The organism is Actinomycetes bacterium, from assembly GCA_036000965.1.
Taxonomy (GTDB): Bacteria; Actinomycetota; CALGFH01; order CALGFH01; family CALGFH01; genus DASYUT01.
The window spans coordinates 1-46,553 of record DASYUT010000285.1 but is presented as its reverse complement, the minus strand read 5'-3'; the positions used below and the strand labels follow the sequence as shown (position 1 = coordinate 46,553).

Annotated in this window: 47 protein-coding genes and 4 pseudogenes; 33 read left to right on the top strand and 18 right to left on the bottom strand. The window is 72.6% G+C overall.

The genetic code is table 11. The annotated features are described in order from the left end of the window. The 4 genes and pseudogenes from VG276_24995 (at position 1) to VG276_24980 (ending at position 2,636) form a co-directional block, all read left to right on the top strand. Positions 1–260 (top strand): annotated as a pseudogene (locus tag VG276_24995) (ISAs1 family transposase). Positions 261–855: 595 nt separating this feature from the next. Beyond that, positions 856–1,287, top strand: coding sequence for a hypothetical protein (locus VG276_24990; protein ID HEV8652552.1), 432 nt, complete (start codon positions 856–858; stop codon positions 1,285–1,287). Positions 1,288–1,462: 175 nt separating this feature from the next. After that, positions 1,463–2,170 (top strand): hypothetical protein, encoded by a 708-nt coding sequence (locus tag VG276_24985; GenBank protein ID HEV8652551.1) that lies wholly within the window; start codon positions 1,463–1,465, stop codon positions 2,168–2,170. 217 nt (positions 2,171–2,387) lie between these two features. Next, a complete protein-coding gene (locus VG276_24980; GenBank protein HEV8652550.1) occupies positions 2,388–2,636 on the top strand; it encodes a hypothetical protein in 249 nt (82 codons plus the stop codon). A gap of 106 nt (positions 2,637–2,742) precedes the next feature. Here VG276_24980 and VG276_24975 read toward each other — a convergent pair whose 3' ends face one another. The 3 genes and pseudogenes from VG276_24975 to VG276_24965 all read right to left on the bottom strand — a co-directional run bounded on the left by VG276_24975 (position 2,743) and on the right by VG276_24965 (position 4,239). Then, on the bottom strand, positions 2,743–3,114 hold the full coding sequence (locus VG276_24975; GenBank protein HEV8652549.1) for a hypothetical protein: 372 nt from the start codon (positions 3,112–3,114) through the stop codon (positions 2,743–2,745). Continuing rightward, positions 3,101–3,718 (bottom strand): hypothetical protein, encoded by a 618-nt coding sequence (locus tag VG276_24970; protein HEV8652548.1) that lies wholly within the window; start codon positions 3,716–3,718, stop codon positions 3,101–3,103. The genes VG276_24975 and VG276_24970 overlap by 14 nt, the downstream gene beginning before the upstream one ends. A 380-nt stretch (positions 3,719–4,098) precedes the next feature. Further along, positions 4,099–4,239, bottom strand: a pseudogene (locus tag VG276_24965) (reverse transcriptase N-terminal domain-containing protein). Between the two features lie 92 nt (positions 4,240–4,331). Here VG276_24965 and VG276_24960 point away from each other — a divergent pair. The 9 genes and pseudogenes from VG276_24960 (at position 4,332) to VG276_24920 (ending at position 14,958) form a co-directional block, all read left to right on the top strand. Next, a complete protein-coding gene (locus tag VG276_24960; protein HEV8652547.1) occupies positions 4,332–4,709 on the top strand; it encodes a hypothetical protein in 378 nt (125 codons plus the stop codon). 8 nt (positions 4,710–4,717) lie between these two features. Next, the gene (locus tag VG276_24955; protein HEV8652546.1) at positions 4,718–5,065 is read left to right on the top strand and encodes a VTT domain-containing protein; all 348 of its coding nucleotides are present in this window, start codon (positions 4,718–4,720) and stop codon (positions 5,063–5,065) included. Positions 5,066–5,319: 254 nt separating this feature from the next. Continuing rightward, positions 5,320–5,448 (top strand): annotated as a pseudogene (locus tag VG276_24950) (glycerophosphodiester phosphodiesterase). 1,327 nt (positions 5,449–6,775) lie between these two features. Beyond that, positions 6,776–8,356 (top strand): ATP-binding protein, encoded by a 1,581-nt coding sequence (locus VG276_24945; GenBank protein HEV8652545.1) that lies wholly within the window; start codon positions 6,776–6,778, stop codon positions 8,354–8,356. A 13-nt stretch (positions 8,357–8,369) separates the two neighbouring features. Then, the gene (locus VG276_24940; protein HEV8652544.1) at positions 8,370–9,524 is read left to right on the top strand and encodes a DNA repair exonuclease; all 1,155 of its coding nucleotides are present in this window, start codon (positions 8,370–8,372) and stop codon (positions 9,522–9,524) included. Next, positions 9,525–11,909 (top strand): SMC family ATPase, encoded by a 2,385-nt coding sequence (locus VG276_24935; protein ID HEV8652543.1) that lies wholly within the window; start codon positions 9,525–9,527, stop codon positions 11,907–11,909. It abuts the gene before it with no gap. 360 nt (positions 11,910–12,269) lie between these two features. After that, complete coding sequence (locus tag VG276_24930; protein ID HEV8652542.1) at positions 12,270–12,542, top strand: DUF4193 family protein; 273 nt, start codon at positions 12,270–12,272, stop codon at positions 12,540–12,542. Continuing rightward, positions 12,539–14,221: an apolipoprotein N-acyltransferase gene (gene lnt / locus VG276_24925; protein ID HEV8652541.1), complete on the top strand. Its 1,683-nt coding sequence runs from the start codon at positions 12,539–12,541 to the stop codon at positions 14,219–14,221. The genes VG276_24930 and lnt overlap by 4 nt, the downstream gene beginning before the upstream one ends. Further along, positions 14,218–14,958 carry a polyprenol monophosphomannose synthase gene (locus VG276_24920; GenBank protein ID HEV8652540.1) on the top strand — a complete coding sequence of 247 codons (741 nt, stop codon included), beginning with the start codon at positions 14,218–14,220 and terminating at the stop codon, positions 14,956–14,958. The genes lnt and VG276_24920 overlap by 4 nt, the downstream gene beginning before the upstream one ends. A 160-nt stretch (positions 14,959–15,118) precedes the next feature. Here the strand turns inward: VG276_24920 and add are convergent, their stop codons facing one another. Beyond that, positions 15,119–16,156: an adenosine deaminase gene (add, locus tag VG276_24915; protein ID HEV8652539.1), complete on the bottom strand. Its 1,038-nt coding sequence runs from the start codon at positions 16,154–16,156 to the stop codon at positions 15,119–15,121. A gap of 381 nt (positions 16,157–16,537) precedes the next feature. Here add and VG276_24910 point away from each other — a divergent pair, with 381 nt between their 5' ends. From VG276_24910 to VG276_24895, 4 genes are all read left to right on the top strand, one after another. Further along, positions 16,538–17,539, top strand: coding sequence for a VWA domain-containing protein (locus VG276_24910; protein ID HEV8652538.1), 1,002 nt, complete (start codon positions 16,538–16,540; stop codon positions 17,537–17,539). A 23-nt stretch (positions 17,540–17,562) separates the two neighbouring features. Beyond that, positions 17,563–17,715, top strand: coding sequence for a hypothetical protein (locus VG276_24905; GenBank protein HEV8652537.1), 153 nt, complete (start codon positions 17,563–17,565; stop codon positions 17,713–17,715). After that, a complete protein-coding gene (locus VG276_24900; GenBank protein HEV8652536.1) occupies positions 17,712–18,662 on the top strand; it encodes a VWA domain-containing protein in 951 nt (316 codons plus the stop codon). Before VG276_24905 ends, VG276_24900 begins: the two co-directional genes overlap by 4 nt. A 149-nt stretch (positions 18,663–18,811) precedes the next feature. Continuing rightward, positions 18,812–19,876 (top strand): trypsin-like peptidase domain-containing protein, encoded by a 1,065-nt coding sequence (locus tag VG276_24895; protein ID HEV8652535.1) that lies wholly within the window; start codon positions 18,812–18,814, stop codon positions 19,874–19,876. 47 nt (positions 19,877–19,923) lie between these two features. Here the strand turns inward: VG276_24895 and VG276_24890 are convergent, their stop codons facing one another. Then, positions 19,924–20,100 carry a hypothetical protein gene (locus VG276_24890; GenBank protein HEV8652534.1) on the bottom strand — a complete coding sequence of 59 codons (177 nt, stop codon included), beginning with the start codon at positions 20,098–20,100 and terminating at the stop codon, positions 19,924–19,926. Between the two features lie 77 nt (positions 20,101–20,177). Next, a pseudogene (locus tag VG276_24885) lies at positions 20,178–20,421 on the bottom strand (GlsB/YeaQ/YmgE family stress response membrane protein). A gap of 120 nt (positions 20,422–20,541) precedes the next feature. On the opposite strand from VG276_24885, the gene VG276_24880 reads away from it, so the two are divergent. From VG276_24880 to VG276_24870, 3 genes are all read left to right on the top strand, one after another. Further along, positions 20,542–20,805, top strand: a complete 264-nt coding sequence (locus tag VG276_24880; protein HEV8652533.1) for a hypothetical protein — start codon at positions 20,542–20,544, stop codon at positions 20,803–20,805. Continuing rightward, complete coding sequence (locus VG276_24875; protein HEV8652532.1) at positions 20,802–22,028, top strand: recombinase family protein; 1,227 nt, start codon at positions 20,802–20,804, stop codon at positions 22,026–22,028. Before VG276_24880 ends, VG276_24875 begins: the two co-directional genes overlap by 4 nt. 399 nt (positions 22,029–22,427) lie before the next feature. Beyond that, the gene (locus VG276_24870; protein ID HEV8652531.1) at positions 22,428–23,771 is read left to right on the top strand and encodes an alpha/beta hydrolase; all 1,344 of its coding nucleotides are present in this window, start codon (positions 22,428–22,430) and stop codon (positions 23,769–23,771) included. A gap of 229 nt (positions 23,772–24,000) precedes the next feature. Here VG276_24870 and VG276_24865 read toward each other — a convergent pair whose 3' ends face one another. The 8 genes from VG276_24865 to VG276_24830 form a co-directional block, all read right to left on the bottom strand. Continuing rightward, complete coding sequence (locus VG276_24865) at positions 24,001–24,144, bottom strand: hypothetical protein (protein ID HEV8652530.1); 144 nt, start codon at positions 24,142–24,144, stop codon at positions 24,001–24,003. Then, positions 24,128–24,340, bottom strand: coding sequence for a hypothetical protein (locus VG276_24860; GenBank protein ID HEV8652529.1), 213 nt, complete (start codon positions 24,338–24,340; stop codon positions 24,128–24,130). Before VG276_24860 ends, VG276_24865 begins: the two co-directional genes overlap by 17 nt. A gap of 38 nt (positions 24,341–24,378) precedes the next feature. Beyond that, positions 24,379–24,597, bottom strand: coding sequence for a hypothetical protein (locus VG276_24855; GenBank protein ID HEV8652528.1), 219 nt, complete (start codon positions 24,595–24,597; stop codon positions 24,379–24,381). Positions 24,598–24,724: 127 nt separating this feature from the next. Next, positions 24,725–25,045, bottom strand: coding sequence for an endonuclease (locus VG276_24850; protein ID HEV8652527.1), 321 nt, complete (start codon positions 25,043–25,045; stop codon positions 24,725–24,727). 235 nt (positions 25,046–25,280) lie between these two features. Next, positions 25,281–25,655 (bottom strand): hypothetical protein, encoded by a 375-nt coding sequence (locus VG276_24845; GenBank protein ID HEV8652526.1) that lies wholly within the window; start codon positions 25,653–25,655, stop codon positions 25,281–25,283. Continuing rightward, on the bottom strand, positions 25,652–25,876 hold the full coding sequence (locus tag VG276_24840; protein HEV8652525.1) for a hypothetical protein: 225 nt from the start codon (positions 25,874–25,876) through the stop codon (positions 25,652–25,654). The genes VG276_24845 and VG276_24840 overlap by 4 nt, the downstream gene beginning before the upstream one ends. A gap of 9 nt (positions 25,877–25,885) precedes the next feature. Further along, on the bottom strand, positions 25,886–26,635 hold the full coding sequence (locus VG276_24835) for a hypothetical protein (GenBank protein ID HEV8652524.1): 750 nt from the start codon (positions 26,633–26,635) through the stop codon (positions 25,886–25,888). A gap of 70 nt (positions 26,636–26,705) precedes the next feature. Continuing rightward, positions 26,706–27,395, bottom strand: a complete 690-nt coding sequence (locus VG276_24830) for a hypothetical protein (GenBank protein HEV8652523.1) — start codon at positions 27,393–27,395, stop codon at positions 26,706–26,708. Between the two features lie 468 nt (positions 27,396–27,863). On the opposite strand from VG276_24830, the gene VG276_24825 reads away from it, so the two are divergent. The 8 genes from VG276_24825 (at position 27,864) to VG276_24790 (ending at position 38,237) form a co-directional block, all read left to right on the top strand. Beyond that, on the top strand, positions 27,864–28,157 hold the full coding sequence (locus tag VG276_24825) for a substrate-binding domain-containing protein (GenBank protein ID HEV8652522.1): 294 nt from the start codon (positions 27,864–27,866) through the stop codon (positions 28,155–28,157). A gap of 623 nt (positions 28,158–28,780) precedes the next feature. Further along, a complete protein-coding gene (locus VG276_24820) occupies positions 28,781–30,094 on the top strand; it encodes an ABC transporter substrate-binding protein (protein ID HEV8652521.1) in 1,314 nt (437 codons plus the stop codon). Positions 30,095–30,194: 100 nt separating this feature from the next. Continuing rightward, positions 30,195–31,175, top strand: a complete 981-nt coding sequence (locus VG276_24815) for a sugar ABC transporter permease (protein HEV8652520.1) — start codon at positions 30,195–30,197, stop codon at positions 31,173–31,175. Beyond that, the gene (locus VG276_24810; protein ID HEV8652519.1) at positions 31,172–32,113 is read left to right on the top strand and encodes a carbohydrate ABC transporter permease; all 942 of its coding nucleotides are present in this window, start codon (positions 31,172–31,174) and stop codon (positions 32,111–32,113) included. The genes VG276_24815 and VG276_24810 overlap by 4 nt, the downstream gene beginning before the upstream one ends. A 514-nt stretch (positions 32,114–32,627) precedes the next feature. After that, on the top strand, positions 32,628–34,001 hold the full coding sequence (locus tag VG276_24805) for a glycoside hydrolase family 36 protein (GenBank protein HEV8652518.1): 1,374 nt from the start codon (positions 32,628–32,630) through the stop codon (positions 33,999–34,001). A 20-nt stretch (positions 34,002–34,021) separates the two neighbouring features. Continuing rightward, entirely contained in the window at positions 34,022–35,008 is a 987-nt protein-coding gene (locus VG276_24800) for a glycosyl hydrolase family 32 (GenBank protein ID HEV8652517.1), read from the top strand. 325 nt (positions 35,009–35,333) lie between these two features. Next, on the top strand, positions 35,334–36,896 hold the full coding sequence (locus VG276_24795) for a S8 family peptidase (protein ID HEV8652516.1): 1,563 nt from the start codon (positions 35,334–35,336) through the stop codon (positions 36,894–36,896). Between the two features lie 15 nt (positions 36,897–36,911). Continuing rightward, a complete protein-coding gene (locus tag VG276_24790; GenBank protein HEV8652515.1) occupies positions 36,912–38,237 on the top strand; it encodes a serine/threonine protein kinase in 1,326 nt (441 codons plus the stop codon). Here VG276_24790 and VG276_24785 read toward each other — a convergent pair whose 3' ends face one another. From VG276_24785 to VG276_24775, 3 genes are all read right to left on the bottom strand, one after another. Next, positions 38,238–39,053: a carbohydrate ABC transporter permease gene (locus tag VG276_24785; GenBank protein ID HEV8652514.1), complete on the bottom strand. Its 816-nt coding sequence runs from the start codon at positions 39,051–39,053 to the stop codon at positions 38,238–38,240. Between the two features lie 134 nt (positions 39,054–39,187). Next, complete coding sequence (locus VG276_24780; GenBank protein HEV8652513.1) at positions 39,188–40,162, bottom strand: sugar ABC transporter permease; 975 nt, start codon at positions 40,160–40,162, stop codon at positions 39,188–39,190. 79 nt (positions 40,163–40,241) lie between these two features. After that, positions 40,242–41,627: an extracellular solute-binding protein gene (locus VG276_24775; GenBank protein HEV8652512.1), complete on the bottom strand. Its 1,386-nt coding sequence runs from the start codon at positions 41,625–41,627 to the stop codon at positions 40,242–40,244. A 182-nt stretch (positions 41,628–41,809) separates the two neighbouring features. Here VG276_24775 and VG276_24770 point away from each other — a divergent pair, with 182 nt between their 5' ends. Together VG276_24770 and VG276_24765 are read left to right on the top strand one after the other, a co-directional pair. Then, positions 41,810–42,445: a hypothetical protein gene (locus VG276_24770; GenBank protein ID HEV8652511.1), complete on the top strand. Its 636-nt coding sequence runs from the start codon at positions 41,810–41,812 to the stop codon at positions 42,443–42,445. 296 nt (positions 42,446–42,741) lie between these two features. Next, positions 42,742–43,638: a DUF5667 domain-containing protein gene (locus VG276_24765; protein ID HEV8652510.1), complete on the top strand. Its 897-nt coding sequence runs from the start codon at positions 42,742–42,744 to the stop codon at positions 43,636–43,638. A gap of 287 nt (positions 43,639–43,925) precedes the next feature. Here the strand turns inward: VG276_24765 and VG276_24760 are convergent, their stop codons facing one another. After that, positions 43,926–44,492, bottom strand: coding sequence for a helix-turn-helix domain-containing protein (locus VG276_24760; protein ID HEV8652509.1), 567 nt, complete (start codon positions 44,490–44,492; stop codon positions 43,926–43,928). Between the two features lie 190 nt (positions 44,493–44,682). Here VG276_24760 and VG276_24755 point away from each other — a divergent pair, with 190 nt between their 5' ends. From VG276_24755 to VG276_24745, 3 genes are all read left to right on the top strand, one after another. Further along, the gene (locus tag VG276_24755; protein HEV8652508.1) at positions 44,683–44,907 is read left to right on the top strand and encodes a DUF3039 domain-containing protein; all 225 of its coding nucleotides are present in this window, start codon (positions 44,683–44,685) and stop codon (positions 44,905–44,907) included. A gap of 201 nt (positions 44,908–45,108) precedes the next feature. After that, complete coding sequence (locus tag VG276_24750) at positions 45,109–45,984, top strand: hypothetical protein (GenBank protein HEV8652507.1); 876 nt, start codon at positions 45,109–45,111, stop codon at positions 45,982–45,984. Next, positions 45,981–46,553 (top strand): hypothetical protein (locus VG276_24745; protein HEV8652506.1); only part of this gene is annotated, 573 nt, incomplete at its 3' end. The genes VG276_24750 and VG276_24745, both read left to right, overlap by 4 nt.

Here is a 46,553-nt window from a genome sequence, read left to right as displayed (position 1 = left end):
GCAAGCCCTGCCCATCTGGCCGGCTCCCTTCGCGGGCACTGGACGATCCAGCAGCAGCAGCTGCACTGGGTCCGCGACGTGACCTTCAGCCAAGACGCCTCCAACGCGCCGGCAGCCTCCCCCGCGTGATGGCCAGCCTCCGCAACCTGGCCATCGGCGCGTTGCGCCTGGCCGGTCACCCCAACCTCGCCGCAGCGCTACGACATACCGGCCGTGACCCAGCCCGGCCGCTCACCATCCTCGGCCTGGCGTGCGCATGAAACGGACATCACACCACTTTGCCGGAGCCCTGCAGGCTTGGCCGGAGGCGACACGCGACGCTTAATTCTGACCCCCTCAGGGTTAAGCGACAGATGAGCGCCGCTTAATCGGCAGGGCTTACCCATAGACCGGTCAGGATCTGGCAATGGGGCTTCCCTGTAGCCCACCCGCGCCCGCGGAGGTCGTCCAGAAGGCAAGGAGGTCGGTATGGGGTGGGGACCCGGCCGGTACGCCGGTCGCAGGACGTATCGCGAGTTCGTCGTCGAGCAATCTGCCTGAGGCCTGACGAGGGGAAAGCCCTGTCGATCGACACACCAGGTGGCAACGGCGAAGGGGGTGGTCCGCTGCAGAACGAGCGGAGGAGGTGGGCCGGACGCGTGGCCGACGGTCCAACAGGGTCCAGGAGACCTGGCCTGACTGGGTCGAGACTGCCTGCCGAGGTTCTTCGTCACCCGAGCCGGCCTCAGCTCCTGCACCGCCATCTCGCACCCCGGCATCGGGCCGGGTGCGCTGAAGCGATCTAGCCACGCCGCACGCATCAACGGAGGTCTACAGATGCCTGGACCAGGAACAGCCGAACCGGATATCCCAGGAGTGCTGACATTCAGGCTCGACAACGTCACGGTCCTGTCCCCGCCGCCCAACCCAACCGCTATCGTCCAGGCCGGGCAGGAGCTCAAGCTGAAGGTGGACCTCGGCTTTGACGGCCACCCCCTTTTCCTCAACTGCTTGATGGCCGGCAAGCAGTACAGCGTGTTCCACCACCTCGAGCGGGAGGAGGATGGCGCTCGGACAACCCTATCGGGAGGCACCTTTACCGTGCCGGGGCCGCCGGCCATCACGAGCTTCAGCGTGGAGACCGGACCGTACACCTCGGGGGGCCCCGGCAGCGGGACGCAGTTCGAGGCCCCCGCCGGCTTTGACGCGGGCACCTTCGAGGTGACCACGCACATCCACTTCGCGGACTCCTGCGTCAAGTCCTTCGTCGCCGCCTTCCACCAGGTCTACGTCATGGTCACGACCTAGCGCCCCGGTCGCGGCATGATGTGCCGCTCACCCGGGGCGGCACGCGGACCGCGGCCTTCCTTGTGGGGATCCCGGTAGCTGCTGGCCTCGGAGGTGTCGAGTCGATCGTCACCTTCGAGGCCAGCATTGCGCATACTTTCATGGGCGAGACGATCCACCAGGGATGGAGGGAACGATGCCGCCGGAGGAGGGCTCGAAGCGTCCGCAACCGCCTCAGACGCCATCTGAGGAAACCGACAAGGAGGCTCAGGCGCCCCGGAGCCGCGGCAAGGGCGACCGGCCAGCCAGGCCGAGGGCGAAGCCGACATCGGCCGCCGGACGAAAGGAACCAGCTGCCGTCCAGGGAAAGAAGACGGAGCCCACTCCAGCCGACATCGAGGCCGAGGCGACCGCGGCGGAGACGGCCACCGCCACGGAGGGCGAAAGCGAGATGGCGATGCCGGCGGGTGCGACGCCACGAGCCGTCGAGGCGGACGTCGGGGCGCCGGAAGGTGCCGGGCCGCCACTGGACTTCACCGTTTCGGACGTATGGGTGCGGCAGGAGGGACGGCCAGCCGTGCGGATCGCCGCGCTCGGCCCGGACGAAGCCTTCACACTCCGCGTCCAGTTCCGCCTTCAAGGCCCGCGCGCCCGCGCGCTCACCATGCACAAGTCCCCCTTCGACGCACGGGTGTACGCGGAGGATCTCACCACCGGCGCGCGCACGCTGTTGGCCATCGACAGTGCGAGCCTGGTGGAGGGCAAGCTGGACTATGCGATTGAGATGCCAGCGCCCGGCCTGTCGAGCGGGCGGCACCGCCTGCTCACGCTGGTCACTATCCACGCGCCCATCAACATGATCGACCATCGCTATGGGCCAGTCCTCAACGTCACCTCCGAGTAGCCCCGACCAGCCGCTGAGCGCTCGTCAAGGGCGCGATCCTCTTCAGGGGCGAGGCTGCTGGCCGCGATCCTCGAGGGCGCGGAGTTGCAGGGCGCGGGCGTCTGAGGCGACAGGTTGGCTGGCGGTGGGGGATCGCGCTCGCGCTGAGGCGGCGGCCGCGGCGGCACTCCCGGGTCAGTGGCGCGAACTGGTGCGCCGCGGCGACAAGGAGCACTTGGTGCTCAAGGTGCCGCGGCTGCGCAGCAATGCGTTCTGCGGAGTACGGCTGCACCCCGGCGCGGCCCACGAGTGCCGGTTCGTCCTCCAGCCATCGAAGGGCATGGTGGCGGGCCTGCACACTGTCGAGATCCGGCAATTCGACGACGGACTGCAGGTCGGCGGGGGTCACCTGGGCCCTGCGGCCGAAGCGCTAGTCAATCCGACGAATCAAGTCACGATTCGTGGTGTAGCTGGTGACGTCGGTTGACCACCAGCCGGCCATTTCCACCACTCCACGGGATGCAGCCCTCCACTCCACGGGACGCAGCCCTTGCGGCGGCACGAGCCTGCGTCCGTGTGATGTTTGTTGGCCGTCAGACAGGGTCCGCCTCATGCAGGCTGCGGCCGTACGCGGCGGCCAGCAGGCGCCCAGCTAGATAGACAGCGGTGCGCAGTTCTGCATCGGAGATGCGCCCATGTGCGGCTGCGTCTCGTGTGTCGCGGACCTGCCGCAGCTCGTCTGCAAACAACGCCCGCCAATGGGCCAGCCGCTCTACCGAGCGCTCCCGATGGCCTGCCGTGGATGGGGGAAATCGCTCCATCTGCTCCGGAGGCCACTGATCCGACGGCAGCGTAGTGAGCCGCTGAAGCTCCTCAAGGAGCTGATGCCGCTCAAGGAGCTGCTGTGTGGCGTGAGAGCGATCTTCCGCACTCGCGAATGGCTCGTGCAGGTCAGGCGGCAGCATCAAGGTCTCCAGTCTTGACTTCGGCTGCTCCAACCGCCGCGGCGAGTTCCAGCACCTGGCTCCGGACGGCCGGCTGCAACGCCAGTATCGTGTCTCGGTCAACGGCATCCAGCTGCGAAAGCGCGGCGCGTGCCTGCAGCAGGCCGTTTACCGCCGACAGCGCCGCATCGGGCACGCCGGGTACGGTCTCACCGAGTCGGCTGGTGAACCACCTTGCGACTTCGGCCCAGCGCCAGAGTTTGTTGCGCTGCTCAGCTCGGGCCGCCGGTGGCGGAAAGTCGCCCGGGCCACGGTCGCCGGTGGCAAGCAGCCGGACGCTCTCGCGGGTGCGGCCAGTGCGCTTGGCGATCTCGGCGAGCGTGACGTACTCGTCTGGCGCGACGCGGACGACCCGGACACCGGGAACTGCCTGCTCTACTGCGGTGATTGCACTTACCAGCGCCTCAGCAAGCGAGCGCGCCTCACGGTCGAAGTGCAGGTGCTGCACCCCAGCGGTCACCCCGATCGTCGCGTCGTCACAGCCGGCCTCAAACAGTGCGTCCTGCGCTGCGTCGCTCTGTAGATCCGCACCCTCGACCAGGAGGGTGAACTCGTGGGTCCTCATTCGGTCACTCCTTCCGGTGGTGTGGGCAGGTTCGGACCGCGGCACGTAGCCGCTTGGCATGGTTGCCGGGATTCGTTGGAGTGGACCAGATGGATTCTTGGCAGCCGGCCCGGCTGTGTTCCGGGCAGCGCATGACGCCCCACCGGTGGCCGGCAACGGTAGCCTTTACCCTCCAGCCGGCCGCTTCAGCTTCCCGGAGCGCCGCTTCAACCTCAGGTTTAGGGTGTCTCGCGCGCATGCTGTTGACAATGTACAACACTCGCGTGGAACCCTCAACCACGCTCGGACCGCCAGGCCTGCGTCTGGGCGGCAGGCGACAACGGAGGCGACCAGCGGCGGCACGATCACCGAGACCAAGCCGCCGACGACACCGCCGCCCACCTCACCCCGTCCACGCCAGCCGTGTTCTTGCCCTGGTTGTCCTGCGTGACCCGGCGCACCGCCAACAGCCGGGCGGCCTCCGACTTCATCAACAGGCGTTGCAGACTGCGAACTGCGTGGACGTTGCCACGACGCGAGGCGAGGACGACGCCACCGACCACGACGACGGCATCGGCGAGGACGGCAGGGACGGTAGTGTCGGCGGCGATCGTGACGGAGGGGGCGGCGAGCGGTGAACGTGGCCGGGCAGGAGCGGCGCAACTCCTGGTCCGACGGGTGGCTGCCCTGGGTGGGCAGCCCGCGCGTCGCCGACCGGGCCTGCTGGTTCGGGATCTCGCTGAGCGGCCTCTACTACCTCGCCCTCATCCCGGCCAAGCCGTGGCTGCTCGGCCGCCAGCCGGTACTGCTTGAGCTGCTGAGCGGCTCCACCTCGTCGATCGTCACCGCTGCGGCGTTCGCCCGCATCGGCCGCGTGCTCCTGGCGCTCGCCGTGGCCGCCGCGTTGCCCGGCCTCATGAAGTTCGACCCACTGTACTGGTGGGCCGGGCGCCTGTGGGGGCGCCGCGCCATCGAGCTGTTCACGGGCCGTAGCCCCAGGCCGCGCGCCTGACCAACCGGGTGGAGCGGCTGGCCGGCCGGTTCGGCTGGCTGGCCGTCGTCCTGGCGTACTTCCTGCCGGTGCCCAACGCGCTCGTCCACGCCGTCGTCGGCTGGACCGGCATGCGGCTGGTCACGTTCCTGCTCCTCGACGTCGTTGCGGCGCTGGCATGGATGGGCCTGCTCGTCGGGCTGGGGTACTCGCTCGGCCAGCACGCCGTCGACGTCGCCGAGGCCATCTCCCGCTACGCGCTCTGGATTTCGTTCGGGCTGCTGGCCGTCACGCTCGCCTACCGGGCCTGGCAGGCGCGCCGCGACCGCAACGACTGGCGCGACCGGCGCGACCGGCGTGGCGGTCCGGCCGACTGAGCCGCAGCCATGAGCCCCGACGCGACCCTGCGGCGCCACCTGGAGCCGCTGGTCACAGCCGGTGAGGCGCCCGGTGTGGTGTATGCGGCGATATGCGGCACCGCGTCACCTGGCAGGTCGGCGCTGCGTCACCGTGTCAGAGCCGGGCGGCGCGCCCGGCTGCGGACGTTCGTCACTGGCTCGTCACGTGGCCGTCACCGCCTGCACGCCGCGCGGTAGGGGCATGCGTGCAGGCTCAGGCCTGCAGCAACGACGTGGAGGCTGGCGCACCGCAGGAGACCGCACCGCGCGAGCAGTTCGTGCAGATCGTCGCACGCCAGGTCCGAGAGGCCCGCCTCCTCGACCGGGTCACGATCCAGAGCTTCGACTGGGGCGCGCTCATGCTGGGGCGGTACACTGCCGCCTGCTTCCCCTCAGCATGTCCATCGGTTACGCTCGGGCAGAACTGGTGTTCGGCAACGGCCGCCAGAGGGGAGGCAGGCGTGCTCGTCGAGGACTACGCCGACCGGGTCCGGACAGCCGCCGGGCACCTGACCCGGCTGCTCGCCGACGGCGGCACCCGGGTCGACAACCCGGCCGACGAGCCGGTCGTGCCCGACGACGACCGGCCGGTCGAGTTGCGCGCCGACGCCGAGATCGTCCTGATCGGCAGCGACCCGGCCCCCGGGGTCTGCGCCGCCGCGGTCGACGGCGGGTCGGCCTGCCTGGTCAACGGGCGCAGCTTCTGGGTGGTCGCCTACCGGGCCGGGACCGTCTGGCACCGCGACCGGACGACGTTCCGGGAGGAGCGCGACGAGCTGGTGCTGCGCACCCTCAACCAGAGCGACGCCAAGGCCGAGTACGCCCACGCGCTGGCCGCGGCCGGGGTGGTGCGTGAGCGGGAGCTGGCCGACCTCGGCGGGGTCGTCGACGTGCTCCGGGAGCTGGCCGAGTGGGACCGGGCCAAGCGGGCGATCGCCGAGGCCGAGCCGGGGGACGTGGTGCTGGTCGACGGGAGCCTGCACCCGGGGGCGTTCCTGCCCGCCAGCTTCGTCGGCCCGATCCACGAGCTCGCCCTGGACCGTCAGGTCGACCTGGTCGGGGTGACCAAGGCGTCCAAGCTGCGCTGGGGCCGGTACGCGCCGCTGGTGCTGCGGGTGCGGCGCCGGGCCGAGGACGAGGTCGGCCCGGACGCGCGCTGGCTGCTGCGGGTCACCGACGACGCCGAGGCGGCCGGCACGAGCTGGCGCTCGGAGGTGTACGTGGCCCGGCTCGCCCGCCGGGGTGCCTACGCGTTCCGGGTCGACGCGGTGCGCGGCCACCGCAGCGCCGAAGAGCTGTTCGCGGTGCTCGCCGGGCTCTCCGACGACCCGGCGTTCCTCGGCTACCCCTACCCGCTCGCCCGCGTCCACCAGGTCGTGTGCCTGCCCGGCCACCTGCTCGCCGACCTCCGCCGCGACCTGCGCGAGGCGCTGCTGCGCGAGGGACTGGACGAGGACGACGTCGACCTGGTGCTGCGCGACTTCCACCTGACCCTGAACGCCTGACCGACCACGAAGGCCTCACCGATCACCACCGCCCGACCGACCACCACCGCCCGACCGACCACCACCACCCGACCAACCACCACCCGACCAACCACCACCACCCGACCAACCACCAACGAACGCCCAACCAGTCATCAACGCCCAACCAGTCACCAACGCCTGACCGACCACGAGGGCCCAGCCCATGCCCGACCAGCACCCCGGCTACAAGGGCCGCATCTTCGGCCGCTCCGTGCTCGACGTCCGCTTCCGGGCCTTCTACGGCGAGGACCTGTTCCTGGGCGAGCTGCTCGTCGGCGCCGACGGCGAGCGGGACCGGCGCTACCTGTTCCGGGTCACCGACGTCGCCTACGGCTCGGAGTCGTCCGACGAGGGCTGGGCGGAGCGGACCGCCGGCGGCCTGATGGCCATGGACCAGGTCGGGGAGCCGACCGGCATGCGCGACGTGGAGCGGCGGCTGTACAAGGTCGCCAAGGTGTCGAGCCTCGGCTACGTCGGCGCCGACAAGAGCTTCCACAAGCCCAAGAGCCTCCCGGCCCAGTTCGGCGAGGTGACCGCGCCCACCGAGGCCGACCTCGCGTTCCTGCGCGAGAAGATGGGCGACGTCGAGATCGGCCGGCTGCGCTCGGGCGAGGACACCATCGACCTGCCGGTCGGGATCCGCGGCGAGACCCTGCCCAGCCACGTCGGCGTGTTCGCCACCACCGGCATGGGCAAGTCGAACCTCATGAAGGTGCTGGCCGGGCAGCTCCTGGCCGCCCGCGGCCGCTACGCCCTGCTGCTGTTCGACCCGCACGGCGAGTACCTGGAGGGCGGCACCGGCCGCAAAGGCCTCGCCCACCACCCGTTCGCGGACGAGCGCCTGCGGGTCTACTCCCCGAACCCGCGCGCCGGCCAGGGCAACCTGCTGCGGCTGTCGCTCGCCGAGCTGAGCGTGGACGACCTGCGCACCGCGTGGAAGTTCACCGGCCCGCAGTCCGAGGCGCTCGAGAGCGCCCACGCCCTGCTCGGCGACAAGGGCGTGTGGCTGCGTCGCCTGGCCGAGGAGGAACCCGAGGACCTCAAGGACGCCGAGCTCGGCCGGCACGCCCTGGCCACCATCCAGGTGCTCGCGCGGCGGGCCAAGCGGATCGTGCGCCTGCCGCTGATGACCGAGGACCCGAGCCAGTCGCTGACCGGCAAGGTCCTCGGCGACCTGGCCGACGGCAAAGTGGTGCTGGTCGACACCAGCGGGCTCGAGGCGGTGGAGGAGACGCTGGTCGCGTCGCTGCTCACCCGGAGCCTGCTGACCGAGCGGGCCGACGCCTACCGCAGCGACCGGGACCGGTTCGGGCTGCTGCCACGCACGCTGGTCGCGCTCGAGGAGGCCCAGCGGGTGCTCACCCGCCTCGACGACGCCGAGTTCAACGTGTTCCCCCGGCTGGCCCGGGAGGGCCGCAAGTTCAACGTCGGGCTGTGCGCGGTCACCCAGCAGCCCAAGCTGATCGACGCCGAGCTGCTCAGCCAGTTCAACACCTACTTCGTGCTCGGCCTGGCCGACGAGCGCGACCGCAACATCCTGCGCTCGTCGTCCAAGCAGGACCTGTCCGACCTCGGCCCGGAGATCCAGACCCTGATGCCAGGGGAGGCGCTGGTGACCAACCCGGAGGCGCCGTTCGCGCTGCCCACCCGGGTCCACCTGTACGAGGAGTGGCTGGCCACGGTGCCCCACCCGGAAGCGGCCCGGCCCCGGCCGGTCGGCGCGATGCAGGGCTTCTACGACTGATGGCCCGCGTCTGATGGCCCGCGTCGTCGCGATCTCCGACGCCCACCTGGGACGCTCGCACTACCAGGCGGTCGACGCGCACGGCCTGAACCAGCGGGAGGCCGACTTCGCGGCCGCCTGGCACCGGGCGGTGGACGCCGCGCTCGGGCTCGACCCGGACGCGGTGCTGGTGCTCGGGGACCTGTTCGACGCGCCCCGCCCGACCTACCGGGCGTTCCGCGAGGGGGCCAGGGGCCTGCGCCGGCTGGCCGACTCCGGCGTGCCAACGCTGGCCATCTCCGGCAACCACGACACCCCGCGGCTGCGCGAGTCGGGCTCGCCGTACGCGGTGCTGGCCGACGCGTTCCCGGCCCTGGCGTTCGCCTACCGGGGCGCCCACGAGGCGGTCGACCTGCTGGCGGGGCTGCGTGTCCACGCGGTCCCCCAGTGCGGCAGCCCCGAGGAGCAGAAGCAGCAGATCGCGGCGGCCGCCCGGGCGCGCAGCACCGACCACCTGAACGTGCTCGTCACCCACGTCGCGGTCACGGTGCTGTCGAGCCGCTACAGCTACGGCGACGTGAACGAGCACGAGGTCGACCTGGCCGACCTCGACCCCGGGTTCGACCAGATCCTGCTCGGCCACTTCCACAACCACGCCAAGGTCGCCCCGAACGCCTGGTACCCGGGGTCGACCGACACGTTCAGCTTCAAGGACCTCCCCAAGGGCGACGAGCCGGCCGTGAAGGGCGTGCTCAGCCTGGACACCACCTCGGGCGCGGTCCGCCACCACCCGGTGCCTGGCGGGCGGCCGCTGCAGACCTTCCAGCTCGACGCGTTCGGCATGGACGTGTCCGAGGTGTACGAGGCGATCGCCGGGCTGGCCCCGCCGGCGGGGGCGGACGGGGCGGTGGTGCGCGTGTTCGTCAACCAGGCCCGGGCCGAGGTGCGCCGCCTGCTCGACCGGCGGGTGGTCGGCGAGACGTTCGCGGGCGCCCTGCACGTGGCCGTGCACGTGGAGGAGGCCCAGGGCGAGGGCGCCGCCCAGGTCGGGGCCGAGCCGGTCGCCAGCCTCGCCGACGAGTGGGACCGCTACCTGGCCAGCGTGCCGATCGAGGGCTACGACCGGGAGCGGCTGGCCGACATGGGCCGCGGCTTCCTCGAGCGCGCCGAGGAGGAGGAGGCGCGCTAGATGCATCTGCGCTCGCTGTCGCTGCGCAACTACCGGCTCTACCGGGCCGTCGACCTGGAGTTCCCCGACGGCCTGGTCGGCATCTACGGCCCGAACGGGGCTGGCAAGTCGACCCTCATCGAGGGTGTCCGGTTCGCCCTGTACGGCGGCTCGCGGACCGACAAGGCCGAGCTGCGCTCGGCCGGGGTCCGCGAGGACCTGCGCGTCGAACTGGTCTTCGAGCACGAGGGCAACTCCTACGACGTGCGGCGGCGGCTGAAGGGGCAGAACCTCACCCCCGAGGTCGAGGTGTACCGCAACGGGCAGCTGGCGGTGCAGTCGGCCCGGGAGGCCAACGGGTTCCTGGCACGGGTGCTCGGCATGGACCAGCGCGCCTTCCTCGCGTCGGTCTGCGCCCAGCAGAAGGAGCTGACCGCGTTCGCCACCATGCAGGCCAACGACCGGCGCAAGCTGGTCCTGGACCTGCTCGGCGTCAGCCCGATCGAGCGTGCCCTGGCCCGGGTGCGCGACGAGGCCAGGGACCGGCGCAAGACCGCCGAGGGGGCCCGGGCCCAGCTCCCCGACCTGGACGCCCTCGAGGCGGCCGCCAAGGGCGCCGCCGACGAGCTGGCCGCGGCCGAAGAGGCAGAGCGGGCCGCCGCCGAGGCCGAAGCGGTGGCCGCGGCCGTCCTGACCGGCGCGGAGGCGGCCGCGGCCGAGGCAGAGCGGGCCGCCGCCGCCCTGGCCGAGCTCCGCAACCGGGCCGGCCTGGCCCGGGCCGAGGCGGCCACCAGCCGGCAGGAGGCCGACCGGCACGAGTTGCGCGCGGCCGCCGCCGACGCGCTCGAGCCGGAGATCCGGGCCGCCGAGGCCGAGGCGGCCGGGCTGGCCGAGGCGGCCGCGCCGCTGCAGGCGCTCGAGCGGGCCCGGGAGGTCCACGCCGAGCGGCTGGCCCTGGCCCGCGCCCTCGACGACGCCCACCGCCGCGAGCGCACCGCCGCCGACGCGCTGGCCCGGGCCACCCGGGAGGCGCAGGGCACCGCCGAGCTGGTCGCGGCCCGGGTCAGCCTCGAGGCCGAGCAGGAAGGCATCGACGCCGAGCTCGAGGCCGCGCGCGAGCGCCACGCCGAGCTGAGCGGCGCCCTGGGGGCCGCGGCGGCAACCCTTGCCGCGGCCAGGGAGGCGGTCGAGGCGGGCGCCGCCCTGGACCCGGGTGCGCCCTGCCCGACCTGCGGGCAGCTGCTCGGGGAGCGCCACGCCGACCTGCGCCGGCACCGGGCCGAGGAGCTGGACGTGGCCGCGGCCGCCCATGCCAGGGCGGCTGTGGCCGTGGACGAGTCCAAGGCGGCCGGGATCGCGCTCGCGGCCAGGCAGAAGACCCTGGCCGCGGAGCTCAAGCAGGCGAGAGAGGCCGAGCGGCGGGCCGAGCGGGCCGCCGCGCTGGTCGAGTCGGCCGAGGCGGCCCTGGCCGCCGCCCGGGAGGACGCCCAGGCCAGGCAGGCCGCGCTCGACCGCTGCCCCGACCCTGGCTTCGACCAGGCGGCCTGGGAGCGCTGCCGGCAGGCCGCGGCCCGCCGCGACGAGGTCGCCGCCGCCCTTGCCGGGCTGCGGGCCCGGCGTGACCAGGCCGGGGCGGACCGGGACGCGGCCAAGCAGGCGCTCGCGCGGGCCGACGAGGCCGACGGCCGGGCCGCGGCCCTGGACGCCGAGGCGGCCCCGCTCGGCGACGCCGACACGGTGCTGGCCCTGGCCCGGGAGCGGCAGCGCGCCGCCGGCCGACAGCAGACCCTGGCCCACGGCGCCCACCAGCAGGCCGTGGCGGCGCTGGCCGGCGCCCGCCGGCGCGAGGCCGACCAGGCGTCGGCGCTGGCCGCCGGCCGCGAGCGGCACGAGCGGGTCGCCGCGCTCGAGGAGGAGGCCGGCTACCTGGCCCGGCTGGTCGACCTGGTGGTGGCGTTCCGGCTGCACCTGGTCTCCCGGCTCGGACGCCGGCTGTCGGCCGAGGCGGCCGGGCTGTTCACCGAGCTGACCGACAGCGAGTACCAGGACCTGGTGGTCGACCCGGAGGACTACTCGATCCGCATCGCCGACGCGGGGGTCGAGTACGAGCTGTCCCGCTTCTCCGGCTCCGAGAACGACCTCGCCAGCCTCTCCCTGCGGGTCGCGGTGAGCCTGGTCATCGCCGAGGGCGCCGGCGAGCTCGGCGTGCTCGTCCTCGACGAGGTGCTCGGCGCCCTCGACCGGGACCGGCGCGAGCGCATGCTGGCCGCGCTCACCACCTTGCAGGGCCGCTTCCGCCAGGTGCTCCTGGTCACCCACAACGACGAGGTCAAGGACCTGCTCCCGGCTGCGATCGAGGTTCGCAAGGGCCCCTACAGGACCGCGACGGCGACCGTGCTGAGCTGACCCGGCCGGCCGGCCCCGGCCGCCCCGCCCGCCATTGACTTGCCCCGCGACCTCGGCCGATACTGCGCCGACCCTGGGGGCCGGGCCGGCCGGGGACTCGGCAGAGCGGGGCAGGCGGACCGCGCGGCCAGACCCAGCGGCACGGGCGGGTCAGCCGGTCCGCCGCTTGGCGCTTCGTCCACCTGCGGGCCGCACGCGGCCAGCCCGCCGCCTTGCGCGCAGGGTGCAACATGTCGTCACCCTGGGGAACAACCGCCGGTCCGGAGCTGTTTAGGGAGGACTGCACGGACGAGGACAGCCACGCCGCGACCGGCAGCACACCGGCGCACGGGCGGCCGGCGCAACCGATGGAAAGGAACCATGAAGGTGCCAGAGGACGAGGAAGAAGAGACGCAGGTCGAGGCCTCGCTCGAAGAACTGATCGCGAAGAAGGCCGACCGGCCCTCGGTCGGCGAGGAAGAGGACGACGACGACTCGCTGCTCACCCTCGGGCGTGACGAGGCCCGCGAGTCGCTGACCACCAAGGTGCTCCCGGTCCAGCAGAACGAGTTCGTCTGCAAGAGCTGCTTCCTGGTGAAGCACCGCAGCCAGCTCGCCGACCGCCGGCGCGAGCTGTGCCGCGACTGCGCGTGACCGCAGCCGCGTCCGGCGGGCCCGGGACGGGTGCCACCGACGCGCCGCCCCGGGCTCCTGGCGCGGCCGTCCGGCGGGGCATGCGCCTGGCTGCGGCGGTCACGACCGGGCTCGGCCTGGTGCTCGCGTTCCCAGGACCCGACCTCGGTCCGGTCGCCTTCGTCGCCCTGGTCCCGCTGCTGGTCGCCGTCGAGACCATGCGGCCCCGGGTCGCCGCCGGGCTCGGCCTGCTCGCGGGCCTCGTGTTCTTCGGCGTGCACCTGCGCTGGATCGAGGTGTTCGGCAACCTGGCCTGGGCGTCGCTCAGCATCGCCCAGGCGCTGTTCGTGGCCGCGTTCTTCGCCCTGGTCCCCGCGACCAGGCGCCTGGGCGGGTGGCGGGTGGCGCTCCTGCCCGCCTGCTGGGCGGCGCTCGAGCTGGCCCGCGCCCACGGCCCCCTCGGCGGCTTCCCGTGGGGGGTCCTCGGCCTGAGCCAGCACGACGGCGGGCCGCTGCTCCCGCTCGCCCGGGTGGTCGGCGCCTACGGGCTGTCCGCGGTGATCGTGGCGGTCAACCTGGCCCTGGCCATGGCCGTGCGGACGGCCCTCGGGGCCGGCCGTCGTGAGACGCGCCAGGCCGGGGCACCGGCCGACGCTCCGTGGCGGCGACCGGCCGTCGCGCTGGCCTGGGTCGTGCTCGCGGCCGCGCTGCCGCTGGCGGGCCTGGCCGCCCCCGCGGCTCCGCCGGTCGACGGTCCCAGCCTCGACGTGGTCGCCGTGCAGGGCAACGTGCCTGGGCGCGGCCGCGCCGACCGCCTCGGCCAGGAGGCGCTCGCCGACGCCGAGACCTTCGCCAACCACGTCGCCGCCACCACCCGCCTGGCCGACGACCGGCCACCGCCCGACCTGGTCGTGTGGGGCGAGGGGGCGGTCAACGACGACCCGTTCGCCCACCCCGCGCTGCTGGAGGGGATCCGCGAGGCGGCCGGCGCCGCCGGCGCGCCCCTGCTCCTCGGCGCCAGCACCGACGTGCCTCCCGACCGGGTCGCCAACGAGGCGCTGCTGTTCACCTCCGGCGGGGTGCTCGCCGACCGCTACGTCAAGCGCCGCCTGGTGCCGTTCGGCGAGTACGTGCCCGGCGGGGCAACCATGCGCCGGCTCCTGCCCGTGACCAACGAGGCCGGGCGCGACCGGGCGCCCGGCCGGCGGCTCGAGCCGATGATGGTCGACGGGATCCGGTTCGGCACGATCATCTGCTGGGAGTCGGCCTACGCCGAGGACCCCCGCCGGCTGGCCAGGGACGGCGCCCGCTTCCTGGTGGTGCTGACCAACAACTCCTCCTGGGGGCTGGCGCCCGGCTCCCGCCAGCACCTGGCCACCAGCCAGCTCCGCGCGGTCGAGACCGGCCGGACCGTCGTGCACGCGGCCGTCTCGGGGATCAGCGCCGTGGTCGGCCCGGACGGCGTCGCGCGCCAGCGGACCGGCCTGTACGAGGCCGCGACGGTCCGGGCGGCGGTCGCGCCCCGGTCGGGCCTGACCGTCTACACGCGCTTCGGCCGCCTGGTCGAGGCGGTGCTGCTTGGGCTCGCGGTGGCCACCCTGGCCGCGGTCGCCCTGACTGGCCAGCGGGTCGGCGTGCCATCCGATACCGGGCGGGCCGTGCCCGGCCCGCAGCCTGCAGCCTCGCGAGGTGGCCCTTGAAGGCACTGGTCGTCATCCCGACCTACAACGAAGCCGACTCGATCGAGGAGGTCCTCGACCGGGTGCTCGCCGTCGAAGCCCGGGTCGACGTGCTGGTGGTCGACGACGGCAGCCCGGACGGCACCGCCAAGCTGGTCGCGGCCCACTCCGGCGGCGAGCCGCGTGTGCAGCTGCTGGAACGCGACGCCAAGCAGGGGCTGGGAGCCGCCTACCGGGCCGGGTTCGCCTGGGGTCTGGCGCGCGGCTACGACGCGCTGGTCGAGATGGACGCCGACCTGTCCCACCCGCCCGAGCGCCTGCCCGCGCTGCTCGACGCGCTCGCCGGCGCCGACCTCGCGATCGGGTCGCGCTACGTCCCCGGCGGCCGCACGGTCAACTGGTCGAAGCTGCGCGAGGCGATCTCCCGAGGCGGCAACGCCTACGTCCGGCTCGCCCTGGGCGTGCCGGTCCACGACGTCACCGCCGGCTACCGGGCCTACCGGCGCGAGGTGCTCGAGGCGCTGCCCGTGGAGGCGGTGCAGTCCAACGGCTACTGCTTCCAGGTCGAGATGGCCCACCGCACCTGGCAGGAGGGGTTCCGGGTGGTGGAGCTGCCGATCACCTTCACCGAGCGGGTCACCGGCGTCTCCAAGATGAGCAAGCAGATCGTTGCCGAGGCGCTGTGGCGGGTGACCGTCTGGGCCGTCACCGGCGGCCGCCGGCGCCGCCGCGCCCGCCACCCCGCGAGCGTGGCGTAGGGCAGGTCGGGCCGGGACCAGCATGACGTGTCCGGGCCAGGGCCCGGGCCCGCACCGCCGGCCCGTCCATTGCGCGGCCGGGTTCCTGGCCGGCGTCGAGCGGCCATGGACACCCTCCCCCGGGGCTGGGCGGCCATGGGCACCCTGCCCGGCTGGGGCCCTACCCGAGCTGGCCGGCGCCCAGGGCGGCGGCGGCCCGGCCGGTGTCGAAGGCCCCCGCGAACCCGTTGGCCACAAGCGCGGCCAGCTCCCGGCCGCCGAGCTCCTGGGCCCCGGCGACCACGGCCAGCTCGGAGGAGAGGTCGTTGGCGAACAGGGTCCGGTCGTCGGTGTTCAGGCACGCCCTGGCCCCGGCCGCGAGCAGCCGGCCGACCGGGTGGTCGGCGAGGGAGGCCATCTCGGCCGGGGTGCGGGTCCAGTAGTTCGACCGCGGGCACATCTCCAGCACCACGCCGCGCTCAACCACTTCGGCCAGCAGGTCGGGGTCGTCGGCCAGGCTGGTCGCATGCCCGATCCGCTCGGCGCCGTAGCGGTCCAGCGCGGTGCGGATGGCGGCCGGGGGCTCGGCCTCGCCGGCGTGGACGGTCACCCGGAGGCCGGCGTCGGCGGCCCGGGCGAACAGGCGCGCGTGCGCGTCCACCCAGTCCGGGGAGCGCCCTTCGACCGGGCCCGCCAGGTCGACCGCGACCACCCCGGCGTCGGTCCGCCGGATCGCCGCGTCGACCACCGGGGCGTTCCACTCCGGGCCGACCCCGCCCATGAGGCAGGCGATCAGCCGGACCCGGGTGCCGGTGGCCGCCTCGGCCGCGGCCGCGGCCGCGCCGGCGGTGGCGAGCACGTCGTCGATGCCGAGGCCCTGCCGGGTGTTCAGGCGGGGGCAGAAGCGTAGCTCGGCGTAGACCACCCCGTCGGCGGCCAGGTCCTCGACCAGCTCCCTGGTGACCCGGGCCAGGTGCTCCCGGGTCTGCAGCAGGGGCAGCAGCAGCTCGAAGCCGGCCAGCGCCTCGGCCAGGCCGGCCCGCCTGGCCACCCGCACCCGGTCCATGGCGGCGCCGGCCGGGGCGTCGGCCGGGACCAGCCCGAGCGAGCGGGCCAGCTCCTCGACCGTGGCCGGCCGCAGCGAGCCGTCGAGGTGGAGGTGCAGCTCAGCCTTTGGCAGCCGGCGCAGCGAGTCGGGGGTCGGGGGCGGAGCCGGCACGGGTCCTCCTGGCGGTGGCTCGAGCGTCGTGACGGGATCCTCCCGCCAGACGGGACCGGGCTGGTGGCGTGGCGGGATCCTCCCACCGAGCGGGACCGGGTGGTGGCGTAACGGGATCCTCCCACCAAGGGGACCGGGGTGGTGGCGTAACCTGCAGGGCCCAGGGCCCGCTCGACGTGTGCGCACTGAGCGACCGATCCGGCGGCACGCAGCCAGCGACGAGGCCACCCTGGCCTGAGCGCCTGGCGGCAGGCGGGTAGAATGCGGGCGGTTCGGCGGGTCCGTCTTGACATGCCGCTTACACGCGATCGGTGAGAGTGGGCGTCCGAGGTCCGGGCACCGCCGCACCCGGCCGCCGGATCGCGTGTCGGGAGCCGCCCGATGACCTTCGCCAACCCTGTCCTGCTCGCCGGGCTGCTGCTCGTTCCCCTTGTCGTGCTCGCCCTGGTACTCGCGCGGCGACGCCGTGCGCGCTACGCCGTGCGCTACCCCGCCCTCGACGTGCTGGCCGGGGTGGTCGCCCGCACCCACCGCTGGCGCCGGCACCTGCCGGCGGCGCTGTTCCTGCTCGCGCTCACGGTCCTGCTGCTCGGCGCGGCCCGGCCCATGGCCCGGGTGCCGGTCCCCCGCGACCAGGCGACGGTGCTGCTGGTGGTCGACGTGTCCGGGTCGATGAACGCCGACGACGTCGACCCGACCCGGCTCGACGCGGCCCGCGCGGCGGCCGGGCGCTTCCTCGACCGGCTGCCCGACCGCTTCCAGGTCGGGCTGGTCACGTTCTCGAGCGACGCCCAGACGCTCGTCCAGCCGACCACCGACCGGCAAGCGGTCCGCCTGGCCCTCGAGACGTTGCAGGCCAACGGGGGGACTGCCATGGGCGACGGGCTCGCCCGCGCGCTCGACAGCATCGAGACCCTGCGCCAGGCCGGCGGGGGAGAGCAGCCCGGGGCGGCTCCGCCACCCGGGACGGCCCGGGACGGCCCCCCAGCGGTCGCGCTGCTGTTGTCGGACGGCGCCAACTCGGCCGGGGGCGACCCGCTCGTCCAGGCCGACCGCGCCCGCGCCCTCGGCGTGCCCGTCTACACGATCGCGCTCGGCACCAGGGACGGGGTGCTGCGCACCCCCGACCCGTTCGGCGGCGTCAGCTCCCGGCCCGTCCCGCCCGACGAGCAGACCCTGGCCCGCATCGCCGAGACCAGCGGCGGGCGCGCCTTCCTGGCGGCGTCCAGCCGCAACCTCGCCGCGGTGTACGACAGCCTCGGCTCCCGCATCGGCTACCGCGTCGAGGAGCACGAGGTGACCGTCGCCTTCGCCGTGGCCGCGCTGGTGCTGCTCGGCGCGGCCGGCCTGCTGTGGACCCGCTCGACCGCCCGCCTCCCGTGACCCCAGACCGCAAGGAGCCTCGCGTGCCCGACGACCGCCTCGCGCCCGCCACCGCCTTGGACGCGGCCCTGGCCGAGATCAAGCGCGTCATCGTCGGCCAGGAGCGGCTCCTCCGCATGGTGCTCGAGGCCGTGCCGGCGCCCCGGACCGAGCTCGCCCGGGAGGCGAGCGCATGAAGTTCGAGTGGCCCGGGCTGCTGTGGGCGGTCCTGCTGGCCCCCGTCGCGGTCGTGCTGTGGCTGCGGGGGGAGCGGGGCCGCGCCCGCCGCGCCGCCGACTTCGGCAACCCGGCCCTGCTGCCCGGCGTGCTCACCGCCCGCCCGGGCTGGCGCCGGGTCGTCCCCGCCCTGCTCTACCTGCTCGCCACCGCGGTGCTGCTGGTCGCGCTGGCCCGCCCGGAGGCGGTCGCCCGGGTGCCCCGGGACGAGGCCACAGTCATGCTCGCGATCGACACGTCCTCGTCGATGCTCGCCCGCGACGTGGAGCCCAGCCGCATCCTCGCCGCCCGCCACGCGGTCGACGGCTTCCTCGACCAGCTCCCCGCCCGCATCCAGGTCGGCCTGGTCACCTTCGCGGCCACCGCCCGGGTGGAGTCCCGCCCGACCACCGACCGGGCCGCGATCAGCGAGGCGCTGGCCAGGGCGCCGGTGCGCCCAGGCACCGCCATCGGCGACGGGCTGCAGCGCGCGCTGGAGGTCAGCCGTGGCCCGGCCGGGCAAGCGGCGGGGGAGCGGCCGCCCACCGCGGTGCTGCTCATGTCCGACGGCCTGTCCTCCGGCGGGCTCGCGCCTCTGGCAGCCGCCGAGCAGGCCAGGCGCGAGGGCGTCCCGGTCTTCACCGTCGCCCTGGGCAGCCCCGGGGCCGTGCTCAAGCAGCCCGACGGCTCGGTCGTGCCGCTCGCGCCCGACGAGTCGACCCTGCGGCAGATGGCCGAGCTGACCGGCGGGCAGTTCCTCACCGCCACCACCCGCGACGCCCTCGCCGCGGTCTACCGCAACCTCGGCTCGCGCCTGGCCTACGTCCCGGAGGACCGCGAGCTGACCTCGATGTTCCTCGGCGGCGCGGCCGCCCTGCTCCTGCTCGGCGCCGCCACCTCGATCGTCTGGTTCCGCCGCCTGCCATGAGCCCCGCCCGCCCGGCACGGCCGCTGACCCGAACATCCTCGTGGAAGCCCGCCCGGGATGGCTGCCGCGGCGCCCGACCCGCCTGCTTCGGCGGGGGCAAGCCGGGGCACTCCTCACGAAGCCGTCGCACCCCGCGCGAAAGGGGCCCCATGATCCCGATCCACGGCCGGAGGCTCGGCCGCACCCTGCCCGTCGCCCTGGCGCTCGCCGCCATGCTGGGGGCCTGCACGACGAGCACCGACCAGTCCAGCGCAGACACGCGGCCGCCGGCCGCGCAGGCGACCAGGCTCGGGCAGGTCACCGTACCCGGGCAGGGCCCGGACGGGGCGATCCCGCGCCTGGTCAGGCAGGTCCAGCCGTCGGTCGTCAGCGTCGCCACCGGGAACGGCGAGGGCAGCGGGGTGGTGTGGTCCGACGACGGGGTGATCGTCACCAACGAGCACGTCGTGCGGGGCGCCCAGCAGGCGGAGGTCTCCTTCGCCAGCGGCCAGCGGAGCGCCGCCCGGGTGCTGGCCGTCGACGCCGTCACCGACCTGGCCGTGCTGCGGACCGAGCGCAAGGGCCTGCCGCCCGCCCGCTTCGCCAACCGCCAGGCCGTGGTCGGCGAGCTGGCCCTCGCGATGGGCAACCCGCTGGGGTTCGAGAACTCGGTGACCGCCGGGATCATCAGCGGGCTCAACCGGGAGATCCCCGGCTCGGCCCAGCAAGGGCAGTCGCTGGTCGACCTCGTCCAGACCGACGCCGCGATCTCGCCGGGCAACTCGGGCGGCGCGCTGGTGGCTGCCGACGGGACGATCCTCGGGATCAACGAGGCATACATCCCGCCCAACGCGGGCGCGGTCTCGATCGGGTTCGCGATCCCGGCGCCCACCGTGACCAGCGTGGTCAAGCAGCTCCTCGAGAACGGCCGGGCCCGCCACGCGTACGCCGGCCTCACACCGGTCACCCTCACCCCCGAGATCGCCGAGCAGTTCGGGATCGGCCGTACCACCGGCGCGATCGTCGTCCGGGTGGCGCCTGGCGCCCCGGCTGACCGTGCCGGCATCCAGCCGGGCGACGTGATCGTCGCCGCCGACGGCCGCGAGGTGCGCACCGCCGAGGACTTCCTCGCCGTGCTCCGCGCCAAGAAACCCGGCGACCAGCTCGAGCTGACCGTGGTGCGCAACGGGCAGGAGCGGCGGGTCACCCTCAAGCTGGCCGAGCGGCCGAGCTGACCCGGGGGCCCGGGACCCAGGAGAAGCTCTCTACTTCCTCTGACCTGTCAGTTCAGGCCGTCGCGGAGCACCGCGACGATCACCCGGAGGATGAGGACGGTCCCGCAGAAGAGCCCGAAGTAGCCGAAGAACTGGAACAGTGAGGTGTCGCCGGTGAACGGCGGTCCTCCCCGGGTGCCCAGGAGCATGACGGAGAGCACGCTGACCACCCCAACGCCCAGCATCGTTAGGCGGGCCCGCCTCGGGCGGCGCTGAGCGCAGGCGATCCCGCTGACCTGACCGCAGGGGACCGTGAACGGTGTCAGAGGCGCCGTCTGCCGGGTGCGTACCTGCCGACGACGACGGCCACGCCGACAGCGGCCAAGGCGATCTGGATGAAGAGTTCGATCCAGTCGATCCCCGGGTGCCCCCGACGCCGACAGCGTCGGCCAGCAGCGTCCCAACGATGGCAGCGACGATGCCGATTACGATCGTGAGCCAGATCGGAATGACCTGCCGGCCTGGGAGCACCAGCCGGCCGAGGCACCGATGATCAGCCCGACGATGACGCCGGTGACGTCACCTTGTCGCCGGTACCAGGGGCCTCCTTGTCATGTCACCTTCGCTCCCAAGCCAGCTACTCACCTGATCAACCCGAACCAGTTCTCAAGCACTCGCTTGAAGTCATGGGCTACGCGGCCATCCTCCTCGCCGGGATCTGGGCGGCCACGGCGACCATGGAGCTCCGCTGCCGCGCCCAGGTGCCCTACGACGCGTCGCTGCCCCTGGTGGCCGGGCTCACCGGCGCCCCCCGCGGGCGCCGGGTGCGCAGCTGGGCCCGGCTGCTGCTGCCCGACGGCCGGGTCGGTGCCGAGGCCACCGAGCTGCTGATTGTCAAGGCTAACCCCTTCGAAGTAGAGTCCGGCCCGTGGACGCCGGAGCATGTGTGACCTTGCCCTGGGGCATCTACGCCCGGCTGTCGGACGACAAGGGCGCCGAGCAGTCCGCGACCGGCCGGCAGATCGCGGACTGTCGGAGGCTCGCCGCCGACCGGGGCCTGGTCGTGGCCGAGGCCCACATCTACGAGGACATCGACCTGTCGGCGTTCAAGCAGGTGCGCCGGCCGGAGTTCGAGCGGCTGCTCGACGACCTGGACGCCGGCCTCCTCGCCGGCGTGATCTGCTGGAAGCTCGACCGGCTGACCCGGTCGCACCGGGACTTCGAGCGGCTGTGGGAGATCATGGAGCGACGCGGCGCGAAGCTCGTCAGCCTCCACGAGCAGTTCGACACCAGCACGCCGGCGGGGGAGTTCACCCTCCGGATGATGGTCGGCATGGCGCGCATGGAGTCGCAGAACATCGCGCTGCGGCTGCGCTCCAGGCTGGCCGAGAAGCGCGAGGCCGGCCAGCCGCACGCCGGCGGCAACCGGCCCTACGGCTACCGTGCCGACTTCGTCACGGTCGACCAGGACGAGGCGGCTGTCCTGCGCGAGGCGGCCAGTAGGTTGCTCGCCGGCGAGACCCTCCGCGAGGTCACCAAGGACCTCAACCGGCGGGGACTGCTGTCCTCGACCGGCAAGCCCTGGTCGCCGGGGACGCTCCGCCGGACGCTCGCCAGTCCCCGCCTGGCCGGCCTCCGAGTCCACTGGCGCCGCGAGCCCGCGCCGACCGGCAAGAGCCGGCGACTCGCCGAGGTCGTCGGTCCGGGAACCTGGGAGGCGATCCTCGACCAGGAGACCCACCAGGCCCTCGTCGCGCTGTTCGAGGACCCGGCTCGGCGGTCGCAGACCCGGCAGCCGCGGGTCCATCTGCTGGCTGGGCTGCTGCGGTGCGGCCGCTGCGGCGGACCGATGTACGTGCAGTCGCACGGTCGCGGGCGGCCGAAGGACTACCGATGCCTGCCGCCGCCGGTTGGCCGCGGCTGCGGTGGCGTCAGCATCCTCGCCGGCCCGCTCGAGGAGCTCGTCACGCAGGCCGCCATCTCGGTGGTCGACGGCCCCGAGCTGGCGGCCACCGTCGCCGCCCAGGCCGACTGGGAGGCCGACTGGCAGGAAGCGGCGCGGCTGGCCGCCGACCAGGCGGCGCTGGAGGAGCTGTCCCGCATCCGGCCGGCGGAGACGCGGGGACGGAACCGGTTCGACCCCGCGCGAGTCCAATTCACGTGGCGGGTCTGAGCCGCGGTCACGGAGCATCCTGGCGATCCGCGCGAGCACGCCCGGATCGGTGATCCGGTCCGGAAGACCCTGCTGGCGGCGGGACTCGCGCACCAGGCGGGCCACGTCCTCCGGGTCGAGCGGGTGTGCGGCGTGAAGCTCCATACGTAGCCAAGGCAGCACCACAGCGGCGCGGCCACCAGGTCACTCGGAGGTCACTCAGGAGTCGAATCCGGAAGGCCGTACAATCGGGACGACTCGCGCAGGAGGGTTCAAGCGCGCCGTACCTGTGAACCATCGCCTTCGCAACCAGCGGCTTCGACGTGGCTGGTCGCTGGAGACCGCCGCCGAACGGCTGGACCAGCTCGCCCCCAGGGCTGGCGCCAAGCGCCTGGGCGTCACCGGCTCCACCTTCGGCAAGTGGGAGCGCGGCATCCATCAGCCGCGCGGCATCCACCGGGATTCGGCTTCGCGACCGTCGACGCCAACCCGACGACCCGGGCGTGGCTGGTCACACTGGAGGCCGAGGCGCACGCCCTGGCCGGCAACGAGGCGGCCAGCCTGCGGGCGCTCGACCAGGCCGAGACGATCGTGGGCGGTGCCGGCGAGGAGGATGCAGCTCGCCGACCGCGGGTGGCCTTCTTCGACCGTGCCCGCCTGGTGGGCGAGCGCGGCGTGGCCCTGGCCCGGCTGGGCAGGCCGGCGGACGCCCGGCAGGTTCTTGAGGCGGCGCTCGGGTCGCTCGACCCGGAGATGGTCAAGATCAGGCCGCGGCTGATCCGCCCGCAACATGCTGCTGTAGCGACGGGCCGGGGTTCGACCGCGACCCCGTGTCCCGACCTTGAGCTAGCATCCCCGCGAATCAACCACCACCAGGCGGCGGAGGATGAGAAGTGGCTATTGAGTGGGGGGCAATTGGGGGCATCACGCAGGGCGTGGCGCGTGTGGGTCACAAGGGTCGGGAACACTCGTCAACGGAGAGGATGGATGATGGGCAAGTACGTGCAGCTGGGCGCGGTGAAGACCTGGTACGACGAGCACGGCTCCGGTCAGCCGCTGGTGCTGTTGCATGGTGGGCTGGTCGACGCGCGGTGGTTCGAGCCCAACCTCGCACCGTTGGCGGAGCGGTTCCACGTCTACATACCCGAACGTCGTGGCCACGGACACACCCCAGACGTGCCAGGCCCGATCACCTACCAGCTGATGGCAGACGACACCATCGCCTTCCTCGACACGGTCGTCGGTGAGGCCGCCGACCTGGTCGGGCACAGCGACGGTGCGTTCGTGGCGATGCTGGTGGCGATGCAGCGACCCGAGCTGGTGAACCGGCTGGTGATGATCAGCGGCGGCTTCAACAAAAGCGGCGACGCAGACCCGGACATGGAATGGGACGTCGACCAGATTGCCCAGTTCCTCGGCCCCGCCTACGGCGAAGTGTCACCTGACGGCATCGACCACTTCAAAGTGGTGGCCACGAAGATCGGTGAAATGGCCGCCGTCGAACCCAACCTGCAAGCGTCCGAGTTGGCCAAGGTGACCCAGCGCGCCCTCGTGATGTTCTCCGACGACGACCTAGTGACCCTCACCCACACCGTGGAAATGTACGACGCCCTGCCGAACGCCGAGCTCGCCGTCGTCCCAGGCACTTCACACTTCCTCACCCAAGAAAAGCCCCACTTGGTCAACGCGATCGTGCTCGACTTCCTTACCAACGAACCCGTCCCCACCATCGCCGGCATCCGACGAGCACCAGCCGCACAGTAGCGATCTCGGTCGCGCACTTGCCGCCGCCGCCGAGCAGGCAGAGGCCGAGGCGCGGTCGTCGGCCGGCCCATGAGCTGAACGCCGGGCGCCGGCGTGGCCCCGGGCAGCCAGTCAACCGGCAATGGGCGTGGCGTGGGGACCTGCGCTGTGGCGGGGTGCCGCACATTGCCGGTTGACTGGCGGGTCGGCCTGCGCTGGCGGGGCCTCGATGGTCAGGGCGAGCTGCTGGCTAGCCAGCGAGGAGCGAGGGGGGAGGCTCGCCGCCTCCCCCCTCGACCCCCCTCCGCTCGACGGCGAGGACCTGGACGTTGCCGAATCGGCGGCGGAGCATGCGCAGGGCGGCGAGCTGGTCGCGGTCAACGGTCGGCGTCACGCTCGGCCCGCTCCCGCGCGTTCCACGCCTCCGGGTCGCGGTCGTACTCGTCGGCCAGGGCGGCAGCTTGCGTCAGGACGCCGGCCAGCCCGCGGAGCGCCTTCGAACTCCCTTTCAGGAGGAGCTGGCCGTCGTACACCAGGGCGTCGGTACCGAGCGCACCGAGCGGCGTGGCCTTGCTGATGGTGGCGCGCATCTCGTCGAGCTCGCCGACGTGGACGGTGACACGGGGCGTCAGGACGCCTCCTGGTGGCAGACGGGGCAGCGCCGGCGGGCGGCGCGCCGCTCGCAGCGCTGCTGGGTCCGGGCGCTGGTGAGCTGGAAGCCGCACGTGGGGCACGAGGCGATCCACACGCCGGCGAGCAGGTGCAGGGCCGGCTCTGGTGCGGGGTCAGGGTCCAGGCCGGGCCGGTCCAGGCCGGGGCTCACGGCCGTGGGAGACTTGGCGTGCATCAGGGACTCCTCCTGGTGCCGGGCCCGGGGCGTGTGCGCGCTGCCGGGCCGCTGACTGGTGGTGGCCGGCCCGGGGCTCTCCTTCCCAGGGAGTTGGCACAACCGGGCCGGCCACGTGGATCAGGTCCTAGTTCGATGGACCACCCCCTTCCCGTGTCGTGCCGCACGTCGGGTCACGGTCGGCTCGGCACACCGGGCAGAAGCGCGAGGCGTGCTTGCGGTTCTTGAGCTGCCGCTCCAGCGCCCGCGTACCGGGCCAGGTCGCCGCCACCACGAAGCCGATGCCTCGGGCCTGGACGACCCGCACGATGGCGGCGCCGTTGCCGGCGGTCTGCACCGAGATCCGCTTGCCGCTCAGGTCGACGCCGATGTAGTGCTGCGTCATCGCCCGAGGGTTGGCCGGGTTGCCAATCGGCTCCAGGAAGTGCAGGAGGTACACCGTCCCCATCGCTCACGCCTCCCTCGCCTGCTGGTCGGGCCTGGTCCTCGCCCGCCCCGGGCGACCGCGTAGCTGCGGGCCGACTGGACGACGGCCGGGTCAAAGGGGGCCGAAGGCCATCCCGAAGGGACGCGAAGCGCCCTTGACGCGGGCGGCGGCCAGGTGGCGGCCCGGCCTGCAGGCAACCGGCCGGGCCAGCGGGGTGCAGGGGCCCCCGCTGGCAGCGAAGCGGGTAGGCCGGTCCTCACCGGCGGCCGTCCCCGTTGCCCTCGGCCCGGACCTGGGCGATCAGCTCGTACGCGCGGCGCCTTCCCACGCCGGTCGCCTCCCTGACTCGCTCGACGGTCACGTCCTGCCCGCCGGCGAGCAGCTCCCGCACGATCTGGCGGCTGCTCCGCTCGCCGGCGGCTTGTAGCTCACCTGGCTGTGCGGGTCGGGTGCGGTCCACCGGGGCACCCCCTTGGGGTTCCCCGGACCCCTCCGCACTCGCTGCCCGCGTCCGCAGCCGTCGCGCTTCGCTCATGACCAGCTCCAGGGCGGCCAGCAGCGCCGCAGGCGCCAGCGCGGCAATCGCGCCGACCAGCAGCGCGGTGAGCGTGCGGAGGGTGCGGGTGCTCATGCGCCGGTCACCGCGCACAGGAACTTGGGCCGGTTGTCCCACCGGCCGCGCCACAGCGACCACTGCTGGTCCGAGGGCTGCGGGAACCAGCGGATCGGCGGGGCTGTGCCGTGGTCCGGCACGCCGAAGTCGCGTGGTCCTCCGAAGTCGCCAGCCGCCGGCCGGGCGGCCGGCCAGGTCTGGTGCGGCCAGGCGTTGTTGGCGGGGCATCGTGCGCACATGCGGTCTCCTCATGCGGGTCGCTGCTCGGAGCGGTCGGGGTCGGGCAGGCTCGCCTGCTGCTGGCCGGCAGGGAGTGCGGAGTGCTCGCCGGCGACCAGCTCGACGGCGCGGGTGCACACGTCCGCGGCGATCGCGGTGCGGATGATCCGCGCCCGGGCGACCCGCCCGGCGGCGATCACGTGCGCCTCACCGGTGTGGGCGCCGCGGACCTGGTCCTGGTCCACGCGGCCGCGGGCGCGCATGGTGATCGTCTGCCGGCCGGTCAGGTCGCCGTCCTCGGCCTGCCAGGCGGCCTCTGCGACCCGCTCGGAGCCGGCCAGCGTCGCGAGCTCGGCCGGCTGCGGGCTACGGAAGGCGATCACCGCGGAGGCGGCCGCCAGCAGCCGGGCGCGCTCGTCCTCGTCCCCGAGCGCGATCGAGGACTGCGCGGCTAGCACCACGCCGGTCCCCGCGCCGCGGCCGCGCTCCAGCAGGTCGATCGCCGCGCGGCGGCCGCCCTGGATGGCGGAGAACTCGTCCACGACCAGCAGTGACGGCATCCCGGCGGGCTTGCGGGCCATGGTGAAGTGGCCCACGTCGCTGAGCAGGACCCGCAGGCAGGCGTCGGCGTCCAGGGTGGCGACCATGCTCGGCACGGTGATGACGACCAGGTCGGCGTCCTCGTGCGACCAGTCGCCGTCGAACGCAGGCCCGAGCGCGGCGACCAGGTTCGCGACCCGGAGCTGCACGTCGGCGAGGCGGTCCTTGAGGCCGCGCACGAGGCTCGTCTCGGCCTGCCGGCCCGACCAGGCGCGGGCGAGCGCGCCCGGGTCCAGGCGGGCGAGCAGCTCAGCGGTCGACCGGCACGGCGGGCCGGGCTGGCCGACCGCTGAGCTGCAGCGCGACGGTGGCGATCTCGCGGTAGTAGGCGGACTCCGGGGACCAGTCCCACACGTTGACGAGCCGATTCACGACCGCTGCGGGGGTGCCGCGCCAGATGTCCAGCGGCTCCTGCGGGAACAGCCGCACCCGCGCGTCCGGCCAAGCCGCCAGGTAGGCCGCGACGACCCCCCGCGCCAGCCCGTCGTGGCCGCCCTTGGCGTCCAGCACGACCAGGTGGCGGCGCTCCCGCGCAGCCAGGAACGACAGCCGCTCGATGCACTTCGTCTTGCCGGCTCCGGGGGCGCCTGCAAGGATCGTCGCCAGGCCGAGCTGCCCGGGCGGCGGGACGGTCAGCCCGCCACGCTGCCAGGTCGCGAGGTCGCCGCCGAGCGAGGTCCCAAGCGCGTCGGAGTCCGCCCGGACGGCCTCGCGGTCGGCGAGCCGGTGCGCTCTGCGGCGGGTGCGCTGCTCGGCGCGCTGCCGGCGGCGCTGCTCGGCCCGCTCGAACTCGGGCGCGACGACGCCGGCCGGCCGGCGGTTCATCCCGGCGGCCAGCAGCCCGGTGGGGATGGCCAGGGGCACCTGGGGCCACAGGAACGACCCGGGTGCGGGCAGGTGCAGCATCGGCTGGCCGAACTGCTGTGCCAGCGCCCACACGCCACCGGTCCCCGAGCGGCACCACGGCACCCCGGCTGGATGCTTGAAATCCTGCGACCCCGGCCGGCACCCCGGGGAGGTCGAATGCGCCGTGCCGGGGTCGCCAGCGCCGAAGGCGCTGCTTCCTCTTCCCCGTAGGGGATATGACCTGCGGTGATCCCGCGAAGCTGGCCCGGGCGAGGTATACGCGCCGCGCACACCCTACGAACAGGCTACGAACACCCGGCGAACACCTGCATACGAGGGCCTCCCTTCAGCGGCTTCGTGTGCCAGGCGTCCGGGTGTTCCAGCACCCGGGACGCCATGCGGTTCTATGGGGGTAGCGTCACCGACCGGCCTGCTGGTCACGCTGCCGGCCGACCTGGCCGACCGGGCCCGCCGCCTCTACGGCCCGATGGCCTGAGCGGCCGGGTGAAACGACGGCTGGAGGGCGCAAGGCAGGCTTCGTGCCGTGCGGACGGCAAGGGCTTGACGAAGCAACGGTTCTGGCACATCCTGCCGAAACGATTCGTCAAGTCGTTCGCGCGGGTGCCACCGATGCTTGCGTTGCGGGACGTCTCCGACGCCCACGGCGGCTACCGGACAGTGTCCCGGCTGCTGGACCTGCCAACGCCACCGACGGGCGTGTTCTGCTTCAACGACAAGATGGCCATGGGCGCCTACCAGGCGGCCGCCGAGCGGGGCCTGCGCGTCCCCGAGGACCTCTCGGTGGTCGGGTACGACGACCAGGAGCTGATCGCATCCTCACTGTCGCCGGGCTGACCACCGTCGCGCTCCCGCACTACGAGATGGGCGCGTGGGCCGGCAGGATGCTGCTCGGACTCATCGAGGACGCCGCAGCCCTGAACCACAAGCCCCTCCAGAAGCTCATGCCCTGTCCACTGATTCGTCGCGATTCCGTCGGCCCGCCGTCGCGCTGACGTCGCCGGCTCGACCCTCCAACCCGAAACGCCCCTCGAGAACCGGGCCAGCGACGAAGGAGCCACGACCACGAAGGGAGGACGAAACACACATCGGTGAGGTTTGAGTTGACTTCTGGGCGCTCACCATCTACCCCTTAGCACCTGGACCACAGGTGAGGAGACTCGCAGCCGAATGAGTACCGGCCCTGATCGACTTGCCGTTGCCGCGAGCCGGTCCCAAGGCTCGCCACGGTACGCCACCGCGCCAGGGCGCTGGCCTCGGAGGGCGGCACCCGGGGGGAGCGCAGGCGCCTGCCTGGCTGCCCGCCCTGCTCGGCGGCGCCGGCCGTGCCGGTCCCCACCAGGAGGCCCATCCTCCACGCTGCCCCATGATCGACCACATCGGCCACTTCGCCTCGCGGCAGACCTGTGAGGGGCGGCCGTCTTCCCATGGTGCTGCGACGTCAACAACGAGGAGACAACATGCGATGGCGTAGGTTCGTCCAAGGGGTCGCGGTGGCAGCGGTGGTGGCGCTGGCTGCGTCGGCCTGCCTCAACGAGTCCGGCGGCGGCGGCAGCAGCGGCGGCGGCGGCGGCGCCGGGGACAAGCAGGTCGAGATCCTGTACGGCTTCGGCGGTGACCAGTCGAAGGGCTTCCAGGCAGGGCTGAAGGACTTCCAGCAGTCCTCCGGGATCACGGTCAAATTCTCGGAGGCCTCCCAGTCCTTCGACACGGTCGTCCGCACCCGGGTCGCCGGCAACAACCTTCCCGACATCGCGCTGTTCCCCCAGCCCGGCGTGCTGCTGGACATCGCCAAGGGCGGGAAGATGCAGGACCTTGCCACCCTGCTCAACATGGACACGCTGAAGTCGACCCTGGTGCCCGGCGAGCTCGACGCGGCCACCACCGAAGGCAAGGTCTACGGCATACCCATGTCCATGAACGTCAAGAGCCTGGTGTGGTACCCGAAGAAGGCGTTCGAGGCCAAGGGCTACAAGGCCCCGCAGACCATCGCTGAACTGGAGGCGCTCACCGAGAAGATCAAGGCCGACGGCACGCCGCCATGGTGCGTGGGCATCGAGTCCGCCGCCGCGACCGGCTGGCCGGCCACCGACTGGCTCGAGGAGTTCGTCCTGCGTTACGGCGGCCCCGAGACCTACGACAAGTGGACCAAGCACCAGATCCCCTTCACCGACCCGGTGGTGAAGCAGGCCGCCACCGAGTTCGAGAAGCTCGCGCTGACGGACGGCAACGTCTTCGGCGGACGCAAGGCGGTCGTGAGCAACGCCTTCGCCACCGCGGCCAACCCCATGTTCGAGAACCCGCCGAAGTGCTTCCTGCACCGGCAGGGCAACTTCATCACCCAGAAGGGGTTCTTCCCCGAGAAGGTGCGGACGAAGTTGGACCAAGAGGTGGGCGTGTTCCAGCTGCCCGGAACGAGCCCGGACAACCGGCCGGTCCTCGGCGGTGGCGACCTGGCCGGCGCCTTCAGCAAGGACGACGACACCAAGAAGGTGCTGGAGTTTCTCACCAGCGACAAGTTCAACGGAGGAACCAAGGAAGGCAGCTACATCTCGCCGCACAAGACCTTCGATCTGAGCCAGTACCCGGACGAAACCACGAAGAAAATCGCGAAGCTCGCCTACGAGTCGACCGTCTTCCGGTTCGACGGCTCCGACCTGATGCCGGGGGCCGTGGGAGCGGGCAGCTTCTGGCGGGGCATGACCGCCTGGATCAGCGGGCAGAAGAACCTCGACCAGGTGCTCAAGGACATCGACGAGAGCTGGCCGAGCTGAGAACCTGAGGGTGGGGTTGGGGTGCGCGGCCCGTCGCCGGGCTGCGCACCCACCGAGGGTGCAGCCCTCGGCGCCATGACAAGCGGAAAGGAGCAGGTCGATGATCAGGGTGATCAACGCCTTGCTGGCGATCGTCGGTGGCGTGGGCGGCGCCCTGCTGCTCTACTACGTCCTCAACAAGCTGGTCGAGGGACTCCCCGAAAAGTGGGAAGAGCGCATCAAGCCCTACGTCTTCATCGGGCCGGCGGTCCTGGCGATCGGCATCTTCCTCATCTACCCGGCCGTGCGAACGATCATCCTGAGCTTTGCCAACGCGCAGAGCACCGCCTGGGTCGGCCTGGCCAACTACACCAAGCTGCTCGGCTCCAGTGACTTCCAGCTGACGCTGGTCAACACCCTGCTCTGGATCGCGGTGGTGCCGGCCGTCACCGTGGCGTTCGGGCTCGGGATCGCGGTGCTCGCCGACCGGCTGGGACCCCAGGCCGAGAAGCTGACGAAGTCGACCGTCTTCCTGCCCATGGCCATCAGCGGGGTCGGGGCGGCCACCATCTGGCGCTTCATCTACGAGACCCGCGCGAAGGGTGAGCCGCAGATCGGCCTGCAGAACGCCATCGTCACCGCGCTCGGGTTCGACCCGGTGGCCTGGCTGCAGCTCGACACCTTGAAGATCAACAGCTTCCTGCTCATGATCATCCTCATCTGGGCACAGGCCGGGTTCTCGATGGTGCTGCTGTCGGCCGCGGTCAAGGGCGTGCCCGAGGAGACGCTCGAGGCGGCCCGCATCGACGGGGCCAACGAGCGCCAGATCTTCTTCCGCGTGATCGTGCCGCAGATCTGGGGGACGGTCATCACGGTCTTCATCACCGTCCTCATCACCGTGATGAAGATCTTCGACATCGTCTACGTGATGACCAACGGCAACTTCAACACCGACGTGATCGCCGTCCGGTTCTTCAACGAACTGTTCCGCAACGGCGACAACGGGAAGGCCGCCGCCATCGTCGTCATGCTCATGATCGCCGTCCTGCCCATCATCGCCTACCAGGTGCGTCACTTCCGGGCCGAGGAGGCAGCACGATGACCACCACGGGAACGACTCCTCCTCCGACCGCTGTCCCCGGTCCGGTCAAGCCGCGGCGCGCCCTCTCCTTGCCGGGTCGCCGCGAGGCCGCAGTACCTGGCCGAGGGCGGGCCGGTCCGCTCGTCAGGGCCGCCCTGCTCCTGGTGTGCTTCCTGTGGCTGGTCCCGACGATCGGGATCATCATCACCTCGTTCCGCACCCCGGACGCCGCGAACACCTCGGGCTGGTGGACCGTGATCGCCTCGCCGCTGGACTTCACCCAGTGGACGATCGCCAACTACCGCGACGCCCTTTCGGGAGGGATGGGCAACGCCTTCATCAACAGCTTCGCGGTGACCCTGCCGGCGACCGTCATCCCCATCCTGATCGCGGCCTTCGCGGCGTACTCCTTCACGTTCATGGACTTCTGGGGCCGCGACGTCCTGTTCGTCCTCATCGTCGCCCTGCTGGTCGTGCCCAACCAGGTGGCGCTGGTGCCGCTGCTGCGCATCTACGGCAACCTCGGGATGACCGGGACGTTCGCGGCCGTCTACCTGGCCCACATCGGCTTCGGCATGCCACTGGCGATCTACATCCTGCGCAACTACATGTCCACGCTGCCCAAGGCCGTGATCGAATCGGCGAAGATCGACGGGGCCAGCCACTTCCAGACCTTCTGGAAGCTGATCGTCCCCATGTCGGTGCCCGCCCTGGCCTCCTTCGCCATCTTCCAGTTCCTGTGGGTCTGGAACGACCTGCTCGTCGCTCTGCTGTTCCTCGGCCCCGGCGACCGCGCGGTGGTCACCGTCAACGTCGCCGGGCTCGTCGGGCAGCAGCAGCAGGGCTGGCAGCTCCTGACCGCCGGCGCCATCATCAGCATGGTCGTCCCGGTGCTCGTCTTCCTCTCGCTGCAGCGCTACTTCGTGCGCGGCCTGACCGCCGGGTCCGTCAAGGGATAGGACGCCAACGCCTGGTTCCGGCGCCAACCGGGCATCGCCGCACCGAGCGGCGGAGCGATGCCGGCCGGCGCCGGGGCCAGCCTGGAGCACCGCAGACGGGGGTGCCCACCGGGCCCACACCGCGGTGCTGCTGATGCTCGCGCTGCCTGGCGGGCGCCTAGGTCCTGCTTGCGAGCGGACCGGCCGGTGCCAACGGCCGGAGCAGAGCCTGGGAAGCCCGTTTCACGATCGAAGACCGCGAACGCTACAGACCGCCGCTCCGACCAGTCCAACGACCGTACCGATGAACGTGAGCAGGGCGAAATCGTCGTTCCCCTTGGCGTGGAGGAGATTCGACACGATGATCGACGCTGCAGCGAGCCCGAGGAACGCCAGGGTGCGGATTCCCCAACGCTTCGGCTTCGGCGCCCGCAACGTTCGACGTCCCACTGCGCGCCCCCACGGCTCGCTTCGCAGGTGATTCGACGCACTGCAACATGGCACCGCCGGATCGGTCAAGGCTGAGAGGGCACCGATGGAAGGTCCACTGCATCCGGGCCAGGTCTTCGAGGAGGTCGGCGCGGTCGCCTGCGACCGTCGCAGCGCCCGGGTGTTCGAGCACGGCTGGCAGTCGTGGAGCCCGACCACGACGTACGGCCTGCACGAGCGGCCGTACCGTCCGAGCGGCGAGCGGAGCCGGGTGATGAACTACCGCCCGGACCGCTCGGCTCCGGACGGGATGTTCCAGGGCGAGGGGCTGCTCGCGGTCCAGGAGGGCGACCGTGGACCGGTGCACGTGTTCGCCGCCCACCCGGGCGCCGACACCGTGCCGTCCATTCGCGCCCGGGTCGAGGGCGGCTCGGTCGTGGTGGCCAGCGACGGCGACGTGCAGCAGACGACCGACGACGCGGCAGGCGGCATGGCCGCCGCGCTGGGCAGGTGGGCCGACGGCTACGCGTCCGCCGTGGGCGTCGGCCCGATCCGCCCGGCACCGACGATCTGGTGCTCCTGGTACTACTACTTCACCGCCGTCACCGAGCAGGACATGCTCGAGAACCTCGACGCCATCGACCACCTCCAGCTGCCCCTCGAAGTGGTGCAGCTGGACGACGGCTACCAGGCCCAGCTCGGCGACTGGCTGATCCTGTCCGGTCGCTTCGGGTCCTTGCGCGACCTCGCCGCCCGCATCCGGGACCGGGGCCGGCGCGTGGGCATCTGGACGGCGCCGTTCCTGGTCAGCGGACGCTCCCGGTTGTACGCCGAGCATCCCGAGTGGCTGGTCGGGGGTGCGTCCGTCGGCCGCAACTGGGACCAGGACCTGTTCGCCCTCGACGTCACCCACCCGGGCGCCGCCGAGTACCTCCACCACGTGTTCTCCACGTTCCGCCGGCTCGGCATCGACTTCTTCAAGATCGACTTCATCTACGCGGGGGCGCTCGACGGCAAGCGCCACGACGACCTGCCGGCGGTCCAGGCCTACCGGCGGGGTGTGCGGCTGATCCGCGACGCGATCGGCCCCGACGCCTACCTGCTGGGCTGCGGCGCGCCCATCCTGCCCAGCGTCGGCCTGGTCGACGCGATGCGGGTCAGCCCGGACACCGGCCCGGAATACGAGCCCGGCGGAGTCGACCTGAGCCTGCCGTCCATGCGCGCGGCCATCCTCAGCGGCGTGGGCCGCGCCTGGCAGCATGGCCGCTTCTGGGTCAACGACCCGGACTGCCTGATCGCCAGGCCCCAGGCCGAGCGCCGCGAGCGCTGGGCCGCCCACGTCGAGCGGTACGGCGGGCTGCGCGGGTCGAGCGACCGCCTGCAAGGCCTCGACGCCTGGGGCCTGGAGACCACCCGGCGGCTGCTCGCCGCCGTGCCACCGCCCAAGCCCTTCGCGCTCGACGCCCAAGCTCCCCGCTGACCGGCCACCATCTCGCACCGATGACCCTGCGACTCCCCGGCCACTGGATCTGGGACTTCTGGTTCGCCCAGAGCGGCGACGACGTGCACGTGTTCTTCCTGCACGCCCCCCGTGACCTCGCCGACCCGGAGCTGCGGCACGGCCACGCCCGGATCGGCCATGCGGTCTCACGTGACCTGCGCGCCTGGGAGGTCCTGCCCAACGCGCTCGACCCCGGGCGGCCGGGCAGCTTCGACGACCAGGCGACCTGGACCGGCAGCGTCCTGGCCGCCGACGGCCGCTGGCAGCTGTTCTACACCGGGATCTCGACCCGCGAGGACGGCCTTGTGCAACGGATCGGGCTGGCCACCTCCGACGACCTGCTGTCGTGGGAGAAGCAGGGCATGCTGCTCGAAGCGGACCCGCGCTGGTATGAGACGCGCGGCCCGGACGCGCGCTCGGAGCACTGGCGCGACCCGTGGGTGGCCTGGGACGCCGCCACCCGCCGCTTCCACATGCTGATCACCGCGCGGGCCAACCACGGTCCGGTGGACGGCCGGGGCGTGATCGGGCACGCCTGGTCGTCCGACCTGCGCTCGTGGCAGACCGGAGCGCCGCTGTCCGAACCGGGCGAGTTCTACCACCTCGAGGTGCCGCAGCTGGTGGAGCTGGGCGGCGCCTGGCGGATCCTGTTCTCGGCCTGGGCGCACGACCACAGCGCCGCGCGGCTGGCCCGGCCGGGCGTCGTCGCCGCGGGCGGCACCCACTACCTGACCTCCCGGGAGCGGTTCGGCCGCTACACCCTGGACCAGGACGAGTTCCTCGTGGGCGACCCCCACGGCCGCTTCTACGCCGGGCGGGTCCTGCACCACCGGGGCGAGTGGCACTTCTTCGCCTGGCAGCACCTCGACGGCCGGGGCGCCTTCTTCGGCGAGCTCAGCGACCCGATGCCGCTGACCGCCCACGCCGACGGGTCGTTGTCGGTCGAGCTCCCGGTCGCTGTCGACCAAGGGCCGGCGGGCCAATGACTTGGTCGTTCAGCGCCGGCACACCGAGGCAAGCGGACTCGATCTGGCCAGGACATTGGGCGGCGAGCCCTAAGCAGGTCACCAGCAGTCCTGCCCGTAACCCGGGCCGGCGACCAGGGCCTTCCCGTCAAGTTACGGACAGGACCTCTGAGCGGTGCTCAGCGGCGGCCCCGCGCCGACACCGGAGCAAGCTGGACAGGCGTCAGGCCCGTTCCTATAGTCCTCGCACCGTCCCGAACCGGGACTAGTCCTCGCACCGTCCCGAACCGGGACGAGACGGGTCACGACGAGGCGCGCCACGCGCACGGGGGAGGTCGGGTCGCCGGTGCCGACGCAGCCGCCGCGCCACGACGGGCCTGGCCAGCAGCCCGACCCGGCCGAGGACGCGGCCGCGCAGCGCCAGCGGCTGCTGCGCCCGAGCACGATCTCGGAGGCGCTGCGCGACGAGACCCAGCGGGGCCGGGCCGGGCTGCTGGCCGAGGACGACCGGTTCGCGGTGCTGGTCGAGCTGAACCTGCTCCACGCCAGGGCGCTCACCGGCGCCAAGGAGGAGTTCCTCGCCCTGTACCGGCGCACCATCCGAGGGGCGCGGGAGCGCCCGCCGGTCGAGGTGGCAACCAACTACTACCGCTGCGTGCTCACCACCGACGAGGTCCAGCGCCTGGTCCACGCCGACCAGCAGGACAGGGGCACCGGCGAGCGCGCGATCTACCGGGTCTGGCCCGACTTCCGGGTCGAGCAGTTCATCGACCGCTCGGTCGCGACCGTCAAGGGCGACGCCGCGCTCCGCTCCTACCAGGCGAGCGGCCTCGGCGTGACCTGGGCGGTGGTGGACTCCGGCATCAACGAGCACCATCCCCATTTCACCACCCACGCCAACCTCCAGGGCGACGTGGCCGGGCTGCACAAGGACTTCACCGGACTGGTCCCGCTGAGCGGCAAGCCGCTCTCCACCTCGCCGCTGGTCGACGGGCAGGGCCACGGCACCCACGTGGCCGGGATCGTCGCCGGCGGGCTCGGCGACCAGCACGCCGAGGGGGTGCTGGTCGGCCAGCACGTCGTCGACGAGCGCAACCAGGAGCGGGTCGTGGCCAGGCGGGTCGAGGAGTCCTGCTCGCTCACTGGCGTCGCGCCGATGTGCAAGCTCGTAAGCCTCAAGGTCGTCGACGACGACGGCTCGAGCTCGGTCGCCGCGGTCATGGCCGCGCTCCACTACATCCGCACCGTGGTCAACGCCGACGGCAAGCTGCCCCGCGTCCACGGGGTGAACCTGAGCCTCGGCTACAAGTTCGAGGCCAGGTGGTTCGCATGCGGGCAGAGCCCGCTCTGCAACGAGGTCGACCAGCTCGCCCGGTCCGGCGTGGTGGTGGTCACCGCGGCCGGCAACAACGGCTACGGCCAGGTCGACCTCCCCGACTGGGGGCCGACCCGCGTCGGGCTCACGCTCACGATCACCGACCCCGGCAACGCCGCCGGCGCCATCACCGTCGGCGCCACCCACCGCGACAGCCCCCACACCTACGGGGTGTCGTATTTCTCGTCCAAGGGGCCGACCGGCGACGGGCGCCTCAAGCCCGACCTGGTCGCGCCGGGGGAGCGGATCACCTCCTGCGCCGCCGGCAGGATGCTGCGGCAGCTCGCGGCGATCGCGGGCGGCGCGGCGCCCGGCGACGACGCACCCTGCTACATCGACGACACCGGCACGAGCATGGCCGCGCCGCACGTCTCCGGCGCGGTCGCCGGGTTCCTGTCGATCCGGCGCGAGTTCATCGGCCGGCCCGAGGAGGTCAAGCGGCTGTTCTGCGAGCAGGCGACCTCGCTGGGGCGCGAGCGGTACTTCGAGGGCCACGGCCTGGTCGACCTCATGCGCACGATCCAAGCGGTCTAACCACGAGGAGGACCTATGCCAGCGACGATCAACGGGCTGCCGTACTGGGAGCTCGGGTTCGACCAGGACGGCCGGCTGGTCGCGCCGGGCGGAGTGTTCGACGAGCTGCCGGCGGAGGGGGTCACCGACCTGTTCGTGCTCTCCCACGGCTGGAACAACGACCTCGGCATCGCCCGCCGGCTCTACCAGCAGTTCTTCACCCAGCTCGGCGACACCCTGGCGCGCACGTCGGCGTTGCAGCGGGAGGGCGCCAGGGTCGGGGTGGTCGGCGTCATCTGGCCGTCGATGCGCTGGGCCGACGAGAGCCTGCCCGGCGTCGCCGAGGGGGCGGTGGCGGGCCTGGCGGCCGAGCCGACCGACGGCCAGCTGGTGGAGGACCTGCGGGCCCAGTTCCCAGGCAGCGAGCAGGGCAGGACCCTCGACGAGCTGGCCGACCTGCTCGACCGGCAGCCCGAGGACGACGCGGAGCTGGCCCGCTTCCACGAGCTGATGAAGCAGCTCGTGGGCGCCCGCGACCTGGGCGCCCCGGAGGACGAGGGGGAGGCCGGCCTGTTCGAGGTCGGCGACCCGAAGGAGCTCTACGAGCAGTTCGCCACGCTGGTGCCGGCGCCCGAGCGGGAGCGCGAGGGCGGGACGACGGGGCTCGGCGACCGGTTCGCCAGGCTCTGGAAGGGCGCCAAGGAGGTGCTCCGCCAGGCGACCTACTTCGAGATGAAGCGCCGGGCCGGGACGGTGGGCCGCAGCGGGCTCGGTCCGGCCGTCGCCAGCCTGCACGGGACCCAGCCTGGGCTGCGGGTGCACCTGGTCGGCCACAGCTTCGGCGCCCGGCTGGTCTCGTTCTCCCTGGCCGGCCTGCCCGCGGACGCGCGCGGCCCGGGTTCTCCGGTGAAGTCGCTCACCCTGCTGCAGGGCGCGTTCTCGCACTTCGCGTTCGCGCGCGCGGCGGCCGCGCTCGACGGCAAGGACGGCGCCCTGGCCGGCATGGCCGACCGGGTCGACGGCCCCCTGGTCGCCTCGTTCACCCGCCTCGACCTGGCCGTCGGCAAGGCGTACCCGCTGGCGTCGATGCTGAGCCGCGACGCGACCTCCGGGTTCGAGGACCTGCTGTACAAGTGGGGTGGGGTCGGCTTCGACGGGTTCCAGGCGGTCGACGCCAGCCAGGCGCCGATGGCCCCGGTCGAGCAGCCCTACCAGTTCGCGCCCGGGCGCTTCTTCAACCTCGACGCCAACGCGGTCATCAGGAACGGCGGGCCGCCGTCGGGCTCCCACTCCGACATCGTCCACCCGGAGATCGCCTGGGCGCTGCTGTCGGCCGCGGCGATCACCCCAAGGACCGGCTGATCAGCCCTTTTCCGCGCCGCTGGTCAGGCCCTCGACGAGCAGGCGCTCGGTGAGGAAGAACAGCACCACGATCGGGATGGTGAGGATCACGGCGCCGGCCATGAGGATGGTGGTGGGGATCTCGATGCTGCCGGCGAGCTGGGACAGGCCGAGCGACACGGTCCAGCGCTCGCGCCGGTCGACCAGGAACAGCAGCGCGAACAGGAACTCGTTCCAGGCGATCATGAACACGAACAGGCTGGTCGCCATGATCGCCGGCTTGGCCAGGGGCAGGCTGACCTTGCGGATGATCTGCAGGCGGCTGTAGCCGTCGACCGCGGCCGCCTCCTCGAGGCTTCTCGGCACGGTCTCGAAGTAGTTGCGGAGCATGTGGATGGTGACCGGCACGGTCTGGGAGGCGTAGACGAGCACCAGGCCGAGCAGGGAGCCGCGCAGCCCGATCCGGGTGTAGAACACGAACAGCGGGATCGCGAGCAGGATGGCCGGGAACAGGTAGACGGCCAGGAAGAGGGCGTGCACCTGCCGGCGGCCGAAGAACTCGAGCCGGCTGATCGCGTACGCGCCCAGGATCGACACCGCCAGGGTGACCACGACCGAGCTGAGCGCGACCAGGCCGCTGTTGCGGAGGAACAGCAGGAACCCCTGCCCGCCGTCGTCGGTGCTGCGCAGCACGTTCTTGTAGGTGTCGAAGCTGACCTCCTTCACAGACACCCACAGCGTGCCCGGCTCGAGCGCCAGGTTCTCGATCGTGCGGAGCGAAAGCAGCACCATGTAGTAGAAGGGGAACAAGGTGATCGCCACGAAGAACGCGATCATGACCCACTTGAGGAGCCCGAGCACGCGCGTCTCCACGACCTCGCGGCTGAGCCGCCGTGTCGCCGCCACCGGGCGGGGCGGGGCCAGGGTCCGCTCGGCGCCGCCAGCGGCCTCGGTCGGGGCCTCGGGGCTGGTCATGGCGCCTCCTCCCTCCTCGCGAAGTAGCGGAAGTAGAAGAGCAGCACGACCGCGAGGAGGGCAGCCATCACCAGCGACGTCGCCGCGGACGCGCCCACGTCGTTGCGGGCGGTGAGGTACCGGTAGACCCGCACCGACAGCACCTCGGTGCCGGCCCCGCCCCCGGTGAGCAGGAAGATGTCGTCGAACTCGTTGAACGTCCAGATGAACCGGAGCACCACGAGCAGGGCGATCACGCCCTTGAGCTGGGGCAGGGTGATGTACCAGAAGCGCTGCAGCGGGGTGGCGCCGTCGACCCGGGCCGCCTCGTCCAGCTCGGCGGGCAAGGCCTGCAGGCGGGCCAGGATGAACAGGAACGCGAACGGGAAGTAGCGCCAGGCCTGGAACACGATGACCGTGAGCAGCGCGGTCGGCACGCCGAGGTCGAACCCGAACATGCTCAGGGTGCCGCTCCGCTCGGTGAGGAACGGGACCGCCTCGTCCCAGCCGAGCAGGTCGGTGCCGATCGCGTTCACCACCCCGAGCTCCGGGTTGAGCATGATCTGCCAGACGAAGGCGACCGCGACGATGGGCGCGACGTAGGGGAGCAGCATCGACGCCCGCACCAAGGTGCGGCCGCGGAACGGCGACCGCACCACCAGCGCGGCGACCAGGCCCAACCCGATCGCCAGGGTGGTCCCGACGACGCTGTAGACCAGGGTGGTCTTCAACGCGTCCAGGAACCCGCGGGAGGTGAGCACGGTCTGGAAGTTGCGCAGCGTGTACCCGGCGTCGAACAGGCCGACCCGTCTGATGGTGCTCAGGCGGATCCGCTGGAAGGCGAGCACTGTGGTCCACAGGATCGGCAGGACCACCATCACCAGGACCACCACCAAGGTCGGCGACAGCAGCGCCAGCCCGGCCCGGTTCTCCTGCTGGCGCAGGGTCAGCCCGCGCCGGCGCCTGCTGGGCTGGACGTCGACCGTTGCCATGATCACCTCCCGGACGCTGCTACCCCACCTGCTGCTACCCCACCTGCAGCCACCCCACCTGCAGCCACCCCACCTGCAGCTACTTCACCGACTCGGCGATCTGCTCCACCTCCTGCTGGGCCTGCTTGGCGGCCGCGGCCGGGTCGGTCCTGCCGTCCAGGGCCTCGCTCAGGGCCTTGGGGACCGGCAGCTCGCCGAGCTGGGCGCCCACGAGCTTGCCCTGGCCCTGCTCGAAGCCCCAGCGCTTCATCGTGTCGGTGCTGGTGCTGAGCGCCTGGAGCACCTCCGGCGGGTAGTTCGCCGACAGCGGCTCCTTGGTGTCCACCCCGGTCTTCAGGCCGTTCCACGCCTTTGTGAACTTGTCAGGCTCGTCCTTGGTGCCCTTGCGGACCGGGAACTTGCCCTCCGGGGACAGCGCGAGCCAGTCGACGTACCCGTCGTTCAGCATGAACTGCACGAGCTGCTTGGCCGCGTCGACGTTGCCGTCCTTGACGATGACGAACGAGGTGACCTCGCCGTACTGGGCCGGCTCGCTGGCGTCCGGCCCCTTCACCGCGGTCACGATGCCGCTGTTCTTGGACAGGAACTTCTTGTCCTTCTTGCACTCGGCGCAGGTCGGCAGCGCGTCGCTGCGGAGGCCGGCCAGCTCGTCGAGGATGAACGACGACCAGACCAGCATCGCCGACTTGCCCGCGAAGTAGGTGGCCCGGGTGGTGTCGACGTCCTGGGCGCCCCTGACCGAGGTGTTGCGGATCAGGTCGGTGTAGAACCTGAAGGTGTTCTGGCAGGCCGGGCTGTCCAGGGTGACCTTGCCGGTGTCGTCGGTGAGCTGGCAGTTGTCGGCGACCGCGAAGTACTCGAAGGTCTGCTGGGTGAACACGTCGCCCGGCTTGGTCGCGGCCGCGATCCCGGCCATTCCCGTGGTCTTCAGCCTGGCGGCGCCCGCCTGGATGGCCTCGAAGGTGTCGGGGGCGGCCAGCCCCTGCTTGTCGAACAGGTCCTTGCGGTAGACCAGCAGCTGCGTCCAGCTGTCGCTCGGCACGGCGACCGGCTTGCCCTCGGCCTCGACCAACTTGAGGGCTCGCTCGGAGAAGGTTTCGCGGCCGAGCTGGTCGACCACGGCGGCGGCGGCGTCCGGGTCGGCGAAGTCGTCGGCGGCCAGGGAGTGGGCGAACCCCAGGCTCAGGGAGCCGAACAGGTCGGGCAGGGTGCCAGCCGCGCTGGCCGAGGCGATCTGGGCCTGGAGCTGGTCCTCGGCGATCGCCACCTGCTTGACCTTGATGCCGGTCTGCTGGGCGAACCTGTCGAGGATCGCCTGGGTGGCCTTGACCCGCACGGCGTTGTCCTCGCTGTTCCAGAAGACCAGCTCCTTGGCGTTGCCCTTCCCTTCGTCCGCGCCTCCCCCGCAGCCCGCGGCCGCGAGCAGCAGGGCGAGCACGACGAGGACGGACGTCCGAACCCTCATTGGTCCTCCCTTGGCGCGGCCTGACCCACGGACAGGGACAAGGCAAGCTTTCGGACAAGCCGCTGATCCTACGCATGTTCGCCTGTTCGCCGCGAAACGTCCATCACCGCCCAATTGCGCTGGCCTGGCGGCACTACCATGCGAGTGGACGCAGACCGAGTCGGAAACCGAGGTGAGCGGGGATGGCGGCGGAGACCGGACGGAGCGCGAGCGGGTACGAGGAGCAGCTCCGGCGGCACGAGCTGGCCGCGGGCCGCGCGCTCATGCAGGTCCTCCCGGCCGGTGAGCCACCCACCGCGGGGCAGCTCGCCGAGGCCCGCCGTGCCCTGACCCGCGCGCTTCGGGACCTGCGCGGGCTCAAGCGGGAGCTCGAGCTCGACCTGCGCCGGCTCCAAGGCGGCGAGCGCCCGGAACCGGGCGGGCGCGGCGCCCAGGCCGGCCGCGCGGAAGCGGGGCGGGCGCCCGGTTCCGGGCGGGGACAGGCCGGGCGGGCGGAGATCGGGCGACCGCCGGGCGGGCGGGGGCAAGCCGGCCGCGCCGAAGGGGGGCGGCCGCCGGGCGGGCGGGGGCAAGCCGGGCGGGCCGAAGCCGGGCGGGCGCAAGCGGGGCGGGCGCAAGCGGGGCGGGCGCAAGCCGGCCGCGCCGAAGGGGGGCGGGCGCAAGCCGGCGGCGGGTCCCGCGCTTCCAGGCGCCGCCCCGAAGAGCTGTACCGCTACGAGGCGGCCGCGAACGCGATCGACGAGGTCCTCGAGCGCTGGGAGGCGCGCCGGGTGCAGCTGACGTCCGAGATCGAGCGGCGCGGCACCCGGCGGCGCTGACGCAGGGCGCTGACGCGGGACGAGCGCGCCGACCCGCGCGGTCCGGGCGTAGCTGGACGAATGCGCTACAGTCATACCGTAGCTGTCGCCGGGCTGGCGGCTGTCGGCCGACCAGCACGAGGGGCTGTGGCGCGCGGGGTCGACCACCGTGACCACCAGCACCGCCGGCACGACCAGCGGCGCGATCCAGGCGGCGCAACGGTGCGGCCTGGTGCGGCCGCTTGGACTACCCGGGACCGCGGGGTAGGCTGCTTGGACCGTCCAGCAGCACGGACGGGAGGAGGGGGGAAGCCCGGATGGTGAACGACTCCGCGAGAGTCGACGACGAGCTCGACGTCGTGCTGGACGGGCACCGCCACCTGTACCGCAGCGAGCTGGGACCGGCGGTTGAGGCCGCCATGCTGCTCGCCGAGGAGCTGCGCGCGATCGAGCTGCCTCCCCAGGTGGCCGAGCGGCACGTCGCCATGGCCATGGACCGGGCCAGGCGCGCCTCCACGCGGAGCCGCCGCCGCTCGCTGGCCCGCGCGGTGGCGACCGCGGCCGCCGCGGCCGCCATCGTCGGCGTTCCCGCCTCGCTGGTGTCGGGCCGGACGCTGCCCGGTCACCCGCTCTACCCGCTCAAGCGGACGATCGAGGCTGCCGACCTCGCCTTCACCTTCGATCCCTGCCGGGAGGCCGAGATCCACATGCGCATCGCCGAGACCCGCATCGGCGAGCTGGAAGCGCTGGTCCAGCGGCGCGACAATGCCCGCATCGTCGGTGCCCTCCGGGAGGTGAAGGCGGCGGTCGACGCGGCCAACGTGGCGGTGGCCAAGGCGGTCCGCGAGGAGGGCGCCAACGACGAGACCATGGCCCTTCGCCAGCGGCTCACCGGCGTCAACAACGACATGAAGCAGGAGCTCAAGGACGTCCTTGAGGCGAAGCCGACCAACCCGGCGGCCGCCGTCACCGCGTCGTCGATCCTGAGCACCACGGCCACGCCGCCCGTCCCTTCGACCGCGCCGCAGACCACGTCGGCGCCACCGCAGACCACAGCGGAGACGCCCCCCGCCCCGCCCCCCTCGACCAGCCCCAACATGTCGCCGACCTCGCCGGGCGGGAGCACCGCCGGCAGCGGCGCGGGCAGCGGCGCCGGCGCCCGCGGCGGCGCGGGCGCGGGCAGCGGCGCCGGCGCCGACACGTCCGGCCCGTAGCGTCCCCTCACCCGCTGCAGCCTCCGCTCACCTCGGCGCTACGCGCCCCCGGACGGCGACGGGGCGCCGCCCGGGCCGGTGGCCGAGGCGCTCGGAGATCGCCGAGGCCGCCGCCAGCGACCCGGTCGACCTGCTCGAACTCGCCGGCGTCGACACATGGCCCTGATCGACCCGGCCTCACCGGGCTGGGCCGCCACCGCGGCGCGCCTCGCCCGCTCGTCGCCTGACCGCACCGGCCGGGTGCGCTCGGGGGACGAGTCCTCAGGTACGGCTAGGAGGGGTGGTCCTCAGGTGCGGCCAGGAGGGGTGGCGCCCATGCGGTCGAGGACGAACCGGACGACCTCAACATACGAGTACTTGGACGCGGCGTGAGACAGGGCGCCTTCGAGGGCCGCAGCCACCGCGGCGGCGGCCAGCTCCCGGTCCTCGCCCGGCGGCAGCCGATCCTCGAGGGCCTCGGAGAGCAGCTGCTCCAGGAAGCCGTGGGCCCGCTCGTGGAAGTCGGCGACCGCTGGGGCGTGCGGCACCCGCTCGTGTACCACGGGCTGGAGCAGCCGGTAGTCCTCGAGCCGCTCGAGCAGGGTGAACAGCCGGTCCACCGGATCGCTGCCGGGGTCTTCCCGGCCCGGGGCGCGCTCGACCTCGTCGCTGAGCAGGCGGTCCAGGACCGCGGCGAAGGCGTGGTCCTTGGTCGGGAAGTACCAGTACACGCTGTTCGCGGCCAAGCCGGCTTCGCGGGCGATGTCGGCGATGGAGGTGGCGGCGTAGCCACGCTCGAGGAACAGCCGGCGTGCGACGTCCACGAGCTCCCCGACCCGCTGCTCACGCGGGACGTCCTGCCGGTTTCTTGGCATGCCGGGATCCTATCTACCCTTGACGATGATGCAAGAGCCGGGGCGTGCGGCCGTCGTGGCGGAGGAGCAGAATGCAGCTGCACCGTGCGGCCGGGCGGCCGCACGGTGGACGCTTCGCACGGGGACGCTTCGCACGGGGACGCTGAGAAGCCGCGCATGCGCACGACCGAGACCGAAGGAGTAGCAGGTCATGGCCACCACCGAGACCCGTCCGAACCTGGCTGACAGCGACACGTCCGAAGGTGACGGCTACGCCCACTATGCGAACAAGGCCGAGATCACCCGCGCGGCGATCGAAGGCGGGATGATAACGGCACTGTGTGGTTTCCGCTTCCCTCCTATCCGTGATCCGCGGCGGTTCCCGGTCTGCCCGAGGTGCAAGGAGCTGGCCGCCATGCTCTGGGGAGCCGACTGAGGATGACAGGTCGCTGACCCGACAAGGCGAACTCTGCCTGTGTTGCGCGGGCTCCGCGGGGACGCATCTCAGCGCGGAGCGCCAACGCCGAGCAGCGAATGCTGAACCCCTGAGCGAGAGGAGGTTTCGGGTACATCGCCCTAACTGGACCTAGCCTTCCCGGACGGGTTAGGGCGTCTTCTGGCGTCTCGGGCCGAGGGGGTGCCGTTCCTGGTCGAGGAGGTCCTGGCCTCCCGCGTGGCAAGCGGCGCGCTCGTGCGGGAGCGCGGCGTCTGGGAGCTGCGGACCGATCGCGCGCCTAGGGTCCCTGAGACGTTCCAGGGGATGATGCGCGAGCGCCTGCGGAGCCTCGGCGCGCAGGACCGGGCGGTGTTGGGGGCGGCCGCGGTGTTGGGGAGGCGCTTCGACTGGTCCCTGATCCCCGACGCGGCGGGCTTGGATCGGGGAACCGTCCTGTCCGCCTTGCGATCGGCGGTGAACGCCCAGATCGTCTCCCCCGAGGACAGCGCCGAGTGCCCCGCCTTTCGCTTCCGCCACGCGCTGACCAGGGAGGCGGTGCTCGAGGACCTGCTCCCTCCCGAGCGGGCGGAGCTGGCGGCACGGGCCGCCCAGGCGGTCCAGCGTGCCCACCCGGGCCTGCCAGGGCCATGGTGCGAGCGGGCGGCGGAGCTTCGGGAGCTCGCTGGGGACCGGAAGACAGCGGCGCGCCTGCTGCTGGAGTCCGCCCGCAGGTCCCTGGCCCGCACCGCCCTGGCCAGCGCCGAGTCGGCCCTGGACCGCGCCCGGTCCCTCGCCGGCGATGACCGGGAACTGACCGTCGAGGTGGACGAGGTTCTGGTGGAGGTGCTCTCGCTGGCGGGGAAGCCCGACCGCGCCGTCCAGGTGGGGGAGCGGCTTGTGGCCTCGCTCGCGCAGTCGGATGCGCTGCCCGGGCGCGCGGGGAAGGCGCGGCTCTCGCTGGGCCGGGCCCTGGGCGGGGCGTCGAGGTCTTCAGGCAGGAACTGGAGATCGCCGAGCGAGCTGACCTGCGGCTGTGGAAGGTCCGGGCCCTGCTCGAGCTCGGCACGGTCGAGATGACGTCCTCGGGAGACATCGCCGATCTGGTTCGAGCAGAAGAGCTGGCCGAGCGCGAGGGGGCGGTCTCCGCGCTGGCCCTCACCCTCCAGAACCAGTGTTGGCCGCACCTGTTCGCGAGGCGGTGGGACGACCTCGCCGCGGCCAACGAACGGTGCGTGGAGCTCTGCCGCCGCTTCGGGTTGGGCCTGCTTCCCCACGCGTTGATCGTGACGGGCCTGATCCACGCGGTGCGGGACGAGTTCCAGGAAAAAGCCTCCCTCGACCAGAGCGAGGCCATCGCGCTCGGCCGGGCCGGTCGTGCCCGGGATGGGGAGGCCGCGTTTCAGCGGGCCACGGAGCGGCTGAGCCGGGCGCACTGGCTGCGATGCCTGCACGACCGGCTGGTGGCGGAGGCGGCCATCGCCGACCGGTGGGGCGACCCGGTCGGGTGGCTCCGTCAGGCCCTGCCCGTCCTCGAGTCGGCCGGGCACGATCGGGTCGTGGCGGCCTGCAAGGCCCTGCTCCGCAAGGCGGGCGCGCCGCTGCCCCGGAAGGGCCGGGGCGGGTCCGAGGTCCCGCTCGATCTCCGG

Excerpts from the sequence above, each read along its gene's own strand:
- VG276_24985 (HEV8652551.1), top strand. The coding sequence starts at position 1,463 with ATGCCGCCGGAGGAGGGCTCGAAGCGTCCGCAACCGCCTCAGACGCCA.
- VG276_24975 (HEV8652549.1), bottom strand. The coding sequence starts at position 3,114 with ATGCTGCCGCCTGACCTGCACGAGCCATTCGCGAGTGCGGAAGATCGC.
- VG276_24970 (HEV8652548.1), bottom strand. The coding sequence starts at position 3,718 with ATGAGGACCCACGAGTTCACCCTCCTGGTCGAGGGTGCGGATCTACAG.
- VG276_24945 (HEV8652545.1), top strand. The coding sequence starts at position 6,776 with ATGCCCGACCAGCACCCCGGCTACAAGGGCCGCATCTTCGGCCGCTCC.
- VG276_24940 (HEV8652544.1), top strand. The coding sequence starts at position 8,370 with ATGGCCCGCGTCGTCGCGATCTCCGACGCCCACCTGGGACGCTCGCAC.
- VG276_24935 (HEV8652543.1), top strand. The coding sequence starts at position 9,525 with ATGCATCTGCGCTCGCTGTCGCTGCGCAACTACCGGCTCTACCGGGCC.
- VG276_24930 (HEV8652542.1), top strand. The coding sequence starts at position 12,270 with ATGAAGGTGCCAGAGGACGAGGAAGAAGAGACGCAGGTCGAGGCCTCG.
- VG276_24910 (HEV8652538.1), top strand. The coding sequence starts at position 16,538 with ATGACCTTCGCCAACCCTGTCCTGCTCGCCGGGCTGCTGCTCGTTCCC.
- VG276_24900 (HEV8652536.1), top strand. The coding sequence starts at position 17,712 with ATGAAGTTCGAGTGGCCCGGGCTGCTGTGGGCGGTCCTGCTGGCCCCC.
- VG276_24895 (HEV8652535.1), top strand. The coding sequence starts at position 18,812 with ATGATCCCGATCCACGGCCGGAGGCTCGGCCGCACCCTGCCCGTCGCC.
- VG276_24890 (HEV8652534.1), bottom strand. The coding sequence starts at position 20,100 with ATGCTGGGCGTTGGGGTGGTCAGCGTGCTCTCCGTCATGCTCCTGGGC.
- VG276_24880 (HEV8652533.1), top strand. The coding sequence starts at position 20,542 with ATGGGCTACGCGGCCATCCTCCTCGCCGGGATCTGGGCGGCCACGGCG.
- VG276_24860 (HEV8652529.1), bottom strand. The coding sequence starts at position 24,340 with ATGCGCGCCACCATCAGCAAGGCCACGCCGCTCGGTGCGCTCGGTACC.
- VG276_24855 (HEV8652528.1), bottom strand. The coding sequence starts at position 24,597 with ATGCACGCCAAGTCTCCCACGGCCGTGAGCCCCGGCCTGGACCGGCCC.
- VG276_24850 (HEV8652527.1), bottom strand. The coding sequence starts at position 25,045 with ATGGGGACGGTGTACCTCCTGCACTTCCTGGAGCCGATTGGCAACCCG.
- VG276_24845 (HEV8652526.1), bottom strand. The coding sequence starts at position 25,655 with ATGAGCACCCGCACCCTCCGCACGCTCACCGCGCTGCTGGTCGGCGCG.
- VG276_24840 (HEV8652525.1), bottom strand. The coding sequence starts at position 25,876 with ATGTGCGCACGATGCCCCGCCAACAACGCCTGGCCGCACCAGACCTGG.
- VG276_24820 (HEV8652521.1), top strand. The coding sequence starts at position 28,781 with ATGCGATGGCGTAGGTTCGTCCAAGGGGTCGCGGTGGCAGCGGTGGTG.
- VG276_24815 (HEV8652520.1), top strand. The coding sequence starts at position 30,195 with ATGATCAGGGTGATCAACGCCTTGCTGGCGATCGTCGGTGGCGTGGGC.
- VG276_24810 (HEV8652519.1), top strand. The coding sequence starts at position 31,172 with ATGACCACCACGGGAACGACTCCTCCTCCGACCGCTGTCCCCGGTCCG.
- VG276_24805 (HEV8652518.1), top strand. The coding sequence starts at position 32,628 with ATGGAAGGTCCACTGCATCCGGGCCAGGTCTTCGAGGAGGTCGGCGCG.
- VG276_24800 (HEV8652517.1), top strand. The coding sequence starts at position 34,022 with ATGACCCTGCGACTCCCCGGCCACTGGATCTGGGACTTCTGGTTCGCC.
- VG276_24790 (HEV8652515.1), top strand. The coding sequence starts at position 36,912 with ATGCCAGCGACGATCAACGGGCTGCCGTACTGGGAGCTCGGGTTCGAC.
- VG276_24785 (HEV8652514.1), bottom strand. The coding sequence starts at position 39,053 with ATGATCGCGTTCTTCGTGGCGATCACCTTGTTCCCCTTCTACTACATG.
- VG276_24780 (HEV8652513.1), bottom strand. The coding sequence starts at position 40,162 with ATGGCAACGGTCGACGTCCAGCCCAGCAGGCGCCGGCGCGGGCTGACC.
- VG276_24775 (HEV8652512.1), bottom strand. The coding sequence starts at position 41,627 with ATGAGGGTTCGGACGTCCGTCCTCGTCGTGCTCGCCCTGCTGCTCGCG.
- VG276_24770 (HEV8652511.1), top strand. The coding sequence starts at position 41,810 with ATGGCGGCGGAGACCGGACGGAGCGCGAGCGGGTACGAGGAGCAGCTC.
- VG276_24765 (HEV8652510.1), top strand. The coding sequence starts at position 42,742 with ATGGTGAACGACTCCGCGAGAGTCGACGACGAGCTCGACGTCGTGCTG.
- VG276_24760 (HEV8652509.1), bottom strand. The coding sequence starts at position 44,492 with ATGCCAAGAAACCGGCAGGACGTCCCGCGTGAGCAGCGGGTCGGGGAG.
- VG276_24755 (HEV8652508.1), top strand. The coding sequence starts at position 44,683 with ATGGCCACCACCGAGACCCGTCCGAACCTGGCTGACAGCGACACGTCC.